General features: G+C 70.3%; 53 protein-coding genes (2 of these 53 cut by a window edge). 28 read left to right on the top strand and 25 right to left on the bottom strand.

Annotation, left to right across the window (positions count from 1 at the left end; translation table 11 throughout):
- Both hmgA and hppD read right to left on the bottom strand, forming a co-directional pair.
- On the bottom strand, positions 1–259 hold the 5' portion of the coding sequence (gene hmgA / locus OV427_RS04680) for a homogentisate 1,2-dioxygenase (RefSeq protein WP_267854906.1). 1,055 nt of this gene lie to the left of the window's left edge; 259 of the gene's 1,314 nt are visible here — the first part of the coding sequence; the start codon lies at positions 257–259; the stop codon falls past the left edge of the window.
- A gap of 32 nt (positions 260–291) precedes the next feature.
- A complete protein-coding gene (hppD, locus tag OV427_RS04685; protein WP_267854907.1) occupies positions 292–1,365 on the bottom strand; it encodes a 4-hydroxyphenylpyruvate dioxygenase in 1,074 nt (357 codons plus the stop codon).
- A gap of 370 nt (positions 1,366–1,735) precedes the next feature.
- Here hppD and OV427_RS04690 point away from each other — a divergent pair, with 370 nt between their 5' ends.
- From OV427_RS04690 to nadE, 9 genes are all read left to right on the top strand, one after another.
- Positions 1,736–2,416 carry a hypothetical protein gene (locus OV427_RS04690; protein ID WP_267854908.1) on the top strand — a complete coding sequence of 227 codons (681 nt, stop codon included), beginning with the start codon at positions 1,736–1,738 and terminating at the stop codon, positions 2,414–2,416.
- Between the two features lie 223 nt (positions 2,417–2,639).
- Complete coding sequence (locus OV427_RS04695; RefSeq protein WP_267854909.1) at positions 2,640–5,042, top strand: ABC transporter permease; 2,403 nt, start codon at positions 2,640–2,642, stop codon at positions 5,040–5,042.
- Positions 5,043–5,215: 173 nt separating this feature from the next.
- On the top strand, positions 5,216–6,073 hold the full coding sequence (locus tag OV427_RS04700) for a hypothetical protein (RefSeq protein ID WP_267854910.1): 858 nt from the start codon (positions 5,216–5,218) through the stop codon (positions 6,071–6,073).
- A 1-nt stretch (position 6,074) separates the two neighbouring features.
- The gene (locus tag OV427_RS04705; RefSeq protein ID WP_267854911.1) at positions 6,075–6,620 is read left to right on the top strand and encodes an acyltransferase; all 546 of its coding nucleotides are present in this window, start codon (positions 6,075–6,077) and stop codon (positions 6,618–6,620) included.
- Positions 6,617–7,207 carry an acyltransferase gene (locus tag OV427_RS04710; RefSeq protein WP_267854912.1) on the top strand — a complete coding sequence of 197 codons (591 nt, stop codon included), beginning with the start codon at positions 6,617–6,619 and terminating at the stop codon, positions 7,205–7,207. The genes OV427_RS04705 and OV427_RS04710 overlap by 4 nt, the downstream gene beginning before the upstream one ends.
- An 85-nt stretch (positions 7,208–7,292) precedes the next feature.
- Entirely contained in the window at positions 7,293–7,547 is a 255-nt protein-coding gene (locus tag OV427_RS04715; protein ID WP_267854913.1) for an acyl carrier protein, read from the top strand.
- A 14-nt stretch (positions 7,548–7,561) separates the two neighbouring features.
- Entirely contained in the window at positions 7,562–9,541 is a 1,980-nt protein-coding gene (asnB, locus tag OV427_RS04720; protein WP_267854914.1) for an asparagine synthase (glutamine-hydrolyzing), read from the top strand.
- A complete protein-coding gene (locus tag OV427_RS04725; protein ID WP_267854915.1) occupies positions 9,538–11,115 on the top strand; it encodes a class I adenylate-forming enzyme family protein in 1,578 nt (525 codons plus the stop codon). Before asnB ends, OV427_RS04725 begins: the two co-directional genes overlap by 4 nt.
- A 23-nt stretch (positions 11,116–11,138) precedes the next feature.
- The gene (gene nadE, locus OV427_RS04730) at positions 11,139–12,134 is read left to right on the top strand and encodes an NAD(+) synthase (RefSeq protein ID WP_267854916.1); all 996 of its coding nucleotides are present in this window, start codon (positions 11,139–11,141) and stop codon (positions 12,132–12,134) included.
- Positions 12,135–12,389: 255 nt separating this feature from the next.
- Here nadE and OV427_RS04735 read toward each other — a convergent pair whose 3' ends face one another.
- Positions 12,390–13,385: a hypothetical protein gene (locus OV427_RS04735; protein WP_267854917.1), complete on the bottom strand. Its 996-nt coding sequence runs from the start codon at positions 13,383–13,385 to the stop codon at positions 12,390–12,392.
- Between the two features lie 173 nt (positions 13,386–13,558).
- Here OV427_RS04735 and OV427_RS04740 point away from each other — a divergent pair, with 173 nt between their 5' ends.
- The 4 genes from OV427_RS04740 to OV427_RS04755 all read left to right on the top strand — a co-directional run bounded on the left by OV427_RS04740 (position 13,559) and on the right by OV427_RS04755 (position 17,955).
- Positions 13,559–15,124, top strand: coding sequence for a LysM peptidoglycan-binding domain-containing protein (locus tag OV427_RS04740; protein WP_267854918.1), 1,566 nt, complete (start codon positions 13,559–13,561; stop codon positions 15,122–15,124).
- Between the two features lie 229 nt (positions 15,125–15,353).
- Entirely contained in the window at positions 15,354–16,790 is a 1,437-nt protein-coding gene (locus OV427_RS04745) for a C39 family peptidase (protein WP_267854919.1), read from the top strand.
- A gap of 163 nt (positions 16,791–16,953) precedes the next feature.
- Positions 16,954–17,097 (top strand): hypothetical protein, encoded by a 144-nt coding sequence (locus OV427_RS04750; RefSeq protein WP_267854920.1) that lies wholly within the window; start codon positions 16,954–16,956, stop codon positions 17,095–17,097.
- Between the two features lie 87 nt (positions 17,098–17,184).
- Positions 17,185–17,955: a hypothetical protein gene (locus OV427_RS04755; RefSeq protein ID WP_267854921.1), complete on the top strand. Its 771-nt coding sequence runs from the start codon at positions 17,185–17,187 to the stop codon at positions 17,953–17,955.
- A gap of 6 nt (positions 17,956–17,961) precedes the next feature.
- On the opposite strand, the gene OV427_RS04760 is transcribed toward OV427_RS04755, so the two are convergent.
- Complete coding sequence (locus OV427_RS04760; protein WP_267854922.1) at positions 17,962–18,711, bottom strand: pyridoxal-phosphate dependent enzyme; 750 nt, start codon at positions 18,709–18,711, stop codon at positions 17,962–17,964.
- A gap of 188 nt (positions 18,712–18,899) precedes the next feature.
- Here OV427_RS04760 and OV427_RS04765 point away from each other — a divergent pair, with 188 nt between their 5' ends.
- From OV427_RS04765 to OV427_RS04780, 4 genes are all read left to right on the top strand, one after another.
- The gene (locus OV427_RS04765) at positions 18,900–20,732 is read left to right on the top strand and encodes a sensor histidine kinase (protein WP_267854923.1); all 1,833 of its coding nucleotides are present in this window, start codon (positions 18,900–18,902) and stop codon (positions 20,730–20,732) included.
- The gene (locus OV427_RS04770; RefSeq protein WP_267854924.1) at positions 20,729–21,445 is read left to right on the top strand and encodes a response regulator transcription factor; all 717 of its coding nucleotides are present in this window, start codon (positions 20,729–20,731) and stop codon (positions 21,443–21,445) included. Before OV427_RS04765 ends, OV427_RS04770 begins: the two co-directional genes overlap by 4 nt.
- Positions 21,446–21,617: 172 nt before the next feature.
- Positions 21,618–22,379: an energy transducer TonB gene (locus OV427_RS04775; protein WP_267854925.1), complete on the top strand. Its 762-nt coding sequence runs from the start codon at positions 21,618–21,620 to the stop codon at positions 22,377–22,379.
- A 278-nt stretch (positions 22,380–22,657) separates the two neighbouring features.
- Complete coding sequence (locus tag OV427_RS04780; RefSeq protein ID WP_267854926.1) at positions 22,658–23,410, top strand: energy transducer TonB; 753 nt, start codon at positions 22,658–22,660, stop codon at positions 23,408–23,410.
- Positions 23,411–23,414: 4 nt separating this feature from the next.
- Here the strand turns inward: OV427_RS04780 and OV427_RS04785 are convergent, their stop codons facing one another.
- On the bottom strand, positions 23,415–24,545 hold the full coding sequence (locus OV427_RS04785) for a tetratricopeptide repeat protein (protein ID WP_267854927.1): 1,131 nt from the start codon (positions 24,543–24,545) through the stop codon (positions 23,415–23,417).
- A 190-nt stretch (positions 24,546–24,735) separates the two neighbouring features.
- Here OV427_RS04785 and OV427_RS04790 point away from each other — a divergent pair, with 190 nt between their 5' ends.
- Complete coding sequence (locus OV427_RS04790; protein WP_267854928.1) at positions 24,736–25,593, top strand: zinc metalloprotease; 858 nt, start codon at positions 24,736–24,738, stop codon at positions 25,591–25,593.
- Between the two features lie 221 nt (positions 25,594–25,814).
- On the top strand, positions 25,815–27,302 hold the full coding sequence (locus OV427_RS04795) for a phytoene desaturase family protein (protein WP_267854929.1): 1,488 nt from the start codon (positions 25,815–25,817) through the stop codon (positions 27,300–27,302).
- A 62-nt stretch (positions 27,303–27,364) separates the two neighbouring features.
- Here the strand turns inward: OV427_RS04795 and eutB are convergent, their stop codons facing one another.
- The 4 genes from eutB to OV427_RS04815 form a co-directional block, all read right to left on the bottom strand.
- Positions 27,365–29,626, bottom strand: a complete 2,262-nt coding sequence (gene eutB / locus OV427_RS04800) for an ethanolamine ammonia-lyase subunit EutB (RefSeq protein WP_267854930.1) — start codon at positions 29,624–29,626, stop codon at positions 27,365–27,367.
- Between the two features lie 124 nt (positions 29,627–29,750).
- Entirely contained in the window at positions 29,751–30,908 is a 1,158-nt protein-coding gene (locus OV427_RS04805) for a hypothetical protein (RefSeq protein ID WP_267854931.1), read from the bottom strand.
- Entirely contained in the window at positions 30,905–32,803 is a 1,899-nt protein-coding gene (locus OV427_RS04810; protein ID WP_267854932.1) for a hybrid sensor histidine kinase/response regulator, read from the bottom strand. Before OV427_RS04810 ends, OV427_RS04805 begins: the two co-directional genes overlap by 4 nt.
- 90 nt (positions 32,804–32,893) lie before the next feature.
- Positions 32,894–33,820 (bottom strand): TIGR02757 family protein, encoded by a 927-nt coding sequence (locus tag OV427_RS04815; protein ID WP_420718348.1) that lies wholly within the window; start codon positions 33,818–33,820, stop codon positions 32,894–32,896.
- Between the two features lie 265 nt (positions 33,821–34,085).
- On the opposite strand from OV427_RS04815, the gene OV427_RS04820 reads away from it, so the two are divergent.
- From OV427_RS04820 to OV427_RS04830, 3 genes are read left to right on the top strand one after another with little or no spacing between them, the layout of a single operon-like run.
- Positions 34,086–34,442 (top strand): hypothetical protein, encoded by a 357-nt coding sequence (locus OV427_RS04820; protein ID WP_267854934.1) that lies wholly within the window; start codon positions 34,086–34,088, stop codon positions 34,440–34,442.
- A 2-nt stretch (positions 34,443–34,444) separates the two neighbouring features.
- Positions 34,445–34,912: a hypothetical protein gene (locus tag OV427_RS04825; protein ID WP_267854935.1), complete on the top strand. Its 468-nt coding sequence runs from the start codon at positions 34,445–34,447 to the stop codon at positions 34,910–34,912.
- Between the two features lie 6 nt (positions 34,913–34,918).
- A complete protein-coding gene (locus OV427_RS04830; RefSeq protein ID WP_267854936.1) occupies positions 34,919–35,245 on the top strand; it encodes a ribonuclease E inhibitor RraB in 327 nt (108 codons plus the stop codon).
- A 49-nt stretch (positions 35,246–35,294) separates the two neighbouring features.
- On the opposite strand, the gene OV427_RS04835 is transcribed toward OV427_RS04830, so the two are convergent.
- The 3 genes from OV427_RS04835 to OV427_RS04845 form a co-directional block, all read right to left on the bottom strand.
- Entirely contained in the window at positions 35,295–37,328 is a 2,034-nt protein-coding gene (locus OV427_RS04835; protein ID WP_267854937.1) for a M20/M25/M40 family metallo-hydrolase, read from the bottom strand.
- Positions 37,329–37,507: 179 nt separating this feature from the next.
- Entirely contained in the window at positions 37,508–37,975 is a 468-nt protein-coding gene (locus tag OV427_RS04840) for a MogA/MoaB family molybdenum cofactor biosynthesis protein (RefSeq protein WP_267863361.1), read from the bottom strand.
- Between the two features lie 248 nt (positions 37,976–38,223).
- Entirely contained in the window at positions 38,224–38,541 is a 318-nt protein-coding gene (locus OV427_RS04845; protein ID WP_267854938.1) for a Rieske (2Fe-2S) protein, read from the bottom strand.
- 66 nt (positions 38,542–38,607) lie between these two features.
- Between OV427_RS04845 and polX the strand changes: the two genes are divergently transcribed.
- The 4 genes from polX to OV427_RS04865 all read left to right on the top strand — a co-directional run bounded on the left by polX (position 38,608) and on the right by OV427_RS04865 (position 44,066).
- The gene (polX, locus tag OV427_RS04850) at positions 38,608–40,362 is read left to right on the top strand and encodes a DNA polymerase/3'-5' exonuclease PolX (protein WP_267854939.1); all 1,755 of its coding nucleotides are present in this window, start codon (positions 38,608–38,610) and stop codon (positions 40,360–40,362) included.
- 19 nt (positions 40,363–40,381) lie between these two features.
- Positions 40,382–41,005, top strand: a complete 624-nt coding sequence (locus tag OV427_RS04855) for a trypsin-like peptidase domain-containing protein (RefSeq protein ID WP_267854940.1) — start codon at positions 40,382–40,384, stop codon at positions 41,003–41,005.
- Positions 41,002–41,727, top strand: a complete 726-nt coding sequence (gene mrtX / locus OV427_RS04860) for a myxosortase MrtX (RefSeq protein WP_267854941.1) — start codon at positions 41,002–41,004, stop codon at positions 41,725–41,727. Before OV427_RS04855 ends, mrtX begins: the two co-directional genes overlap by 4 nt.
- A gap of 218 nt (positions 41,728–41,945) precedes the next feature.
- On the top strand, positions 41,946–44,066 hold the full coding sequence (locus OV427_RS04865) for a M4 family metallopeptidase (RefSeq protein ID WP_267854942.1): 2,121 nt from the start codon (positions 41,946–41,948) through the stop codon (positions 44,064–44,066).
- A gap of 60 nt (positions 44,067–44,126) precedes the next feature.
- Here the strand turns inward: OV427_RS04865 and OV427_RS04870 are convergent, their stop codons facing one another.
- From OV427_RS04870 to OV427_RS04930, 13 genes are all read right to left on the bottom strand, one after another.
- Positions 44,127–44,444 (bottom strand): DUF1330 domain-containing protein, encoded by a 318-nt coding sequence (locus OV427_RS04870; RefSeq protein ID WP_267854943.1) that lies wholly within the window; start codon positions 44,442–44,444, stop codon positions 44,127–44,129.
- A 20-nt stretch (positions 44,445–44,464) separates the two neighbouring features.
- Entirely contained in the window at positions 44,465–46,429 is a 1,965-nt protein-coding gene (locus OV427_RS04875; RefSeq protein WP_267854944.1) for a GYF domain-containing protein, read from the bottom strand.
- A 278-nt stretch (positions 46,430–46,707) separates the two neighbouring features.
- Positions 46,708–47,166, bottom strand: coding sequence for a GNAT family N-acetyltransferase (locus OV427_RS04880; RefSeq protein WP_267854945.1), 459 nt, complete (start codon positions 47,164–47,166; stop codon positions 46,708–46,710).
- An 8-nt stretch (positions 47,167–47,174) separates the two neighbouring features.
- Complete coding sequence (locus tag OV427_RS04885; RefSeq protein ID WP_267854946.1) at positions 47,175–48,590, bottom strand: NAD(P)(+) transhydrogenase (Re/Si-specific) subunit beta; 1,416 nt, start codon at positions 48,588–48,590, stop codon at positions 47,175–47,177.
- The gene (locus OV427_RS04890; RefSeq protein WP_046713014.1) at positions 48,587–48,880 is read right to left on the bottom strand and encodes an NAD(P) transhydrogenase subunit alpha; all 294 of its coding nucleotides are present in this window, start codon (positions 48,878–48,880) and stop codon (positions 48,587–48,589) included. Before OV427_RS04890 ends, OV427_RS04885 begins: the two co-directional genes overlap by 4 nt.
- 1 nt (position 48,881) lies before the next feature.
- The gene (locus OV427_RS04895; RefSeq protein WP_267854947.1) at positions 48,882–50,036 is read right to left on the bottom strand and encodes a Re/Si-specific NAD(P)(+) transhydrogenase subunit alpha; all 1,155 of its coding nucleotides are present in this window, start codon (positions 50,034–50,036) and stop codon (positions 48,882–48,884) included.
- Between the two features lie 100 nt (positions 50,037–50,136).
- Positions 50,137–50,553 (bottom strand): STAS/SEC14 domain-containing protein, encoded by a 417-nt coding sequence (locus OV427_RS04900; protein WP_267854948.1) that lies wholly within the window; start codon positions 50,551–50,553, stop codon positions 50,137–50,139.
- Positions 50,554–50,587: 34 nt separating this feature from the next.
- Positions 50,588–51,271: an STAS domain-containing protein gene (locus OV427_RS04905; RefSeq protein ID WP_267854949.1), complete on the bottom strand. Its 684-nt coding sequence runs from the start codon at positions 51,269–51,271 to the stop codon at positions 50,588–50,590.
- A 15-nt stretch (positions 51,272–51,286) separates the two neighbouring features.
- Complete coding sequence (locus tag OV427_RS04910; protein WP_267854950.1) at positions 51,287–51,784, bottom strand: STAS domain-containing protein; 498 nt, start codon at positions 51,782–51,784, stop codon at positions 51,287–51,289.
- On the bottom strand, positions 51,781–52,290 hold the full coding sequence (locus OV427_RS04915; RefSeq protein WP_267854951.1) for a SpoIIE family protein phosphatase: 510 nt from the start codon (positions 52,288–52,290) through the stop codon (positions 51,781–51,783). The genes OV427_RS04910 and OV427_RS04915 overlap by 4 nt, the downstream gene beginning before the upstream one ends.
- Before the next feature lie 56 nt (positions 52,291–52,346).
- Positions 52,347–53,072 carry an ATP-binding protein gene (locus OV427_RS04920; protein WP_267854952.1) on the bottom strand — a complete coding sequence of 242 codons (726 nt, stop codon included), beginning with the start codon at positions 53,070–53,072 and terminating at the stop codon, positions 52,347–52,349.
- Positions 53,069–53,482, bottom strand: coding sequence for an ATP-binding protein (locus OV427_RS04925; RefSeq protein WP_267854953.1), 414 nt, complete (start codon positions 53,480–53,482; stop codon positions 53,069–53,071). Before OV427_RS04925 ends, OV427_RS04920 begins: the two co-directional genes overlap by 4 nt.
- Positions 53,483–53,741: 259 nt before the next feature.
- Positions 53,742–54,575, bottom strand: coding sequence for a class II glutamine amidotransferase (locus OV427_RS04930; protein ID WP_267854954.1), 834 nt, complete (start codon positions 54,573–54,575; stop codon positions 53,742–53,744).
- Between the two features lie 203 nt (positions 54,576–54,778).
- On the opposite strand from OV427_RS04930, the gene dnaK reads away from it, so the two are divergent.
- Together dnaK and OV427_RS04940 are read left to right on the top strand one after the other, a co-directional pair.
- On the top strand, positions 54,779–56,386 hold the full coding sequence (gene dnaK, locus OV427_RS04935) for a molecular chaperone DnaK (protein WP_267854955.1): 1,608 nt from the start codon (positions 54,779–54,781) through the stop codon (positions 56,384–56,386).
- 20 nt (positions 56,387–56,406) lie between these two features.
- A protein-coding gene (locus OV427_RS04940; protein WP_267854956.1) for a J domain-containing protein crosses the window boundary here: on the top strand, positions 56,407–56,930 show its 5' end (the start). Its footprint extends 1,594 nt past the window's final position; the window shows 524 of its 2,118 coding nt (coding positions 1–524); its start codon is at positions 56,407–56,409; the stop codon falls past the right edge of the window.

The following is a 56,930-nucleotide window of genomic DNA, read 5'->3' on the forward strand; positions in this document are numbered from 1 at the left end:
AGAGTCCCTGCGGATGGGGCTGGTACGCGGGGTGGTTGGCGCTCGGGCGGATGCGGTAGAGCCACGAGCGCCGGTTCTCCCGGCGCGGCGCGGTGAAGGCCGAGCCCGACAACTGCTCGGCATACAGCCCGTACGGCGCCCGCTGCGGCGAGTTCTGCCCCTCGGGGAGCGCGCCCGGGACGGCCTCGGTCGCGAACTCGTTTCCGAAGCCGGAGAGGTACGTGCGCGGGTTGGCCCCGGGTTGGGTTTCGGTGGTCACCGGTATCTCCTTCCTGGGGCCGTGTATGCCGCCTAGCGGGCCGTGTCGACCTTGATGACGCCGCGGCGGATCTGGTCGAGCTCGATGGACTCGAAGAGCGCCTGGAAGTTCCCGTTACCGAACCCCTCGTTGCCCTTGCGCTGGATGATTTCGAAGAAGATGGGCCCGAAGAGATTCTCGGTGAAGATCTGCAGCAGCAGCCCTTCCTGCTCGTTGCCGTCGATGAGGATGCGGTTCTTGCGCATCCGCTCCAGGTCCTCGCCGTGGTTGGGGACGCGCTTGTCGACGAGGTCGTAGTAGGTGTCGATGGTGTCCTGCAGGGACACGCCGCGCTGACGCAGGCGCTCCACGGTGCCGTAGATGTCGCGCGTCGTCAGGGCCAGGTGCTGGATGCCCTCGCCGTTGTACTGGCGGATGAACTCCTCAATCTGGGACTTGTCGTCCTGGCTCTCGTTGAGGGGGATGCGGATGGCCTTGTCCGGGGCAATCATCGCCTGGCTGAACAGGCCCGTCGCCTGACCCTTGATGTCGAAGTACTTCTGCTCGGTGAAGCCGAAGATGCGGTTGTAGAAGGTGGACCAGGTGCGCATCTGGCCCCGGCGCACGTTGTGCGTCAGGTGGTCCAGCGACTCCAGGCCGACGCTGTTCTTCGCCTCGGCCGCGTCCGCGCCGGGGAACTTCGTCCAGGCGTCATAGATGGAGCCCTTCGCGCCGTAGCGGTCGACGAGGTACAGCAGGCTGCCGCCGATGCCCTCCAGAACATAGGAGCCGTCACCCAGCGCGCCACGGGCCGGGTCGGCCGCCTTCGCGCCGCGCTCCAGGGCCATCTCGTACGCCGTGCGCGCGTTGGCCACGCGGAAGGCCATGCCGCTGGCGGACGGGCCGTGGGCCTGGCGGAACTCCGCGGCCTGGCCGGTGGCCTCGCGGTTGACGAGCAGGCTGATGTCACCCTGCTTGAAGCGGATCAGGTCCCGGGTCGGGTGCTTGGAGTACGCGGTGAAGCCCAACCGCTCCAGCAGGCCCACCATCACCTCGGGTGCGGGGCTCGTGAACTCCACGAACTCGAAGCCATTCAGCCCAAGAGGGTTCTCAGCCGTGTCCACCATTGCACCGCCTCCGCGAATCGCGTTGGGCGCGGGCACGCCGCGCCAGGTCCCGGGAAGCCCCCAGCTGAGGGAGGCTTCTTCGCGGCGAAAGGTAGGGATCGACCTGCTCAGCGAAAAGTACAAAGCACAGGCAGAGACTGTCAGTCCTCCACACAGTGCGGTGCGCCATGAAAGCGGGCCTTCGTGACGCCACGCGGCGCCCTCTGAAGAGGGGCCTGGAGGGAGTCCGGGTGGGGTGGAGAGGGGCCCGGTTCCTACCCCTCAGGGGGGAAGTCGGGCCACCCCGCCCTGCTTCCGGGCGGCCGAGGGAATGTCAGACCCCTCCGGTAGTCTGCATCCATCAACAACGAAGCCGAAAAGGAAGGTCGCCATGACTGCCACTCGTGAGAACCCGCGCGTCTCCGTCAACAAGCTCGGTCAGTACCTCACCGCGACGCCTTCGCTGCGCAAGCGCATCATCCACGGCCAGAAGCACCCGGTGGACCCGCAGTACCTGCGTTATCCCGCCGCCTCGCAGGCCATCGTCGAGTTCCTCTGCGAGGGCCGCGACGAGGTCATCCTGCGCTACCACCAGCGTCGGCTGCTGAACGCCGCGCCGGAGTCGGACTTCGACGCGCACCGCCTCGCGCTGTGCGCCGAGGCCCTGCAGCGCTGCCTCGTCTCCGTGGACGGGCTCGCCTCGCACGCCATCGCCAGCCCCGCGGACGTGGACCTGCCGCCGCTGGAGCTGGCGGGCGTCGCCGTCAACGTGCGGCCGGAGGTGCTGCTGCGCAGCGTGGACGCGCAGGGGCAGATGCGCTCGGGCGTGCTGAAGCTCTACTTCTCCAAGCACACGCCGCTGGACGAGCGCGCCGGGCAGTACATCGCCACCGTGCTCCAGCGCTACGCCGAGCAGCGGCTGGAGCAGCGCGGCCCGGTGGACTCGCGCCTCGTGGGCGTCTTCGACGTGTTCGCCGGCCGGCTGCACTTCGCCCCCCGCGCCCAGCAGCGCCGGATGAACGACGTGAAGCTGGCGTGCGAGGAGATTGCCGCGCGCTGGAACGTGAACTGACTCCCTGAGAAGGCGCGAGCCCCGGAACACGCCGGCGGGCCCGCCGCCCGGGGGTGACGAGGCCGCGGCCCCGGCCCGTCCCCCGGTGCACCTGTCCGTTTCCGGGACGCGACTTCCCGCATCCGTGCAGCCCGCCCGGGCCGCACGGGTGTGCCTCCCTCGCAAAGCCGGGGGGTTGCCTTGTGTCGCGGCGCTGGCATGTCCTTCGCTCTGGGACATGGGCATGGATTCCCTCCGACAGGACTTCCGCTACGCGCTGCGCACCCTCATGCGCACCCCCGGCTTCACGCTGGCGGCCGGCATCACCCTCGCGCTGGCCATCGGGGCGAACACCGTCCTCTTCAGCGCCATCCACGCCATGCTGCTGCGGCCGCTGCCCTTCCCGGAGGCCGGGGAGCTGGTGCGCGTCTGGTGCAAGCAGACGGGGAACCTGGACCAGGCCTCGGTGTCGGACCCGGAGCTGCTCGGCTGGCGGGAGCACGGCAAGGGCTTCGCGAAGCTCGCGGGCTTCGGGCTGAGGGACATCAACCGCACCGGGGTGGAGTCGCCGGAGCGCGTCCGCGCGGGACTGGTGACGTCCAACTTCTTCTCCACGCTGGGAGTGCGGCCCGCGCAGGGCCGCGACTTCACCGACGAGGACGCGCAGGCCGGGCAGCCGGCTTCCGTGGTGGTGGTGAGCCACGGCTTCTGGAAGCGGGCGCTCGCGGGCACGCCCGGGGTGGGCCAGACGGTGGTACTGGACGGGCGGAGCTACACCGTGGCGGGCGTGCTCCCGGAGGACTTCACCTTCCCGGAGTTCCCCAACGAGGCGGAGGTCTGGCTGCCCCTCTGGCTGGACGCGCAGAGGGAGGGCCACCACTCCCTGTCCGTGCTGGGCCGGCTGGCCCCGGGCACCTCGCTGGAGGCGGCGCGCTCGGACCTGGCGCGGGTGGCCACGCTCATCGACTCCGCGGACGCCGGCGAGGGGCCGCACGGGGTGACGCTGCTCACCTGGCAGGAGGAGCTCACCGGCAACATGCGCCCCATGCTGTGGACGCTGTGGGGGGCGGTGGCCTTCGTGCTGCTCATCGCCTGCGCCAACGTGGCCAACCTGATGTTGGTACGGGCGCTGGCGCGGCAGCGCGACGGCGCCATCCGCGCGGCGCTGGGAGCCAGCCGGGGCCGGCGCATGCAGCAGGCACTGGCGGAGAGCGTGCTGCTGGCGCTCTTCGGCGGAGCGATGGGGCTCCTGATGGTGCTGTGGGGCCTGGAGCTGGTGCGCGCCCTGCTGCCCGTCAACATGCTGCGGGTGACGCCGGTGGAGCTCAGCGGCCCGGCCCTGGCCTTCAGCGTGGCACTGTCGGTGGGCGCGGGGCTGCTCTTCGGGCTGGCGCCCGCGCTGCACACCTCCGGCATGGACGTGCTGCCGCTCCTGAAGCAGTCCGGCAGCGCCGCGGGGGCGCGCGCACACCACCCGCTGCGCAACGCGCTCGTCATGGTGCAGCTGGCGCTGGCGCTGGTGCTGCTGGTGGGCACCGGCCTCATGGTGCGCACGCTGCAGAACGTGCAGGCGGTGGACCTGGGCTTCGACCTGGACGGGCTGTTGTCCGCGCGGCTGTCGTTGCCCGCCGCGAAGTACGCGGACGGCCCGCGCAAGGCCGCCTTCTACGACGAGCTGCTGGGCCGCATGGCGGCGCTCCCCGGAGTGGAGGCCGCGGGGATGATCAACGACGCCCCCCTGGGCACCAGCAACACCAACGGGGACTTCATCCTCGAGGGCGGCGCGCCGCAGCCCGGTGAGCGGTTCCTCGCCGAGTTCCGGGTGGCCAGCCCGGACTACTTCCGCACCATGCGCATCGCCGTCCGGCAGGGCCGGGCGTTCGGCCCGCAGGACGGGGACAAGGGCGGGCCCGTCGCCATCGTCAACGAGGCCTTCGTCCGGGCCTACCTCGGCACGGGGGAGGCCCTGGGCCGGCGGGTGAGGCTGGACTGGAACGGGGACTCGGCGTTCCGCGACGTCGTCGGCGTGGTGGCGGACGTGCGGGCGGACCGGCTCACCCTCCCCGCCCGGCCGGAGGTGTACCTGCCCCTGGCGCAGATGCCCATTCCCTCCGTGACGCTGCTGTTGCGCGGCCGGGGCGCGGAGGCCCCGCTGGTGACGGCCGTGCGCCAGGAGGTGAAGGCGGTGGACTCGGAGCAGCCCGTCTACGACCTGGCGCCCTTCGCGGAGCGGGTGGACCGGCAGCTCCTGCGCCCCACGGCAACGGCGCGGCTGCTGGCCGCCTTCGCCCTGCTCGCGGTGGTGCTGGCCGGCGTGGGCGTCTACGGCGTCATGGCCTACACCGTGGGCCAGCGCACGCGTGAGCTGGGTATCCGCCTGGCGCTGGGCGCGCACCCGCGCCAGGTGCTGCGGCTGGTGCTGGGCCAGGGCCTGCGGCTGACGCTGGTGGGCGTGGGCGTGGGGCTGCTGGCCGCCTTCGGCTGCACACGGCTGCTGGCCTCGCTGCTGTACGGCGTGGACGCCAGCGAGCCCACCATCTTCGTGGGCGTGGCCGGAGTGCTGGCCGGGGTGTCCCTGCTGGCCAGCTGGCTGCCCGCGCTCCGCGCCAGCCGCGTGTCACCAGCCGTCTCCCTGCGCGCGGAGTAGCGCCGCGCCCACGCGGGCCGTGTCAATCCCTCGGGCAGGTCCGCTTGCTTTCTGGCCGGCCAGGCGGGGCGGGTCCAACCCACCTCAGTCATTCCGGGGCCCAAGAAAATCGAAGGCGCATCCTGGACCGTTGGCCCTTTGACGCTTGCCAAGCGTCGGGTTTAAGAGTCCGCATGCACTTCGACTGGACCTTTCTTGTGCGAATGAGCGCGCTGGTGCTTCCGGCCATCATGCTCATGGCCCTGCACGGCGTGGCGAGCGCCGCGACGCCCCCGGCCTCTTCGTCGGGCGGGTCGCTGGAGACGCTGTCCCAGCGGCGCATCTTCTTCGGGCACCAGTCCGTGGGCGGCAACATCCTGGACGGCGTCAAGCAGGTGGCCTCCGCCCCGCGCGTGGTGGAGCTGAAGGACCCCGGCCAGCCGGTGGCCCCCGGCACCATCGCCCACGCCATGGTGGGCGAAAACACGAAGCCCGAATCCAAGATTGCGGACTTCGCGCGTCTGATGGATGCGGGCCTCGCGAAGGGGGCGGACGTGGCCTTCTTCAAGTTCTGCTACATCGACTTCAACGGCACCACGGACACCCGCGCCCTCTTCGAGAAGTACCGCGCCACCATGGAAGGCCTGAAGGCGCGCCACCCGGGAACCACCTTCGTGCATGTCACCGTTCCGCTGACCACCGTGCAGCGTGGCGCCAAGGCGTGGCTGAAGGAGCTGCTCGGCAAGCCGGTGTGGGGCATCTCCGAGAACGTGCAGCGGGAGAACTTCAACCAGCTGCTGCGCAAGACGTACGGCGGCAAGGAGCCGCTGTTCGACCTGGCGGCGCTCGAGTCCACCTCCGCCGAAGGGACGCCGGAGACGTACGAGCTGAACGGGCAGACGTGGCCTGCCATGGTGCCCGCGTACTCGGATGACGGCGGCCACCTCAACGCCGCGGGCCAGGCCCGCATGGCGAAGGAGTTCCTCGCCTTCCTGTCCGCCCTGCCGGCACCGGCCGTGCAGCCTCCCATTCCCTCACACGCCACACCGTGACATGAGCCTGCTCCCCGTTCCCCTGTCGCGCGAGCTGGGAACGCTCCTCTCGCGCCTGAAGCTCCGACGCTGCCAGGCGGTGGGGGACACCCCCACGGTGCTCGGCCGCGTGTGGATTCACGGCTCCGGCGAGGTCCGCCTGGGCCACCGCGTGGTGCTGGATGGGCGGATGGCTCCCATCGAGCTGCACGCGATGCAGGGTGGCAGCATCGTCCTGGGTGACGACGTCGCCATCGAAGGAGGCGCCTCGCTGGAGGCGCTCCAGTCCATCACCGTGGGCGCGGGCGCGAGGCTGGGCGCCTTCTGCAAGGTGATGGACAACCAGCACCACCCGCTCCGGGGCAACCGGCACGAGCGCCCCCCTTCCGTCCCGCTCGTCATCGAGGACGGGGTGACGGTGGGCAGCCGCGCCATCCTCCTTCCGGGCTCGCACGTGCAGCAGGGCGCCACCGTGGCACCCGGCACCGTGATTTCCCGCCGCATCCCTCCCCGCGTGACGGTGGGGGGCTCGCCGGCCCGGGTGCTGCGCCGCGAGGTGGCCGGATGAACCCGAGACTCTCCACCCTTCCGCTGTCCACGTGGATGAATCACCTCCAGGGGCTGCGCGACACCGTGGAGCCCCGCGCCGTGCGCGCGGTGGCCCTGGCGCGCGCGCGCTGGCTGTTCCGCTCGGTGCAGTCGGTGGGCCGCAACGTGGCCGCGTACGGTCCCATGACGGTGCAGAACGAGGGCACGATTCAGCTGGGAGACAGGCTCACCTTCGTGGGCGGCATGATGCCCAGCTCGCTGGTGTGCCACCCGGGCGCGCGGCTCTCCATCGGCTCGGACACGCAGTTCAACTACGGCGTCTCGCTGGAGGCGTGGGAGTCCGTCACCCTGGGCGAGCGGTGCATGTTCGCCTCGTTCGTCCGCGTGGGGGACCGCGACGGGCACCGCACCGCGCCCATCGTCATCGAAGACGACGTCTGGGTGGCCCATGGCGCCATCATCATGCCGGGGGTGCGCGTGGGGGCGCGCTCGGTGGTGTCCGCCGGCAGCATCGTCACGCAGGACGTGCCACCGGACTCGCTCGCCATGGGCAACCCCGCCCGCAACATGAGCCTGGAGCTGGTCGCCCGCGAGTCGGGCAGCTGAGCGCCCTTCCTTCTTCACCCCGGGGCGGATGCTCCAGCCCCGGCCACTTCCATCCACACGTCATTCCAGACAGGACTGAAACACCATGAGCACTCGTGAGCGCATCCGCAGCTTCATCGTCGACACCTTCTTCGTGGACGAGTTCGCCGACGACGACTCCTTCCTCCGCAAGGGCCTCATCGACTCCACCGGCATGATGGAGCTGGTGGCGTTCCTCGAGCAGGACTTCGGCCTCAAGCTGGAGGACCGCGAGCTGGTGCCGGAGAACCTGGACTCGCTGACGCGCGTGGTGGCCTTCGTGGAGAAGAAGCAGCAGCAGCGCCTGCCGCAGGTGGGCTGAGAGAGAGCACCACCATGTGTGGCATCGCGGGTTTCACCTTTCCGGCGGGCGGGGGCGCCGGAGCAGCCGCGCGGCAGGAGTCCGCCGAGCGACTGCGCAGGATGACCGCCAGCATCAAGCACCGCGGCCCCGACGCACAGCGGGCCCTGATGCTGGACGGCGTGGGCCTGGGCCACACGCGGCTCTCCATTGTCGACCTGGAGGGCGGCCACCAACCCATGCGGGACGCCCGCACGGGACTCACCGTCGTCTTCAACGGTGAAATCTTCAACTACGTGGAGCTGCGCGAGCAGCTCTCCGCGCACTACGCGTTCCGCACGCGCTCGGACACGGAGGTCATCCTCGCCGCGTTCCTCACGTGGGGCATCGACTGCGTGCGCCGCTTCGAGGGCCAGTGGGCCTTCGCCCTCTGGGACCCGCGCGACAAGACGCTCTGGCTCTCGAGAGACCGCGTGGGCATCTGCCCGCTGTACTACGCGCAGCTTCCGGGCGGGCACCTGGCGTTCGGCTCCGAGGCCAAGGTGCTCTTCGCGGGCGGGCTGGTGACGCCGACGCTGGACGCGCGGGGCCTCAAGCAGACCTTCGCACTCTGGTCGCCTGTCGCACCGCGCACCTCGTTCGAAGGCGTCAGCCTCCTGCCTCCCGCGCACTCGGCCCGCTTCCGGGACGGGAAGCTGGAGGTCTTCCGGTACTGGGATTTGGACTTCGGCGTCACGCCGGAGGCCGCGGACGAGCCGAAGCTGCTGGAGGAATTGGGCGCGGTGCTGGAGCGCGCGGTGCGGCTGCGGCTGCGCGCGGACGTGCCAGTGGCGGCGTACCTGTCGGGCGGGTTGGACTCCAGCCTCCTGTGCGCGCTGGCGCAGGGGCAACTGGGCGGCACGCTGCGGACGTTCTCGGTGGGCTTCGCGCACGCGCGCTTCGACGAGCGCCAGCACCAGTCCACCGTGGCGGACGAACTGCGCACGCAGCACCGCGTGGTGGAGATGAAGGACGGGGACATCGGCACGCTGGTGCCCGGCGTCATCTTCCACGCCGAGCAGGCGATGATGCGCTCCGCGCCCGCGCCCTTCCTGCGCCTGAGCGAGTGGGTGCGGGAGAACGGCATCCGGGTGGTCCTCACCGGTGAGGGCTCGGACGAGATGTTCCTCGGCTACGACCTCTTCAAGGAGACGAAGGTCCGCCAGTTCTGGGCGCGCCAGCCGGCGTCGAAGTACCGCCCGCTGCTCTTGCGGAAGCTCTACCCCACGCTCTCCGTGAGCCAGCAGAACGTGGAGCTCTTGCGCGAGTTCTTCGGCATGGGACTGGAGGACCCGGGGAGCCTGGGCTTCTCGCACCTGGTGCGCTGGTCCAACAGCGGCCGGATTACGCGCTTCCTCGCGCCGGAGTTCGCCGCGCGCGTGGCGGACGAGGACCCGGTGGCGTCGGTGCTGCAGTCGGTGCCAGAGCACGTGGCCCGCTGGCGACCGCTGGCGCGCGCGCAGTACCTGGAGGCGAAGACGCTGCTGTCCGGGTACCTCCTGTCCGCGCAGGGCGACCGCATGCTGCTGGGCAACGCGGTGGAGGGACGCTTCCCCTTCCTGGACACGGCGGTGATGGAGTTCGCCGCTCGCGTGCCGGAGCGGCTGCGCCTCAAGGGGCTGGACGAGAAGCACATTCTCAAGCGCTTCGCCCGGGGCAAGGTGCCCGCCTCCATCCTGGAGCGCAGCAAGTTCCCCTACCGCGCGCCCATCGCCGGAGCGCTGGTGGGCCCCGACGCGCCGGCCTGGGCTCGCGAGCTGCTCGCGCCCGAGGCAGTGGCGAAGGTGGGTGTCTTCGACGCGAAGAAGGCGGAGCGACTCGTGGCCAAGCTGCGCGCGCCCAACGCCGCGGAGAGCGAGGCGGACACCATGGCGCTGTTCGCCATCGCGTCCACCCAACTGCTGGCCCACCACTTCCTCCAACCGAAGCCGCCGCCCGCGGCGGACGTGGACGCGGTGGTGCTGGAGGCCGCATGAGCGCGACGGACTCCTCTCCCGCGTGGGTGATGGGCCACGCCGGGCGCACGCCGGATGCGTCCGCGGTGGACTCGCCGTGGGTGCGGCTCACCTACCGGCAGCTCGCGGAGCGGATGCTGGCGCTGGCCGGCCACCTGCGCGCGGCGGGGGTGGGCCCGGGGGACAAGGTGCTCATCGCCCTGCCGCTGGGCTCGGCGGCGGTGGTGGCGGGCCTCGCGGTGCAGGCGCTGGGCGCGTGCGCGGTGGAACTGGACCGCGAGTCCGGCGCCGCATCGCTGGATGCCATCCTCGCGCAGACGGGCGCGCGGCACGCCTTCGTCTTCGGGCAGGACGCGCGCAAGTGGACGGGCAGGACCACCCTGGGCCACTTCTACGTGGTGCACTCCTCGCGTCCGCCGGAGCGAATGCTCCAGGTGCTGGCGCCGGCCGTGTGCACGTGGATTCAGGAGGACGGCGCGCTGGACGCGGAGGCGAAGGCCGCTCCGCTGGAGACGCTGCCCTCCGCGCCGTCCGACGGGCACGCGGCCATCGTCTACACGTCCGGCAGCACGGGCACGCCCCGCGGCGTCATCCAGACGTTCGGCAACATCGCCGCCAACACGCGCTCCATCGTCGAGTACCTGGGCCTGTCGCCGACGGACCGGGCGCACCTCATCCTCCCGCTGCACTACTGCTACGGGAAGAGCGTGCTGCAGACGCACCTGCTCGCGGGCGGCTCGGTGTTCCTGGACCCGCGCTTCATGTACCCGCAGGTGGTACTGGAGGCCATGGCCGCCGAGGGCAGCACCGGCTTCGCGGGCGTGCCGCTCACCTTCGAGCTGCTCAAGCGTCAGGCCGGCCCGGAGACGCTGTCGAAGCTGAAGCTGCGCTACCTCACCCAGGCGGGCGGAGGCATGGCGCCGGACACGATTCAGTGGACGCGCGAGGCGTTCCACCCGGCGGAACTGTTCGTCATGTACGGCCAGACGGAGGCCACCGCGCGGCTGAGCTACCTGCCGCCGAAGCTCGCGAAGGAGAAGGCGGGCTCCATCGGCCTGGGCATTCCCGGCGTGGAGTTGCGCGTGGTGGCGGAGGACGGCACGCCGCTGCCCGTGGGAGAGACGGGCCACCTGGTGGCGAAGGGCGCCAACGTCACGCCGGGCTACCTGGGCGCGCCCGAGGAGACGGCCACCGTGCTGAAGGACGGCTGGTTGTGGACGGGCGACCTGGCCTGGCGCGACGCGGACGGCTTCTTCTTCCTCGTCGGCCGCGCGAAGGAAATCCTCAAGGTGAACGGCCACCGGGTGAGCCCGGCGGAAATCGAGCACCACCTGGCGAGCCACCCGGCGGTGCGAGAAGTAGCGGTGGTGGGTGTACCGGACGCGCTGGGCGGCGAAGCGGCCTGCGCGGTGGTGGTGGTGCACGCGGGCGCCGAGGTGAAGGAGGACGATTTGCGGCGCTTCTGCCGTGAGTCGCTGCCGGTGCACAAGGTGCCGAAGCACGTGGTGTTCTCGGAGGCGCTCCCGCGCGGGCCCGCGGGCAAGGTGCTCAAAGCGGAGCTGCGCACGCGTTATTCGTCAGTCGGTTCTTCGTAAGAAATTCCTGAGGGGTGGACACGATGAAGTTCTCGAAGCAGGTGCTGGAGCTGGACTGGGAGGCCAAGGCGGCCGAGCTGTCCGAGGGGCTGCGCGAGGCGGTGCTGAAGAGGCTGAAGAAGCGCGGGCTGGTGGTCGCCATCTCCGGTGGCATCGACTCCGCCTGCGTGGCCGCGCTGGCCGTGCGCGCGCTGGGGCCGGAGCGCGTCTTCGGCATCCTCCTGCCGGAGAAGGACTCCAGCGGGTGGAGCTCGCAGCTGGGCCGCAAGCTCTGCGAGAAGCTGGGCATCAAGTACCAGCTTCATGACATCGCCCCGATTCTCGAGGCGGCGGGCTGCTACCGGCAGCGCGACGAGGCGGTGCGCTCGGTGTTCCCCGAGTTCACCCCGGACATGAAGTGGAAGATTGTGATGAACGGCGACCGGCTGAACACGGACGCGGTGAACTTCTTCCACGTGGTGGTGCAGGTGAACGGCGAGGAGCGCCGCTTCCGCCTCTCGCCGCAGGCGTACACGCAGATTGTCGCCGCGACGAACTTCAAGCAGCGCACCCGGAAGATGATGGACTACTTCCACGCGGACCGCCTGAACTTCGCGGTGTCCGGCACGCCGAACCGCCTGGAGTACGACCAGGGCTTCTTCGTGAAGCTCGGTGACGGCGCGGCGGACGTGAAGCCGATTGCGGGCCTCTACAAGACGCAGGTGTACAAGCTGGCGAAGCACCTGGGCGTCATCGACGAAATCACCAGTGGCGAGCCCACCACGGACACGTTCAGCCTTCCGCAGTCGCAGGAGGACTTCTACTTCTCCGTGCACTACTCGCAGCTCGACCTGCTGATGTGGGCCAAGAACCACGGCGTGTCCACGGACGAGGCCGCGCAGGTGATGGGCCTGACGCCCACGCAGGTGCAGCGCGTCTACGACGACATCGACCAGAAGCGCCGCTCCACCGCGTACCTCCACTCCGCCCCGCTGCTGCTGGAGAAGGTGCCGGAGCTGGACGCGTTCAAGATTGGCTGAGCGTCCTCCGACGCGTCGGGTGGCCAGGTCCGACGCGTCGCCTCCACCTCCCGCGTGTCGACGCACGGGAGGACACCACGGGACGTGGGATGCTCCGGGCGGGTGACCCTGGTGTTGACGGCGGCACATCGCTTGCTGAAGCGGTGGCCGCCGTTGTCATTTCCACCCGCCGTTCGACAGGACGACGTACGCCTCCACGGACCCGCAGGCCGCCACCGTCCTTCGCCTCGAGCGGATCCAGGATGAAGCGCGGCGCTATTCGTACTCGTCGCACTTCTCGGCGCGCACGGGGATGCTGCCCTTCTTGTCCTCGCGGACGAAGAGCGTGCCGTCGCGGAAGAAGCCCGTGCCCCCCTTGAGGCGGACGACGCCCTTCTTCGCGTCCACCACCGTCCACGCCAGCGCCTCACGCGAGCCGCCGGGGTGCGTCACCTCCAGCGTGTACGCGCCCGCCGCGCCGGGCTTCGAGCCCGTCACCTTCAACTGCTCGTCCTCCTGGCCGTACTCGGCCTTCATGGCGCCGCCGGCCTCGAGGGTGAAGGCAGGGGTGCCCGCCGAGCAGGGCCGCTCGATGACGTACCCCTTGCCCTTGCGCTGCACCTGCACCCAGCGGCCGGCGAGGGGCTTCACGTCCACCGCACCCGAAGCCGCCGACGCGGCACCGCCCTGCGCCTTGCAGTCGAGCTGATCGCGACGCAGCAGGCCCACCGTGGCGCTCTTCGGCCCCACGAAGCGCGCGGGCACCAGGTCCGGCTCCAGGTCTGGCACGTAGACCTGCACCGCGTCCCCCGTCACCACGAAGGCCTTGCGCTGCGTGTTCTGCTCGTCCGAGTCGTGGAAGTACGCGCGCGGCGCCTTCACCTTGCAGCCCGTCAGGGCCGTCATCGCCTTGCGCGAGAAGGTGTCCTTTCCGGGCCAGCCCGCGCCGCAGCAACCGGGGCTTCCGCCCTCGATCACCAGATCGCCGGACTCCAGCCGCAGCGTCCACGTGTCGGCGGCATCCGTACTCTTCAGCGCCCAGCGAGACGCGGACTCCTTCCGCTGGAGCATCAGCGGGCACTCACACGTCCCGACGCTCTGCCCCTGCGGGAAGCCGGCGCTGTAGTGGAGCAGGGTCTCCTTGTCGCCCTGCAGCACGGCGAGCTCCCCGCCGTCCTTGCGATACACGCCCGTGACATCCCCCGCCGGCTGGGCCGCGGCCACCGCCGCCCACGCCACCATCGTCAGGCCCAGCGCCACCTGCCTGGTCATCGTCGCAACCTCCATGGATCAATGAATCCGAAGAGTTACGGAAACCTGCTTTATCGGATTCCGAAAACTTCCGCCCAAGCAACAAACGACGGAACTCCTAGATAATAGAGGGAAATCCTCGACTGCGTGTCGAGTGAGCCGGGGGCCGCAAGCCCTCGTGCGGGGAGCGGACCATGACGAGCGTCAGCAACTACAAGGTGCGGTCAGGCGACACGCTGTCGGCCATCGCCAAGCGCTACAACACCACCGTCGATGCGTTGGCCAAGGCCAACAACATCAAGAACCCGGACCGCATCAGCGCGGGTCAGGTCCTGAAGGTCACCGACGGCTTCGACGCGAAGCCGACCGACACGAAGGGCAAGACGCAGCCGAAGGTGGACAACTATCAGCCCACCAAGCCGGCCACGAAGCCCGTCGAGACGAACACGAAGCCCGCGCAGACCACCAAGGGCGAGACCCCGGCGGACCTGGGCAGCCTGAGCCGCAAGTACGAGGCGACCGGCCCCGGCACCGTCTCCACCGGCACGGGTGACGCGGGTGGCGTGTCCTACGGCTCCTACCAGTTCGCCACCAAGACGGGCTCCGCCAAGGAGTTCGTGGACGGGCTGAAGAACACCTACCCCGACTACTACAAGGCCCTGTCCGGCAAGACGCCCGGCAGCGCCGAGTTCACCAAGGCGTGGAAGGACCTGGCGAAGAAGGAGCCGGAGCGCTTCTTCCAGGCCCAGCACGACGCCATCAAGCGCACGCACTACGACCCCGCCGTCGCCGACATCAAGAAGGCCACCGGCCTGGACGTCACCACGCGCTCGAAGGCGCTGCAGGACGTGGCCTGGTCCACCTCCGTCCAGCACCGCAACAACTCCGACGACATCTTCAAGGCCGCGCTCAAGGGCAAGGACCCGGCGAAGATGAGCGATGAGGAGATCATCAAGGCGGTCTACGCCGAGCGCGGCCGGAAGAACGACAAGGGCGAGCTGGTCCACTTCCGCAAGAACTCCGCGAAGGTGCAGGAGAGCGTCGCCAACCGCTTCGTGAATGAGTCGAAGGACGCCCTGGCCCAGCTCAAGAAGGAGCAGGCCGCGGGCCCGACGACGAAGCCGGAGACCAAGCCCGCGACGAAGCCGGAGACCAAGCCCGCGACGAAGCCGGAGACCAAGCCCGCGACGAAGCCCACCGACTCGGCGCCTGTCGAGAAGCCGGGCTCGAAGGAGGCGACGAAGGTCAAGGTCCCCTACTACAGCCAGTTCGAGGGTGGCCACGGCTACACCCCGAACGACACCGCGTGCTTCAACGCGGCGGTGGCCATGGCCAAGGCGGCCGGCGCCACCGTGACGGGCCCGGACAAGCGCATCCAGGTGGCCACGAGCGAGAACTCCAAGGGCCAGGTGACGGTGGACCCGAAGAAGGCCGCCGAGGGCCGCAAGTACATCGACTCGCAGCTCGACGCGGGCAAGCCCGTGGTGGTCGGCGTCAGCCACAAGGACGCCAGCTACAACGCGGACGGGCTCACGGACCACTTCGTGGTCATCACCGGCCGCGGCGTCGACGACAAGGGCCGCACCTACTACACCTTCCACGACCCGGGGACGAAGCAGACGGCCAAGGGCGCCGACACCAACGCGAACAACCGCTTCTACGTGGATGACAACGGGAAGATGTACCGCGAGGGCAGCAAGGCCACCGGCTACGTCACCGACCGTCAGTACGAGGTCTCGATGGTCCGCCGCAACGCCTAGTCCCACCGCCTGAAGGCCCCCGGCCACGCGCCGGGGTGCCGCTGAAAACGAAGCCGCGCGCCGACCCGTGAAGACGGGGCCTGCGCGCGGCTTCTGTGTTTCGGGCGCGCGTGATTTCAGCGGCCGGGCGGCCAGGTGGAGACAGACCTCAGCCAGGCAACTTTCCGGGCGGAGGTACGACAATTCCCCCTGTAAGCAGTCACCCCACTCCTGAAAGCCGGAGCGCGCCATGACCTCCCCCCGCATCGACTCTCGTCCGCAGACCTACTCGCCCACGGCGGCGCAGACGTCGGGGCTTCCGCAGGGCCGGGACGCGCAGCTCAGCCTCCAGCAGGTCTGGCCGTACATCGAGAAGTACGCGAAGCAGTACGGCGCGGACCCCAAGGTGCTGGCGGGCATCGTCGCGCAGGAGTCCTCGTTCAAGAACCACGGCGTGCACCGCGACGGCACCGGCCACGGGCTCATCGGGCTCGATGACAACGGGCTGCTCCCCTCCTTCGAGAAGTGGGCCGGTATGCAGGTGGGGCGCGGCGCCAACGCGAAGACGATTCCGCCCGAGAAGCAGCTGGAGTTCCTCGCGAAGACCATCGGCGACCTGACGAAGAAGCACGGCAGCAGCCTGGCCGCCGCGCGCGAGTGGCACCGCGGCGCGGGCAACATGAACGACGCGCGCGGCTACGACTACCAGAGCAAGATCCAGAACCACATCAACACCCTGTTCCCGGGCGGCAAGACGCCGACGGGCACCGCCAACGTCCCCGACACCACCGCGCCGGGTGGCAACACCCCCGGCACCACGCCGGGTGGCAACACCCCCGGCAGCAAGCCGGGCACCGACGCACCGGGCTCGCGCCAGCCGGTGGGCGACTCCGACTACAAGATCAAGAGCGGTGACACCCTCTGGGGCATCGCCTCGCAGCTGAAGGCGAAGGGCATGGAGGGCTCGCACTGGGACATCATCAAGCAGATCCAGGCGCTGAACCCGAAGATCACCAACCCCAACCTCATCATGGCCGGCGACAGCATCAAGCTGCCGGGCGTGGCGGGCTCGGACCAGAGCAGCTTCGCACCCGGCGCGAACAAGCCCAACCCCGTCAACATCAACCCCACTGACGGCGCCGCCCCGGTGACGAACAACGGGAAGGTGGACGCGAGCAAGGTGCCGCAGATCAGCCAGTACAACCCGGCCGGCAAGGACGGGAACTACTGGAACGGACCGGCCAACTGCGGCCCCACGTCCATGGCGCAGATTGCGCGCGCCGTTGGCTACGGCAAGGACATGACGGACGCCCAGCTCATCAACCACCTGGGCAAGATTGGCGGCACCAGCGGCAACGGCACCGATGTGAATGGCATCGCGAAGATGGCGAAGGCCATGGGGAAGAATGCCGTCACCAAGGGCCCCGGCGCCAACGTGGACTGGATTGCCGACCAGCTCAAGCAGGGCAAGCTGGTGGTGGCCAACGGCGACTACCACGCCATGCCGCCCCACCAGAACGAGGGCCGCACCTCCGGCCACTACGTCACCGTGGCGGGCATGGACGACAAGGGCAACTTCATCGTCCGCGACCCGGCCGACGCCAACGTGAAGACCGTCACCCCGGAGCAGCTCAAGCACTTCCTCAACTCCAACCCCAACGGCGGCTACCAGATGGCCATCGGCTGAGCGCCGGGCCGCGGTGACAGCGAAGGGTTTGTCTTTCCTGGACCGGCATCCGCATGATGCCGGTCCATTTCATTTCATTTCATTTCATTTCCCGAGGACCCGGATGCCCCAGAGCCCGTCGCCGCACACGTGCATCTCCTGCAAGAGGACCGAGAGCGGAGCCGTGGCCGGCTCGACGTTCATCTCCAATGGAGACAACGGGATGATCGTGCGGTTCTGGATGTGTGATGACTGCGCCATGAAGTACGGCCCGGGCCAGGGCCCCATCGACATGGATGACCCGACGAAGCCCGCCGAGCGGCGCTGAGGCAGGCGGCCCACCCGGACGGTGCGTGGAACCGGGCGCACGAGCGGGGTATGGAATACGGGCCTCCCTCCCCCCGTCGGAGAAGACATGAACAAGCTCCTCGGCATCGCTTCCCTCGTCCTGGCCTCCGCGGCGCTCGCAGTCTCCCTCATGGGACGCGGTGAGCCCGCGCCGCCTCCCCCGTCCCATGAAGACGCGCCCCCCGCCATGGCCGCCGCCGACGTGGAGGACCTGGAGCGGCGCGTGCGGGCGCTGGAGGACACGGCGCTCGGCCTGTCCCGGCGGCTGATGACGCTGGAGCAGCGGCCCGCCATCTCCGCGGACGGCGGCGTGGTGGCGGCCCCCGCGGCGCTCACGGCGGAACTGGAGCAACTGCGCGCCGAGGTGCGCGGCATGGTGGCCGGCGAGGCCCTCAACTCCGAGGGCGGGCGCGCGTACCTGAAGGACGCCGTGCGCGCCGCGCAGGAGGAGATGCGCAACGAGCAGCGCGAGGTCCGCCAGCAGGAGTGGGCCCAGGCGCAGGTCCAGGCCCAGACGCAGCGCGCGGAGCGCCTGCGCCAGTTCGTGAGCGACGCGAAGCTCAACTACAACCAGGAGCAGGCGCTCACCCGCCGCATGCAGGCCGAGGACTCGAAGCGCCAGGCGCTCATGGCCGAGGTGCAGGCCGGCACGAAGAACCCGCGCGACATCCGCCAGGAGCTGCGCGCAGAGCGTCAGCAGACCGACCAGGAGATGAGCTCGCTGCTGAGCGAGGAGCAGCAGGCCAAGTACCAGGAGCTGCGCCGCGAGGAGTGGGGGAACGGCGGCCGCCAGCAGCGTGGGCCTCGCGGTGAGCGCGCCGGTGGGGAGCAGCCGTAGCCCGCCTCAGCCGCCCGGGGGCCGCGCGTTGTGGGAGATGATGAGCACCTCCTCCGGCCTGGGCTCCTCGCGCGCCCAGGCCAGCAGCGCGCCCAGGCCATCCGTGTCCCGGGCCCGCGCCGTCTCCAGCGCCACCTCTTCCCGGTACGGGTAGAAGAGGTCCGTCTCTCCCAGGCTCTGCTCCACCCAGCGCCGCCAGCCGGGCAGTGAGCGCCCCGGGGCGGGCTGCACGCCCACCACCTCGTAGCCCGCCGACGTGAAGGTCCGGTGCAGCCCCACCACCGTGGCACCCGTGCCGAAGCCGCACACCACGCTCCTCACCGCGGGGTACACGTCGCGCACCACCTCGCGCAGCCGCACGGCCCACGAGGCCACGCACTCCACCAACTCCCCGTTGGCGAGCTGCCGCGGCCAGCACCACCCGGCGCGCTCGTAGCCCCTCGCCAGCTCCCAGGCCTCGGAGAGCCCGCGCACGGTGCGCACCTCGCCGCCGAAGCCGTTCGTCCGCAGATAGCCCGTCCCCGCCGCGTCCGTCACCGCCACCACCGGCAGCCCCCGCTCCCGCCCCAGCGCGTCCAGCGCCAGCGCGGTGGCGGCGCCGGACAGCTCCACCAGCCCCCTCGCCCCCTCCGGGAGTGACGACTCCAGGTAGCGCGCGAAGGTGAGGTACTTGAGGCTGCCAGCGGGAAGGGCTCCACCCCACAGCACCACGGGGCCTTCAGGCCAGGGACGCGACAGGGGAAAGACGACGCGCATGCGGGCACCCTCCAGCCCCCAGGCTTTCCCTCGTACGGCCCCGGCGCCATGGCTCGCCGCACCGCGCTGTCGGCCCGTGGACCGGAAGCCCGCCCGTCCGCCCTCCGAGGACACTCGCCTCCTCCTCCGGGCCCACGCGAAAAGCCTCGGGGGGCCGGTGGCTGTGCGATAGTCAGCGTCGCACTCTCATGCTGCGCCGGCTCCTCCCCACCCTCGTGGCCCTGGGCTGCGGCCTCCTGGCCCTCGGCTGGGGGCTCGTCAGCCTCCAGCGCATCTTCGGCCAGGAGCGCGAGGACGCCCACGACCAGGTGCGCTCGCGCCGCGAGGCGCTGGAGCACGCCGCCTCCGAGTCGCTCCGCCAGAGCCTGGCCCGGCAGCTCGAGGAGACCATCCCCGCGCTCCACGAGGCGGTGGGTGACCCGCTGGCCCCGGCCGAGGGCTTCTACCTCCTCTTCCGCAACTACCAGTTCCTGCCACGCATCACCCGCCCCAGCGCAGGCTACCGGACGCCCGCGAAAGACGCGTACCTCGTCCTCGAGGCGCACCTCGCGGATGGCTCGCCCGCGGGCAGGTGGGAGCAGCGCCTGGCACGGCTGCGCGCGGTGGAGGCGGCGCTCGCGGCCCGGAACACCCGGGGCGTGGGGCGGCTGGTGGAGGACCTCCTGCGCTACCACGCCGCCAACCCGCTGCCCGCGGTGCAGGAGTTGCCCTTCCTGGTGCTGACCCTGGAGCGGCTGCAGCGCGGCAAGGACACGGAGCCGCTGGTGCGGGCGCTCTTGCGAGAGGGCCTGCCGGAGGACTTCGGCGGCTTCGCGCGGGCCTCGGGCCTCCAGCGGGATTTGCTGCGCGACCGCTCGCGCTTCACCCAGTCGGACTTCGACTTCCTCCACGAGCACATCGTCCGGCTGAGCACCGCACTGGGCGAGCCCACCAGCGACTTCATGGACCGCTCGGGCGAGGTGGGCGCCGGCATGCTGGTGATGCCGGACGGGCTGGTGGAGCCCACGCTGATTGGCGAGCAGTGGTACGTGGAGCCCAAGAACGAGGAGGCCGTCTATGGCATCGCCGTGGACGTGGTGGCGCTGCTGCGCCCCATCGCCGCAGACCTGCGCGCGCGCCGCCTCCTCGACACGGACGGCACGCTGAGCCTCAAGACGGACCGCCCCGTGCAGCCGATGCGCACGCTGCGGGTGCGCGCGGAGATGCCGCAGTGGGTGCGTGCGGAGGCGGACATCGAGGCGCGCTACGGCCTGAAGACGGTGCTGGTGGCGGTGTGCGGCACGCTGGCCATGGCCATCTTCGCGCTGTCGGTGGTGGCGCAGCAGCGCAAGTACCGCTTCCTGGAGCTGAAGAGCGACTTCGTGGCCACCGTCTCGCACGAGCTGCGCACGCCGCTGGCCTCCATCCGCCTGCTGGGCGAGACGCTGGAGCGCAAGCTCGCGCACACGCCCGAGGTGCGCGACTACCCGGCCCGCATCGTCCAGGCCGCCGACGGGCTGCACTTCCTCGTGGAGAACATCCTGTCCTTCAACCGCATCGACAAGGGCCGCTGGAAGCTGCGGACCTCGCGCGTGCGGTTGGAGGAACTGGTCAACCCGCTGCGCGACGACCTGGCCAGCGCCACGACGGTGCCGGTGGACCTGGTGACGGACGTGGGTGACGCGGAGCTGGAGGCGGACCCCTCGCTGCTGCGGCTGCTCTTCGCCAACCTGGGCCGCAACGCGTGCGCCTACAACCGGCGCAGTCCGGTGCGCATCTCCGTCACCGCACAGACGATTCCCGGCCACGGGTGCACGGTGCTCTTCCGCGACAACGGCGTGGGCATGCCCGAGGCCGAATGGGAGAACGTCTTCCAGGACTTCTACCGGCTGACCCAGCCGGGGCCGGAGGTCCACGGCAGTGGCCTGGGACTGGCGCTCTGCCGGAAGATCATGCGGCTGCATGGAGGCGACATCCAGGTGGCCACCTCCAGCCCTGAAGGCACCACCTTCGCACTCACCTTTCACGAGTCGTACCGATGACCACCGCCACTCCGAACCCAACCAGCCGCCCCTCCGTCCTCATCGTCGAGGACGACGCCCACCTGCGCGTCGGCCTGCGCGACAACCTCCAGGACGAGGGGTACGTGGTGTCCGAGGCCCCGTCCGCCCGCGACGCCGAGCCGCTGCTGCGTGAGCGCGAGTTCGACCTGCTCATCCTGGACGTGATGCTGCCTGGCGAGGACGGCTACTCCTTCTGCCGACGGCTGCGCTCCCAGGGCGTGAAGAGCATGGTGATGATGCTCACCGCGCGCTCGCTGGAGGACGACATCCTCCGCGGCTTCGAGGCGGGCGCGCAGGACTACCTCACCAAGCCCTACCGGCTGCGGGAGTTGCTGGCGCGGGTGCGCGCGCTGGTGCGCCGGGCCGGCACGCCCCCGCCGCAGGTGATGACCTTCAGCGGCTTCACCCTGGACCTGGGCCGGCGCGCGGTGACGAAGCCGGACGGGACGGACGTGGAGTTGACGCGCACCGAGTTCGACCTGCTGGCCTTCCTGCTGCGCCACAAGGACCGGGCCCTGCCCCGAGGAGAAATCCTGGACGCGGTGTGGGGCCGGGACGTGGTGGTGGACCCGCGCACGGTGGACAACTTCGTCTCCAGCCTGAAGAAGAAGCTCGGCTGGACGAGCACGTCGGGTTTCACCATCCACACGATTCGTGGCGTGGGCTACCGGATGGAGCTCTCCGCCCCGTGACAGAACAGTGATGAAGAGATGGCCGACCCACGGCCATCCCGCCGCGCCCGCCTCGTAGGTTGACTCGTGCGTGGACAGGGCGCTCCAGAGCCATCCGCCCACGCCGGTGCCGCCTGCCGCGAGGAAGCGGTGAGTCCACCGGGAGCGCCCGTCGATGCGGGAGGCAGCCGGTATGTTCAAGTCGGTCATCGAGCGGCAGCGAGCGGGGCGACTGGGGACGGGGACGTGGGTGTCCATCGGCGTGCATGCGGCGCTGTTCGCCGCGGTGCTGTTCATCTCCGCGCGGCCTCCGGAGCCTCCGCCCGAGAAGGACCCGCTCGACGACCTCCGCATCATCGTGCAGCGGGGCCCCAGCGTGCGCAGGGGCACCCCGGCACCCGCGCCCCCGAAGCAGGCCACCCCGCCTCGTCCCAAGCCCCCGGAGAGGAACCGCGTGCCCCGCACGCCCCAGCCGCTGCCGACGCAGCCGCGTCCTCCGGAGCCCGACCCGACGCCGTCCCCGGGCAGGGATGACGTGGTCGCCACGCCTGCCATCTCCGTCGAGCCCGAGGGCCACCCGGACGGCGATCCGGACAGCCTGCTCCCCGACGGTCCGCTGCCCACGAGCTTCCCCACGGACCTGGTGCGCAAGGCCACGGACGTGGAGAACCTTCCCTTCGGCGACGGCATGACGCCGCCGGTGATGCTGAGCGGAGCCCCCATCGAGTACACGTCCCTGGCGCGCGCGGCCGAGGTGGAAGGCACGCTCATCGCGAAGTGTGTCATCACCCGGGAGGGACAGATGCGGGACTGCCGCGTCCTCAAGGGCCTGGCCTATATGGACGAGGCGGTGGTGGAAGCCCTGGAGACCCGGCGCTACCGCCCGGTGACGTTCCAGGGCAGCCCGGTGTCCGTGTCCTATCACGTCACCGTCAGGCTCAAGCTGCCCCGGTAGCGCCCTCGCGCATGGGTGATGACGCCGCCCTCCTTCCCTCTCACGGGAAGGAGGGCGGTGCCGTTTCGGGAGGCGCGGCTGCACCTGCGCGAGCGGTCTTTTCCCATGACAGAACCGTGACCAAGAGATGGACGACCCACGGCCATTCCGAGACAGCGACTGCGTAGTTTGACTCTTGCGTGGTCAGGGCGCTCCAGAAGCAACCGAACACGTCGGCATCCGTCCGTGGGGAGCGGACGGATGCCGGGAGCGCCCGTCCTTGGAGGAGGCCGTCCACCATGTTCCAGTCAGTCATCGAGCGGCAGCGGGCAGGGCGTCTTGGCACGGGCATGTGGCTGTCCATCGGAGCGCACGCGGCGCTGTTCGCCGCGGTGCTCTTCATCTCCGCGAGGCCCACGGAGCTGCCGCCCGAGCCGGAGAAGGAATACGTCCTCAAGCTGAGCCCGGGCCCCAACCTGGCCAAGGGCACGCCGGCGCCCGCCGCCCCGAAGCAGGCCGTCGCCCCGAAGCCCCGCCCGCGCAACCCGAACCGCGTCCCGACCAAGGTGCAGCCGCTGCCGGCGGACCCGCAGCCCGTGGAGCCGCCGCCTTCCGACCCCAGCGACAACACCGACGAGGTGGCGGACCCGGGCGAGGGCGTGGCCGGCGGCCACCTGGACGGTGACCCGAACAGCACGACCATCGGCGTGCCGCTCGTCCCCGGCCTCCCGGGGGGCACGGGCCAGGGCCCCACGGGCACGGAGGTCCTCCCCTTCGGGCAGGGCATGACGCCGCCGACGCAGGTGCGCGTCACTCCCATCGACTACACGCCCGCGGCGCGCGCGGCCGAGGTGGAAGGCACGCTCATCGCCAGGTGCGTCATCACGGTGGAGGGCAGCGTGCGCGACTGCCGCGTCATCAAGGGCCTGCCGCACATGGATGAGGCGGTGGTGGACGCCCTGGAGACCTGGCGCTACCGCCCGGTGACGTACCAGGGCAAGGCGGTCAGCGTGTCCTACGTCTTCACCCTCCGGCTGAAGATGCCCCGGTAGGGCCTCACAGGTCGACGCCGCCCGCCGGCACCAGCACGTGCTTGAGCACGTAGGCCTTCAGGCGCTGGCGGACGGTGTCATCCTGGGTGAGGACGATTTGGGGGTGCACGCGGGTGGCCACCTCGAAGAGCACGGCCTCCAGCAGCATGCCGTCCCGCGCAATGCCATACAGCCGGTCGAGTGTGGCGTCCGACGCATCCGTCTTTCCCCGCGCCTTCTGGTCCTCGTGGACGACGAGCGCGGCGCCCAGGCACTCCAGCTCCTCCACGGAGGTGAAGTGCTCCTCGGTGGTGCCGGTCATCTCCTTGCGGTGGGAGGGCTCGCCCAGCCACAGCGCCTTGCAGTTGGCGAAGGCGAACCAACCCAGGTCGTGGTTGGGGTCGAACTGGATGGAGATCTCCTCGCCCACGCGCTCCGCGTAGCCACGGGGGACGATGGCGTCCTCGCGGATGACGAGCCCCAGGTGCGAGTGGGTCTGGAAGAACTGGCGGATGACGGAGTAGCGCGGGCTGAGCGTCAGGCACATGCCCCACGCGTCGAGCGCCTCGTCGAAGCGCCCCAGCTTCGCGAGCGCGTTGCCCAGGAAGAACCAGGAGCGGTGGTCATCCGGGTTGAGGGCGGTGGCCTTGCGGTAGTGCTCCAGCCCGGTGGCCGCATCATCCGCGAAGTAGGCCGCGTCGCCCCGGAAGTTCCAGGCCATGTAGCAGTCCGGGCACACCTCGGTGGCGCGCGCGTAGAGCTTCCCCGCCTCCTCGTACTTCTTCGCCTGGAAGAGCGGCTCGGCCTCGTCGAGCAGCTTGCGTGCAGCCGGATTCTCCGGCCACTCGCGGACGACGCGCTCGCCGTTCTCCACCACCACGCGGGGGAACTCCACCGCCTGCACGCGCTGGGGCCACAGCTGGTCCCCCCAGCCCCCCGGCGGCGAGTCCTTCCCCTCCACGCGATAGGCCACCTCCGACGCTTCCAGCCGCTTCGCGATTTCCGAAGGCGACAGGTACCGCGGCTGCTCTGGCCCGGACTCCGTGGCGGCAGAGCGGGCCTGCGGCGCCTCCGGCTGCGACACGGGAGCGGGCTTCTGCGTGGAAGCACAGCCCAGGACGAGCGCACAGCCGGCGGCGATGAGTGAGCGGTTCAAGCGGGAAGGACCTTTCGGTGGATGCGGCGCACCCAGTCTATGCGCCGGGCACCGGGTCCCCCCGCACCCGAAATGAAATGACACGGCCCTGGCGCGTCGCGCCTCGTTTTCCTCCAGTCCCGGGGAGTACGGTTCTCCCTGGTTCATGACTGAAGTTGGGCACACAGGAGGAGACATGCGGATGCAGGGGATGAAGCGAAGCAGCACGCTGGCGCTCACCGTGGGGGGCCTGCTGGCGTGGGGCTGTGATGGAACGCTGGAGCCGGTGGAGGAGCCGGGGCCCGCCGAGGTGGAAGAGGCGCGGTGTGGCACCGGGGACGCGGACGCGGCGGACCTGGCGCGCGTGGAGACGCGACTGGCGGCGCGCGAGGTGAGCGCGATGCGGCTGCCGGGCACGGTGCGCGTGCCCACGTACGTGCACGTCCTCCGGTCGGGGACGACCACGGCCCAGGGCAATGTGCCGGACTCGGTGGTGAGCGCACAGATTGCCGTGCTCAACGGGGCCTTCAGCGGCACGCCCTACTACTTCGACCACGTGGCCACCACGCGGACGACGAATGCCACCTGGTATGTGATGGCACCCGGCAGCACGGCGGAGCGGACGGCCAAGACGGCGCTTCGCCGGGGTGGCAAGGAGTCGCTCAACCTGTACCTCGCGAAGCCTGGAGGCGGGCTGCTCGGCTGGGCGACGTTCCCCTGGAGCCAGGCCTCCGACCCGGTGAATGACGGCGTGGTGATGCTGAACGCAACGCTGCCGACTGGCACGGCGTCGCCGTACAACGAAGGCGACAGCACCGTGCACGAGGTGGGGCACTGGCTGGGTCTGAATCACACGGTGCAGGGCTGCTCGGTGGACGACGGCGTGGCGGATACACCGAGGTCCAATGGCACCTCGGGCGCCTGCACGCCGGGACTGGACACGTGCCCGGCCGACCCCGGACTGGACCCCATCCACAACTACATGGGCTACACGGACGACGCCTGCATGTACGAGTTCACGCCCGGCCAGGGCGTGCGCATGGACAACATGGGGCTCATGTATCGCTGAGCCGGCGGGGGACGTGAAGGAAGTCCCGGGTGGACGGGCCTGCGTGGCCGCCCGCCCGGGAAGCGTCCACCTCCTGGCTCGCGCCGAAGGAAAGGCTCGCCTCGACGCGCGGCCCTCGTTAGGAGCGAGGCGCCGCACCGAGCCAGGGTCGCGGTACCGAAGGCGCACGAGCGAGGCCTCTCTGGCCAGGGCCCACCGGCCTCGGATTCCCGGCATGGACGATGTCGAGCATCGAGTACGACGTGGTGGTGGTGGGCGCGGGCTTCGGCGGGCTCGCCACGGCGCTGGAGTTGACGCGGCGGGGCGCTCGCGTGGCGCTGTGCGAGACGCTGAACTACCCCGGCGGCTGCGCCAGCACCTTCCGGCGGGAAGGCCATGCGTTCGAGGCCGGAGCCACGCTCTTCTCCGGCTTCGAGCCGCACCAACTCTTCGGCCGGTGGATTCGCGAGCACGGCATGGCCGTGACGGTGGACTGGTTGGATCCGGTGGTGGAATTGCGCACGCCGGAGCTGCGGCTGCCGGTGCATCGGGACAAGGCACGGTTCATCGAGTCGCTCTGCGCCCTGCCCGGTGCGCCCGTCTCGGGCATCCGCCGGCTGTTCGCGTTGCAGGGCCAGGTGGCCGAGGCACTGTGGCCGCTGTTCGATGACCCGGGCCTGCTGCCGCCGCTGGACGTGAAGGCGCTGCTGCGCCACTCGGGGCGCGCACTCCGGTACGCGACACTGCTGCGGTGGATGGGCCGGCCGCTGGGCGCGGTGCTGGAGACGCTGGGGCTCGCGGGCTTCACGCCGCTGCGCACGTACCTGGATGCGCTCTGTCAAATCACGGTGCAGTGCAGCGCGGCCGAGGCGGAGGCGCCCTTCGCCCTGGCGGCCATGGACTACTACTGGCGGGGCACGGGCCATGTGCGCGGCGGCATCGGCAAGCTGGCGGAGGCGATGGCGAAGGCGGTGGAGGCGCGCGGCGGCACGGTGCTGCTAGCCAACCGGGTGAAGTCCATCACCCGGGTGCCCGGAGGTTGGAGCGTGGCGTCGCGCAAGGGCGAGCTGCGGGCGCGGAACGTCGTGGCCAACCTGCTGCCGCGTGGTGTTCTCCGGTTGCTGGGCCTGCCGCCCGAGCAACTCCCCCGCCTGGGAGCCATGTCAGAGCGCATCAGCGAGGGCTGGGGCGCGGCGATGCTCTACCTGGTGGTGAAGGCGCCGGAGCACGAGCGCGGCAGCGCGCACCACCTGGAGTTGGTGCGGGACGCGAGCGCGCCGTTCATCGAGGGCAACCACCTGTTCATGTCCATCAGCGGAGCGGCGGACGAGGGCCGCGCGCCCGAGGGTCACCGCACGGTGACGGTGTCCACCCACGTGCCGCTGAAGACGCTGGCGGGCCTGTCGGCGCAGGAGCAGGGACGCTATCTGAGCGGCATCCAGGAGCACATGCTCGCGGGGCTGGAGCAACTGGCGCCCGAGTGGATGGCCGGACTCACGCACACGATGACGGCGTCACCGCGCACGTATCAGCGCTTCACGCAGCGCGAGGGCGGCGCGGTGGGCGGCGTGCCCCGACGCGCGGGGTTCGCGAACTACCGGAACCTGGGCCCCATGCAGGTCATGGACGGGCTGTGGCTCGTCGGGGACTCGGTGTTTCCCGGACAGAGCACGCTGGCCACGGCGGTGGGCGGCGTGCGCACCGCCGCGAGCATCGCCTCGCGAGGCTGAGCGGAAGGAACGTTCCTTCCGCGGGACGGACGCCCGCCCCGGGGAGCGTGGCCCGTCCTGACTCAGGCCCCTCGCGCCTCGACGGAGCCATCCAGCGTGGGCGGCTCGTTGCGCGCCGAGGACGCCAGCTCCGCGAGGATGCGCACCGCCTCGCGCGCCGCCGACTCGGGCCGCACGCTCGTATCGGAGATGCCGGCAATCAGTCGCGTGATGTCGTGGTCCACCCTGCCCTGCCGGCCCCACGCCCGCGCCGACGGCGCACTCAGGTACGCGGAGAAGGCATGGTGCCCGGAGCCCGGCCGCTCACCGATGACGTGCACCAGCGCCCGCGGCGCCGACTTCTCCGAGTCACCGAACAGCAGCTCCCCCACCTGGTAGCCCGCGCGCACGCGGCCGTACTTCACCACCAGGTGCTCGGGCGCCACGTGCCAGCCCGCCGCCGCCAGCTCGCGCCGCAGCTCGGCCAGGAACGGCTTCAGGTGCCCTTCATCCATCAGCGAGCGAGCATCCAGTCCATCCGAGATGACTATCTGCGCGTCCCACTGCCCGGCATGCCGCAGCCGCAGCATCCGCACCGCCAGCTCGGATGCCGAATCCAACCGCTCGCCCGAAGGCGGATGCAGGATGTAGTCGCGCCGGTCCTCCGAGCACGTCCGCAGGGGCACCGCGTCGACAAGCTGCGCCACCATCGCCTCGGACAGCTCCGACCAGAGGCCCGCCTTCGCGTCCTCGTACAGCGCGCGCAGCTCCCGCTCCAGCGACGGCTCCAGCTCGTACGTCAGCGCCCCGTGCCCCACCGCCAGCGGCACGCTGCGCTCACGCACCGCCGCCATCTCCCGCTTCGCTTCCGTGAGTACCTCCGCGTCCGGGCGCGAGTCCCCCTTGCGCCGCCGGTACTGGAGGTACACCCACGCCGGGTCACCGAAATGCTCCGTGGGGCGCCCCTGCGCGTCGATGACGCCGAGCTCCTGGAAGAAGGCCCACATCCGGTCATCCGCCTTGAGGCCGAACTTCTCCCGCAGCCGGACGTGGTCCTGGAACGCCGTCGTCAGGTAGCTGAGCATCGGGTCGTTCCGCGTGGGCAGCGCCATGAGGTAGCCGGGGCCCGCCGGGGCCACCTGCTCCAGGCACCAGCCCAGGTCATCCAGCGTCACGTCCATGTGCAGCGTGGAGCACACGTCCAGGCCAATCATCAGCCCGTGCAGCTTGCCCATGACGATGTCTTCCAGGCAGCAGCGCACGAGCTGCTCGCGGGTGCGGAACACCTCTGGCCCGATGAAGCCCGCCACGTCATTCACGTGCACCCACGGCTCCTGCGCCCGCCCCACCCCGAGCTGCGCCATCGCCACGCGCGCCTTCAGCGCCCGCGCGAAGCCGTACTTGCGCGACTCGTGGATGAGCATGTCGCAGCCGTGGTGGTGCCCGTTCGTCGCGTCCGCGCCCTGTCCCGTCTCGAAGTAGAGGCCGAACTTCCCGGTGCGACTCGCCGCGTGCCGCACCATCTTCTCGATGGTGACGTCGAAGGTGCGGTTGGCGGACTCGTTGCCCGCGAGGCTCTGGAACCAGATGCCGGTGGTGCCCGGCTGCCGTGCCTCCACCTGCGCCTGCACGTCGATGTGCGAGAGCACGCAGTGGGGCATCACCTCCGCCAGCCCGAAGGTGACGAGGATGTCGTGCAGCGCCGCCTCCACCGCCGCCACGGACGCGGGCACCGAGGACACCGGGTTGGTGCCCAGCACCACGTCGCCCACCGCGAAGGACCAGCCGTTGAAGACCTGCCAGCGGATGTCGTCCGGGTGGTCCGTGGGCGAGTTGGGCTGGAGGCGCGCCCCCAGGTAGCCCTTCGCGCCCAGCTTGCTGCCGGGCAGCGGGTGGTAGATGCGCGCGCCCACCGCCGTCAGCTCCGCGTCGCTCATCAGCTTCACGACACAGGCGATGACGTCACTGCCCAGCCCGCCGAGGATGGCGTGCACCTCCGCCTCGGGCGCGGTGAGCAGGAAGTGCTTCAGTTGCCCCAGCGTCCACTCGGAGAGGCGGGGCAGCAGCTCCCCGTCCAGTCCCTCCAGCATGAAGGCATGCAGCCGGTCCTCGAAGGGAGGATGCGAGTGGATGGCGCCCAGCTTCGTGCGCGACAGCAGCGCACGGGCATTCGCGCGGGACGTCTCGTCCGCGGCGGAGATGCCCAGGGCCGCGTCGCCCTCCTTGAACGCGTTGGCCGCGCCAAGAAGCTGCTGGTAGAGGCGCGAATCGAAGGAACCCAGAACCCGGTGGATGTAGCCGAAGACATCCTCGCCGGTGAGGACGTCGCGGAGGCTCACGCTCATGGCGCGGGACAATGTATCCGCCGGGCCAATCGGGAAGCCATCCACGTGTGTTGCTGTCACCTGAATGACGCCCGCCCGCTCCGTCACTCCTGGAGCAGGTTCGTTGCTGTCCCAAGCGCCCGGGTTACTCGTCGAGCAGCCCGGACCAGAAGCCCACCAGCCTCCACACGTCTCCCACCCCTGCCTGCCGGTCCACCTCCGCGTGGGAGATGAGGGGCGTGGCCAGGGCATGCACTTCGGTGTGGGGCCGCAGCGCCTTCGCGAGCAGCGAGGCCTCCATGGCGGGAATCACCGTGTCCCCTTCCCCGTGCAGCAGGTAGACGGGCGTGGACGGCGGCGGCGAGCGCTCGGGTGACAGGGCCGGGTCCGCGGCGAAGGCCTTCACGAACGGCAGGAGCAGCGGCCCCAGCGCCGCCACGTTCCGCGTGTTGACGTGCTTCATCAGCGTGGAGGCCGGCTCGGGCATTTCCGCCTGGAGCGTCCGCGCCCGGGCGAAGGTCTGCTCCGCCAGGGCCTTGTCGGTGAGCGTCAGGTGCGAGGCGCGCAGGAAGGTACGGATGCCCGTGCGCAGCGGCTCCACCTGCTCGGGCGGCACCAGCCGGTCCGCCACGTTGAGCAGGATGACCACCACGCCGTAGTCGTGCGGCGCCAGCTTGCTGCCGTCCGGGAGCACACCGGTACACAGGAAGGCCAGCACGCGCGAGAGGTCCCCGTGCCCGCCGAACGAGAGCGTCGCGGCCACCTTCCCCTTCAACGCCGGCCGCCCCGAGGCCACCACGGACAGCCCGCCGGAGAAGCTGATGCCGAACAGGTCCACCTTGCCGTCCGGCGCCAGGTCCTTCTGGGACGCGGCCCACGCGGCGGCGTCCTCGATGATGTCCGGCAGGCGCGGGGTGATTTCGTAGCGCAGCAGGTCCGGGGGCTCGGGGGTGAGCACCGCCTGCCCGCCCGTGGCCAGGTCTCCTGCCAGCTTCACCAGGCGCGGCTCGTCGATGCCATCCGCGTGGACGCCCGAGGTGAGCACCACCGTGCGCTCCACCCGACCCTCCAGGGGACGGTACAGCCGGGCGCGCACCGGGCCGTGGCGCGTGGGCACGCGTAGGTCGCTCACGTCGAAGGGCACCGTGCGCCAGCGCGCGAGCGCCTCGGCCGCAGCGCCCTGCATCCCCGCGGCGCGCAGCACGAAGGACAGTCCGCGCAGCCGGTCCGGCCCCGCCCACAGCGCCAGGGCCAGCAGCGCCGCCAGCGACGCGGCCAGCACCCTGCGGCCGGGGCGATTCACTGGAGCAGGTGCTCGACGAACGTGCACAGGCCCTCGCGCTCGAAGGGCTTCTCCAGCAGCCCGCGGGAGTGGCGGCCCACGAACTCGCGGGCCTGCGGAGTGAAGGCGCCGCCCGTCATCAGCCCGGTGCGCAGCACCAGGTCCGGCGCCATCCGCTCCAGCTCCACCACGAAGTCCATTCCGCTCATGCCCGGCATCATCAAGTCACAGAGGATGGCATCGAACCGCTCGCCTTCCGAGAGCAACTGGAGCGCCTCGCGCGCGCCCTGCACGGCGCGGACCTCGTACACGTCGCGCACCAACCGGCTCACCGAGCTGCCCACGGAGGGCTCGTCGTCGATGAGCAGCAGTCGCCGGCGGGGCATCACCGGGCGCGGCGCTCGCGGCCTCACGCTCGTGCTCGCGACCGGGGCCGCCGCGTCCGAGACGGTGGCGGGCAGCACCACGCGGAAGGAGCTGCCCCGGCCCGGCGTGCTGGAGACGTCGATGCGCCCGCCCATGGCCTGCACGAGGGTGAGGCAGATGGACAGGCCCAGCCCGGTGCCCTCGCCCACGGCCTTGGTGGTGAAGAAGGGGTCGAAGATGCGGCGCTGCACCTCCGGCGGCATGCCGTGCCCGTTGTCCGCCACCTCCAGCTCCACCTGGCCGGGGCGGCCGGCGCGCAGGGACACGCGCACCTCGTTCTCGTCCGCGGGCCGCTCCGGCAGCGCCTGCAGCGCATTCACCAGCAGGTTGACGACGACCTGGCTCAGCCGCACGTCGTTGCCATGGACGCGCGGCACGGGCTGCAGCGTGCACACCAGCCGGGCGCGGTGCGACAGCTCGTTGCGCACCAGCCGGAGCGCGCCGTCCACCACGCGCGACACGTCCACGGGCGAGAGGCGGTCCTCGTCCGCGCGAGCGAAGGTGCGCAGGTCGCGGACGATGGCGCCCACCCTCGCCGCGCCCACCTCCGCCTCCTCCACCACCTCGCGCAGCTCCGGGAGCGCTTCCGGGGACAGCGCGGCCTGGGCCAGGCGCTCCTTCAGGAAGGAGAGGTTGGAGCAGACGAAGGCCAGCGGGTTGTTGATTTCGTGCGCGACGCCCGCGGCCAGCGTGCCCACGGAGGCCATGCGCTCGGCGACCATGAGCTGCGACTCCAGCCGCTTGCGGTCCGTGACGTCTCGGATGACGGCGACGAGGAAGCCCTCGCCGTCCGTGCCGGTGAAGGCGGCCTTCTTCGTCACGAGGGTGTGCGTGCGGCCCTCGCGGTCGGTGAAGGCCTCCTCGTTCTCGTCGGTGCGGCCGGAGCGGAAGACCTGCTCGTCCTTGCGCCAGAAGACGTCCGCCTCGTGCGCGGGGACGAAGTCATAGTCCGAGCGGCCCAGCAGCTCCTCCGCGCTGTGGCCCATGAACTGGCAGAACGCGTTGTTGACGGCCACCCACCGGTGCTGCCGGTCCTTGACGAAGAGCGGGTCCGGCACGCCGTCGAGCGCGCTGCGCAGGAAGTCCGCGGCGCGGCGCGTGGACTGGATTTCGACGTTCGCCCGCTCCGCCTGCATGCGGCGCTGCAGCGACACCAGCCGTGCGCCCCAGTGCGTGCCCGGCGGGGCCACACACTCGTCGGCTCCGGCCCGGGCCAGCGCCTCGGACTCCGCGGGAGCCCGGGGCGTCAGCACCACGAACTGCGTGCGTGAGGCCACGCGGGACTCATCCAACCGCTGACACCAGGCGGCAACCTCTTCCAGCGGGCCGCCGTCGTCCCAGGCCACCAGCAGCCCTTCCGTCATGGAACCGGGGGCCGGGGCCTCGGACACGCGCAGCACGTGGCAGGCGCGGCCCACGTCGGACTCGCGCAGCCCTCGCTCGATTTCCTCCGCCACCGCGGAGGGCACCGCTACCAGCGTCGCGTGCAATCCTGTCGCTCCCCGGCCCCGAACAGGGCCTGTGTCCGGTATGCAAGTTCCGGGGCCACCCGCTGATTGCAGCGCTCCGGGAAAAAACAATCAACGTCGCCGGGACACCGCCACTCCCTTGCCCCCTGGACGGGTGGCCCCACGGACCCTCCGGGTCGCCGTTGCCACCACGCGAGGGCCCACGCCGCAGGCAGGCAGGAGGGCACAGCGGGCGCAGTTCTCCGGCACCGGCTGGGCGGGACACGCGCCGCTCATGCCGTAGTGGCACAGGGCGAAGTCGTAGCGGACGGGGTCCTCGGCATCGAGGGCGCGCAGGGACGCGGTGACTTCCTCCGCGGTGCGCCACGTGAGGTCCTTGCGCCGGGTAAGGCCCAGGTGCTGGGAGATGCGGCCGATGTGGGTGTCCAGCGGGATGAGGAGCGTGGCGGGCGGCACGCGCTTCCAGATGCCGAAGTCCACCGCGTCCGGGCCGCGCACCATCCACCGGAGGAAGAGGTTGAGCCGCTTGGCGGCGCCCGCGCCCAGGGGCGAGGGCAGCAGGTGGTGCAGGCCGCGCTCCGGCCCCAGGGCGGCGCGCAGGCCCTCCATGGGGACCTGGCGCAGGCCGGTGGTGAAGGCGTCGAGCGCGCCGTGCAGCGTGCCGCGCGCTTCGAGGCCCTGGACGAAGAGGGCCTCCAGGCTGCCGTGCTCGCGCAGCACGCGGCCCATGCCGAGCAGCAGCACGGCGACGTCGGTGCCCACGTTGAAGCGGTAGACGAAGCCGGCGAGCAGCGCCTTCGCGCCGGGGACGTCGAGCGCGCGGACGAAGGCGGCTGGAGAAGACCCCATGCGCTGGAGGAGCGCGTCCACCTTGGGGCGGAACAGGTCCGCGCGTCCGTAGGCGAGCGCCGCGGCGAGCAGCGCGCTGACCTCGATGTCTCGCGGGTCGGTGTAGCGGTGGGGGAACTCCACCGGGTCGAAGCCGATGCGGGCGCGCGCATCCGTGGAGGCCAGGAAGGCTTCCAGCCTCGGGCGCAGGTGCTCGGCCGCCCGGGCGCTCAGCCCGCTACCGCTGCTCGTGCGCTTCGATGCGCGCGATGTCACGTCGGAGACTCCCAAATGCCACTGGAACGGCGGCCGGAGGGCCGGGCTTCCCGACTCTCGCCGGTGACTGGAACGAGGGCAATGCGGTGGTGCTCGCCGCGACCATCGAAAAGGCGGCCCGGCGAACTCGGGCGCGCCTCGGTCTATTCCTGTTTTTCATATATAACAGGTTTTGACACCAAGAGAGGGAGGTCGCCGCATGAAGGCGCGCTGGTCGTGGGTGTTGCTGCTCTCGCTCCTGATCGGCTGCGGAGGGACGACGCGCGTCGTGCGACTGAATCCTGATGGCGGCGAGCCCATCATCCGTCCCCTACCCTCCCGTTCCACGCCCGTGGAAGTCACAGCGGATGCGTTGAGCCAGGCCCTCGCAATGCTGGTGCTGGACGTGCCGCTCTCGGTGCGGCCAGCGCAGACAGGCCGGCTGTTGCTAGCCTCTACCTCCGAGGAGTGGGGACATGTCGACCACGGACTCCAGTCCTCGCTCCGAAAGGACTACGGCCGCTGGTGCGAGCAACACGAGGCTCGGGGCGACTGCCTGTCCCTGAACGGGGGCTGACCATGAGCCCCCCTCGCTCCCGGGCGCGTCCGGGCGACATCCGCGAGGTGAACACGCCTCGCGGCCTGGCGTATCTGCAATACACGGCAAAGCACCCGGACTTTGGCGATACGGTGCGGGTCCTGCTCGGGTTCCACGCCACACGTCCCCAGGAGTGGACCGCAACGCACGAGCAGGTCGAGTACTTCGCGTTCTATCCCGTGGGGGCCGCCCTCCGGCAGGGCCTGGTGGAGGTCGTCGGCAGCCGTGCCATTCCTCACGGACTCGAGCTGCCTGCGGCCTTGCGCCGTCCTGGAGCACGAAGCCAGGACGGAAGAGTCCTCGCCTGGATGGTGTGGAACGGAGAGGAAGAAGTCCTCAAGGCCGAGCTCTCCCCTGCCGAACGGCAGCTCCCCATCGGGGCCATCTGGAACCACGAGATGCTGGTCCTTCGCCTCAAGACGCAGTGGCATCCCGAGCAGGAGACGTGAGGCGCCATGATTGAAGAGGAGCTCGCATTACAGGAGGTTCTCCGGGCCACGGCCTCACCGGACGCTCCTCACTGCTTCCAGCACTACCTCTACTTCGCATCCAGCGACGTCGGCGAGGCTGTCGCGGCGCAGCTACGAGAACGGGGCTTCACGGTCGAAAGTCGACCCGGAGCGGACGGCGTGCACTGGCTCGTCCTCGCCTCGCACTTCATCCGGCCGGAGCGAGAAGCAGTGGAGGCCGCACGCATGTCACTGGAGCAGCTCGCGCGCGAGCACGCTGGAGAGTACGACGGCTGGGAAGCCTCTCTGGCGACGGCTTCCCGTCCCTCTTGATACGGGCCCCCCTCCCTCCCCGCGGGAGGAAGGGGGAGCCGGCTACAGACTACTGGACCGCGAAGATGAGGTCGTCGTGGTCGTTGTAGGACCCCGAGACGCACGAGGACACGCTTCCGTTGTAGCGGAAGACCGCGCGCACCGCCTGCACGGTGCCCGAGGGCAGCGTGTAGTTCGCCGACAGCGTCTGCACGCCGTTCGCCGTCGGGGTGATGGTCGTGATGTACGTCCACGACGGGCTGGCCGCGTTACCCGTGTAGTACAGGTCCAGCTTGTCCGCCGTGGTGGAGTAGACGTAGACGTTCGCCTCGATCCTCACCGTCTTGCCCGCGGCGAACGTCGTCCCGTCCGTCGTGGACACCTTGAGGCGGTCATTGGACTCGTCCGAGTGGTACGTGCCGGACAGGCCGTCCGCGCACGAGCTGTTGATGGTGTTGGGCATGTTGACTTCGGGCCCCATGCCGCCACGGCCGTTGAGCAGCGTGCCGGAGTCGCACGAGGCCAACGCGGAGAAGCACCGGGGCGCCTTCAGCGTCGTGTCATAGGCCGCGCCGGTCGAGGTGTTGCTCACCGTCACCGTCACGGCGGAGCTCGTCGTGGCGTTGCCGAACGCGTCGGTCGCCTTCGCCGCGATGCTGTGGCTGCCATTGGCCGTGGCGGCGCTGTTCCACGCGTAGCTGTACGGCGACGCCGTCGCCGTGCCCACCACCACCCCGTCCACCAGGAACTCCACCTTGCTGATGCCGGAAGCGTCCGAGGCCGTCGCCGACAGCGTCGCCGTGCCCGTCACCGTGGCACCCGCCGAGGGGGCCGTGAGGGCCACCGTCGGAGGCGTGGTGTCAGACACCGTCAGCGTGCCCTTGGCCAGCTCGGCCACGTACACGGAAGCAACCTTCGCGAACTTGAGCGCGTGCGTCGCCATGCCGGCGCTGCGCGCCAGCGTGTCGTTCACCGTGTGGATGTACGGGTTGTACTGGCTCATCAGCGCCTCGAACGGAATCGAGGCCGCGAAGCCCGCGTTCGTCCACGAGGCGTGGTCCGAGCACGCGTAGCCGCACGAGGACGTCGTCTTCGTGAGGGTGGGCAGGTACGTCGTCATCAGGCCGGTGATGAACGTGTTCTGCGCGGCGTTCGTGTAGTCCGTCATCAGGACCACGTCCCAGCTCGAGCCCTGGTAGTTCGTCATGTCCAGCTGCATCACGCCGATGACGTTGGCGGCGGCGGCCTTGTGCGCATTGGCGATTTCCTTGGAGCCCACCAGGCCCACTTCCTCCGCGGCGTAGGCCATGAACTTCACCGTCTTCGCCGGGCGGTAGCCCTGGAGCATCATCACGCGGATGACCTCGGTGAGGGTCGCGACGCCGGACGCGTCATCGTCCGCGCCCGGAGCGTTGCTCGTCGGGGAGCTGGTGGAGTCCAGGTGCGCGCCCAGGACGACGATTTCAGACGGCTGCGCCGTGCCGGTAATCGTCATGACGACGGACTTCATCACCGTGCCGGTATGGGACTGGAGCGCGACCGTCACATCGCTGCGGCCGGCCGCGTACGTCTCCCACTGCGTCTTCAGCCAGGTGCCCGCCGTGTTGGCCGTCGTCGACGTGTGGTAGCGCGTCGCGTAGCCCGACAAGGTGGTGATGGTGCTCCGGATGTTGGCCTCCGTCACCGCGTTGGCCAGTCCGTTGGCCACGGTGGGGTTGTCCGTCGTGTACGTCACCGCGAGCGACGTCATGCCCTTCACCGACTCTCCGCCAGCCAGCGCCGCCAGCGCCTCCGACTCCGACTCGTGGGCGATGAAGCCGCCACAGCGGTGGGCCTTCTCGTGCATCATCCGGGAGATGGTGTTGAGCTGGGACTCGCGCACGCGGAGCGCGGTGACCTCACCCTTCTGGCCCGCCAGCGTCGGCGCCGCGAGGCCCTCGCCGGCGAGTACCGCATTCACATGCTCCAGAGCATCCGTGCCAATGGTGATGTACACGTCGCGATCCGGAGCCTTCGCGACGGGGGCGCTTGCCACTGGGGCCTTGGCAAACGCCGAGACACAACCGAGCACCAGGACGACTGAAGCCAGGCGCTTCACGTTCATACGATTCTCCACTGCTGAGCGGGGGACGGCTGCTGCGAGACCTGAAGGAGTAGCCTTCTCTGCCTTCACAGTGAGTGTGACATTTCCCGCGATAACTGGGAATCACTGTCGGTCGTGAAACAACCGTGAGCCACGGCGAGCCGTCTCGGACCCTGCCCGGGAGAGCGATTTGAACGTCGTCAACGCGTCAGTTCACGCACCGCGTGACCGAGCTCGGGGAGGATGAGCGCGTCCAGCGCCAGCCGCACCGCCTGGGGCGAGCCCGGCAGGGCGAAGAGAATCATCCCCTGGTACGTGCCCGCGGTGGCCCGCGACATCATCGCCGCGCTGCCAATCTGCCGGTACGACAGCATCCGGAAGATTTCCCCGAAGCCCGGCAGCTCCTTCTCGAACAGGGCCCGGAGCGTCTCCACCGTGGTGTCGCGCCGGCCAATGCCCGTGCCGCCGTTGAACAGCACCGCCCGCGCGCCCGCCGCCCGCGCCTGCTCCAGCGCGCCGCGGATGGCCTCCGGGTCGTCCTTCACCACCACGGCGCCGGCGACCTGGTGCCCCGCCGCCTCCAGCGCCTCGCGCAGCACACGCCCGCTCTCGTCCCGCGCCGCGTCCCGGGTGTCCGAGCACGTCACCACGAAGGCGCTCACGTGCACCGGCGCCCGGGACTTGTGCTCCGCCGCCACGCCCGGCGCCGCGTGGTCATGGCCGTGCGGGTGATGGTGGTGGTGCTCGTGCCCGTGCTCGTGGTGCGGATGCCCCGGCCCGTGCTCGTGGTCATGCCCGTGCTCGTGGTCATGCCCGTGCGAGTGGGAGTGGCCGTGGGAATGGCCGTGACCGTGGTCATGGTCGTGATCGTGCCCGTCGTGTGCCATGGGGGATGCTCCGGTGCGCGCGTGGCGCTTCAGGTGTTGTCGGGCAGCTCGACGACGAGCGCGCCGTCCTGGACCTCGACCTTGACTGTCGGTTGGTCGTCACAGACGCCGGGGGACGTCTCGTTGCGGCCGCTGTCCATGTCGAAGCCGACCTCATGGCACGGACAGACGACCATGTTCTCTTCGATGCGACCGCCCGACAGCAGACAGCCCGCGTGGTTGCACCAGTCGTCGAGGCCCTTGTAGCGGCCATGAATCTTCGCGATACACACGTTGCGCTTGCCGACTTCGTAACCGCGCATTTCCCGCTCGGCGAAATCCGCCGGGCCCAGCTTGATCTTCGTCATCGCGGTCTGTTTTCCCACAATGCGGTGCGCCCTGCACCCCTGTTCCCCGGGCATTACCTTCCCCCCGTGACTCCAGACGTCATCACGCAGACCGTCGACAAGGCGGCAGTCGCCCAGGTCCTCCGGGACATCGGCCAGCTGCTCCAACTCCAGGGGGAGAGCGGCTTCCGTGTCCGCGCCTACGACATGGGCGCGGACCGCATCGCCGGGCTGCCGCAGGAGCTGGGCCCCCTCGTGGCCGAGGGCCGGCTGGAGAGCCTCCCGGGAATCGGCCCCGCGCTCGCCGAGAAGATCACCGAGCTGGTGACCACCGGTCGGATGCGCTACTTCGAGGAGCTCAAGGCGAAGTTCCCGCCCGGCCTGCTGGAGATGCTGAAGCTGCCGGACATCGGCCCGAAGAAGGTGGCCGTCCTCTGGCGCGAGCTGGACGTGGGCAGCATCGAGGACCTGGAGCGCGCCTGCCGCGAGGGCCGCGTGCGCCAGCTCAAAGGCTTCGGCGAGAAGAGCGAGGCGAAGATTCTCGAAGGCATCGCCGTGTTCCGGCGCGCCCGCGGCGAGCGCAAGCTGCTGGGTGACGCGCTGCCCGTGGCGGAGGCGCTGCTGGAGCAGGTGAAGGCGATTCCGGGGGTCGTGCGCGCCAGCCTCGGCGGCAGCGTGCGCCGCCGCGCGGAGACGGTGGCGGACGTGGACATCATCGCCTCCGCGGCGGACCCCGGCCCCGTGCTGGACGCGCTGGCCAACGCCCCGGGCGTGGCGACGGTGCTGGGCAAGGGCGGCAGCAAGTGCTCCGTGCGGATGACGGCGGGCGACCTGCAGGTGGACCTGCGCGTGCTGCCGGACGAGGACTACGCCACCGCGCTCCACCACTTCACGGGCTCCAAGGCCCACCACATCCGCCTGCGCAACCTGGGCCACGAGCGGGGCCTCAAGATTTCCGAGTGGGGCGTGCACCGCGAGGACGGGACGAAGGTGACCGTCACGGACGAGGCCGCGCTCTACGCGCTGCTGGACATGCAGTACGTGCCGCCGGAGTTGCGCGAGGACAACGGCGAGGTGGAGGCCGCGCGCGCGGGGAAGCTGCCGCAGGACCTGGTCACATTGGAGGACGTGCAGGGCGCCGTCCATGCGCACAGCACCTGGTCCGACGGGCGCAACTCGCTGGAGGAGATGGCGCTCGCCGCGAAGGCGCTGGGCCTGAAGTACCTCACCGTCACCGAGCACAGCCAGGCGGCCATCTACGCCGGCGGCATGAAGGTGGAGGACCTGAAGCGGCAGTGGGACGAAATCGACCGCATCAACGCGGCGGTGCCCGGGGTGCGCCTGCTCAAGGGCATCGAGGTGGACATCCTGGAGGACGGCACGCTCGACTATCCCGACAGCGTGCTGGAGCAGCTCGAGCTGGTCATCGGCTCCATCCACGTGCGGCACGGCATGGACGAGGACCAGATGACGCGCCGGCTGCTCACCGCGCTGGACAACCCGTGCCTGCACATCCTCGGGCACCCCACCGGCCGTCTCATCCAGAACCGCGAGGCCTACCCCGTTCGCATGGAAGCCATCCTGGAGCGGGCCGCCGAGCGGGGCGTGGCGGTAGAGGTCAACGGCAAGCCGGCGCGGCTGGACATCAAGGCCGAGTACGTCCGCCAGGCCGTCCAGCTCGGCGTGAGGCTGGTGGTGAGCTGCGACGCGCACCGGCAGGAGGACCTGCGCAACCTGGCCTTCGCCGTGGCCACCGCGCGCCGGGGCTGGGCGCGCAAGACGGATGTGTTGAACACGCTGCCAGCGGACCGCTTCATCGCCGCGCTGCGCGCCCGCCGGTGATAGGCTGCGGCGCGCGCCGATGTCCCGCCTTCCGCCGCTGCTCCTGCTCTGCTGTCTTGTCGCCCTCCCCTCCTTCGCGGGAGAGGTCCGTCCCTCGCGCGCGGACCTGCAGCGGGTGATGGAATTGCACGCGCGCTCGGTGGTGCGGGTGCGCGGGCCGAAGCAGAGCGGCCCCGGCGTCTTCGTGGGCGCTGGCGGGCAGGTGCTCACCTCGGTGGAGCCGGTGGGCGAGGCGTTCGTCGGGCTGAATGCCGCCACGGTGGAGCACGACGGCAAGGCGCTGCCCGCGAAGGTGGTGCTGGCCAACGCGGCCCTCAAGGTGGCGGTGGTGGCCGCGCCGGACGGCACCTACCCCGCCGTGCCGGTGAAGCTGCTGAGGGACGGCGACAGCCTCGATGGGAAGTGGGTGGTGGGCGTGCTTCCCGCGACGAAGGGACAGCCCGCGCGGCCCGTGGCGGCACAGGCCAGCGGCAACGCGCCGGAGCCCTTCTACGACGTGCCCCTGGCCCTGCCTCCGGGCAGCCCCGTGTTCGACGGGGACGGGCGACTGGTGGCGGTGGTGGTGCAGCGGTACCGGCGCGGCTGCCGGGTGCTGCCGCTGGGCGAGGTGAAGGTCCAGCTCGCGTCGGCGGACGCGCCATGAGTCAGGCCACGGTGACGCCCTGGCGTCCGAACGCGGTGCAGGAGGTGCTGGGCCTGTGGGCGGTGGGCTTCCTGGGCATCATCGCCGCCTTCCTCCTCTTCGGCGGTACCAGCGTCCCCAAGCTGGTGGCCACCGTGGGCTTCCTCTACCTGCCGCTCATCCCCATGCGCTGGCGGGACGAGGACTACCGCGACTACGGGCTGACGCTGCGCGCGTGGCGCGAGGACGTGCGCCTGTTCCTCGTGCTGTCCGCCATCATCGGGCCGCTGTTCTTCCTCGCCTTCGCCGGCTTCGCGGAGGTGCTGCCCCACCTGCCGCGGTCGCTCGCGCGGTTCCTCACGCCCATGGCGGGCGAGGCCCACTTCCGCTTCCGGCTGCCCCCGCGCTTCGGCGAGTGGGTGGTGGACCAGCTCTTCGTCGTCGCGCTGCCGGAGGAGTTCTTCTACCGGGGCTACGTCCAGGCGCGGCTGAGGGATGCGTGGCCCGAGGGACGGCTCGTGCTGGGCGGCAGGCTGGGCAAGGCCTTCTGGGTGACGGCGGTGCTCTTCGCCCTGGGCCACCTGGCCATCTTCCAGGCGTGGCGCCTGTCCGTGTTCTTCCCCGCGCTCCTCTTCGGGTGGATGCGCGAGCGCACCGGCACCATCATGGGCGCCGCCCTCTTCCACGCAGCGTGCAACCTCTACGTGCGCGTGCTGGAAGTGTCCTTCTTCGGAGGGCCGTGAGACGCGCACTGCGCGTACGCCCTCCGTGAAGGCCGCCTCGTCCCCGTCACAGCCCCCGCCGGTGCGCTCTACAGGGGGCGGAGTCCCTCATGACACCGGCCTCCAGTTCCCCGACTTGCAGGGTTGTATCAAACCAATAAATAATTCAACGCACAGCGGCAACTTTGGCGACGCTGAACCGACAATATCGTACCCCCGCAGCACCGGAGCCCCCCACCATGAGCGTTCGTCGAACTGATGGTCCGAAGCCGGTCACCCTCCGCCCCACGACCGAGACCCAGGCCAAGAACACGGTGAAGCCCGCGGCGACGCCTGGCCCCCGCGTCGTCCAGGACGGCTTCAGCTCGGCCCCGCGCCGCACCGAGCTGGCTCGCGCGGAGCAGACGCTGACGTCGCCGCTCAGGCAGGGCCGCCTCCCGCTGGAGAGCATGGACGCGCAGACCGCCATCCAGGCCTCGCTCGCGCACATCGCTCCGGAGTCCGAGTCGATGTCGCTCACGCGGCAGCCCGCCGCCTTCGTCCCGAAGAACGTGGAGCGCGACGAGCTGGGCATGGTGCACGTGCGCATGGACCGCGTGCACGAGGGCGTGAAGGTCTTCGGTGAGCAGATCATCAGCCACCTCGACAAGGACGGGAAGGTGTCGAGCATCACCGGCGAGCCGTCCACCATCCCCGCCGGCCTCGGCAGCGAGAAGCCCAAGCTGTCGGCCTCGCAGGCCATCGAGGTGGCGCGCAAGGAGTTCGGCGCGAAGCCGGACAAGCAGCCCAACGCGGAGCGGGTCATCTACAAGGATGACGCCGGCAAGTACCACTCGGCGTACCGCGTGGAGATGTCCCAGATTGCCGGCCAGGAGAAGCCGCGCCGCATGAACTACCTGGTGGACGCCAACACCGGGAAGATCTTCGACCGCTTCAACGAGATTGACGGCTTCTCCGTGTCGAAGGGCGCGAAGGCCGGTGCGAAGGCCGCCGCCGCCGCGCCCAACGAGACGAGCGCCACCACCAGCCCCAAGGCCACCATCGGCGACCTGGGCACCGTCACGTCGAAGCTGAAGCTGGACGGGGACGTCACCGTCGACAAGCTGAAGCTGGACGTGGACATCAAGCACACGTACCGCGGCGACCTGACCGTCACGCTGACCAGCCCCTCCGGCAAGAGCGCGGTGGTGCACAACCGCACCGGCGGCAGCACGGACGACCTGAAGACCTCGTTCGACCTGAGCGCCTTCGCGGGCGAGAAGGCCCAGGGCGAGTGGACCCTCACCGTGAGCGACAAGGCGCGCGGCGACACCGGCGTGCTCAACAGCTGGGGCCTGAAGGCCACGGGCAAGCCGGCGCCGACGCCGGGGCCCACCCCGACGCCCACGGGCAAGGCGGACGACACCTCGCTCTACAGCGGCAAGGTGGAGCTCGGGACGAAGAAGAACGCGGACGGCACCTTCAGCCTCCAGGACGCCTCGCGCGGCAAGGGCATCGTCACCTACGACGGGCAGAACAAGGCCCGGGCCAGCGGCCAGGTGGAATTCAAGGACAACAACGACGTCTGGGGTGAGACGGGCGACGCCCCCCGCGCCAAGGCCGCGGTGGACGCGCACTACGGCGCGTCGATGACGTACGACATGATCAAGAACGTCCTCGGCCGCGACTCGCTCGACGGCGCGGGCGAGAAGCTCGTCTCGTACGTGCACGTCGACAACAACCTGGTCAACGCGTTCTGGGACGGCGAGAAGATGAGCTACGGCGACGGCGACGGCAAGGACGCCGGCCCGCTCACCGCGCTGGACATCGCCGGGCACGAGATTGCCCACGGCCTCACCGAGCGCACCGCCGGCCTCATCTACAGCGGCGAGTCCGGTGGCCTCAACGAGGCCATGAGCGACATCATGGGCGCGGGCGTGGAGTGGTACGCCGCGCAGAAGAACCCCGACGTGAAGTTTAACTGGACGGTGGGCGAGACGGCGTGGACCCCGGGCAACGGCAACGAGGACGGCCTGCGGTACATGAACGACCCGACGAAGGACGGGTACTCCATCGACAACTACAAGAACTACCCGAAGCAGAAGGAGGTCCACGGCTCCAGCGGCATCGCCAACAACGCGTTCTACCTGATGGTGAACGGCGGGAAGAACAAGACCTCCGGCGCCGAGGTGAAGGACGGCATCGGGATGGAGAAGGGCCTGAAGATCTACTACCGCGCCCTTGCCCACTACATGACGCCCAGCACCACCTTCGCCCAGGCGCGTGAGGCCTGCATCAAGGCGGCGACCGACCTGCACGGCGCCAACTCGCCGGAGGTCCAGAAGGTGAAGGAGAGCTGGACCGCCGTCGGCGTGAACTAGCGCGCGACGTGCCCATGCCCCGGCTCTGGAGGAAGGCCTCCGGAGTCGGGGCTTCGCATTTCAGCGCGGCACGGTGGGGCCGGCGTCGGCGGGCAGCCCCTCTGCGAGCAGCATCATCGTGTGCGTGCTGGACTGGCGCAGCGCCTTGGCGGCCGCGTACTCGGGCGAGCCCCACCAGGTGCGGGCCCGCTCGACGCTGGGGAACTCCAGGATGACGAAGCGCGGCGGCTGCCAGGTGCCCTCGAGGACCTCGGTGGCGCCCCCGCGCACGAGATAGCGCCCGCCGTACTGGGCAATCGACGGCGGGGCGAGCTGCTTGTAGCGCTCGTAGGTCTGCGCATCATGGATTGCAATCTGGACCACCACGTAGGCCGGCATTCACGCTCCTCGCGGGCTGCCTAGAACACGAATGGGAAACGGACGGGGCCTCCCGGCTCCTGGTGCCTGGGGAAGGTCCACCCGCGGACCTTGGCCTCGATGCAGCGGGCGAGCGGCGTGCCCTTGAGCGACGGCGTCTCGGTGACGACCTCGTCGACCTTGCCGCTCGGGAGGATGCTCCAGCGCACCACCACCCGGCGTCCCGAGCCTGACGGCGGCGTCTCCTCCTCGGCGCCACACGCGGAGACGTCCGCCCTGTTCGCGGCCACCACCTCGAAGATGTCGGACTGGGCGAGCGACGCGCGCGGCTGCGACGGGTCCGGCGGCACGTAGACGGTGCGCCCCACGGATGGATTCGCGTCCGCCGGCGGGTCCAGCAACTCCCGCTCGTAGTCCTCGTCCGGGCCCACGTCCGACTTGGGCGCTGCATTCGCGGCGGGAGCAGCCTCGGCGCCCGGCTTCGCGTCCGCCGAGGCGGCGCTCACGGGAGCTTCCGCCGCGCGCTTCGTGAGCGCGGAGCCTGATACGGCCGGCTGGGAGAGCCGCGCTTGCTCGGGAGGACTGTCGGTGGTCAGCGAGGAGTCCAGCAGCGAGTCCGGTGCGCTGTCGCTGGCCTTCCTGGCGTCGCCGCGTGAGGCAGCCAACGCGGGCACGCTTCCACCCCGGTCGATTCCGACGGACCCCGGCGACGTGAGCGAGGAGCCCGTACCCGCTCCGGAGGCAGCGGCTGGACTCGCGGCGACACTGGCCGCAACGCCTGTCCCCGAAGTCGCCGACGGAGTCCCGGTGCCCGAGGACTCCGGCGGAGCACCAGCACCGGTCACCGCCATGGAGGAGCTGGATGAAACATTGGCGCTGGCACCCTGCTCCACGGCTGCCGCCCCCGCCGTGCCATCCGCATTCACGGAGACAGCGGATGAAGTCCCGTCCGTGCCCGGAACAGCGGACGCGGAAGTCATTCGCTCCGGGGCAGTCGTCGCGGGGGACTCCACGGCGGGCGCGGCCTCGCGGAAGCCCAGGCGCGCCGCGAGCCCACGACCATCCACGTGGCCCAGCAGCCCCAGGGCCACGGCGACCGTCACGCCGCCCACGACGCCGCCCACCGCCACCAGCCACATGGCGCCGCGCCACCGCGAGGGCTCCCGGCCCGCCCGCGACTCTCCAGCCAGTACGGCGTGCGTTCCCACCGGGTCCACGGAGGTGCTCCCCTCCGAGTGGGAGCCGCCCTGGGTGGGCGCCTCCGCGGCGTCCACGAAGGCGGCCGGCTGCGGAGGCGTGGCGGCGGGAGCATGCGCGCCCACGGAGCCCGCCAGCGCCTCTGGCCGCGAAGGCGCGGCTCCGGGAGCATGCGCCCCAGCAAAGTCCGCGAGCGCCTCCGGCCGCGAAGGCGCGGCGGCAGCGCCAGCCCCCTGCCCCACGAGCGAAGGCGCCGCCGGAGCGCTCCCGGAGAGAGCCCTCAGTGCCTCAGCGCCCTTCAGCGCGAAGCCCGGAACCTCCGCGCGGGCCTCCGCGGGCAGCTCCTCCACCGAGGGCACCTTCTCCTGCGGCAGCGGGACGAGCGCCTCGGCCAGCGCCGGCACCTGGGACAGGGGCAGCCACTCGCTGAAGCCATCACGCCAGCACAGCGAGTCCGGGCCCAGCTCTCCCCGCTCCCAGAACGCCTTCAGCGCCGCGACGTCGTGCGGCCCCGAGGCCTTCGCGCCCAGCGCGACGTACCACGCGTGACTCGGCACCTCCTCGCGAACGGAGGACACCAGGGGGCGCCCGCGGTGCAGGCGCTCGCCCATCATCGCCCCGCGCGAGCGCGACTGCGTCGCCTGCGTGACGGTGCGGCTCTTGTCCGTGCGCAGCTTGCCGACGAAGGCGTCGAGCTCCGCGTCGGACACGCCGTCCAGCACCGGAGACGTGTCGGTGTCCTGCTCGTCCGGGGGCACACCCCGGGAGCCGTCCAGGTTGGCGCTTCCGTCCCCTGAATTGCCCACCATGCACCCGCTCCTTGCCAGAATCCCATCGACGACCCGCTCCGCCACCCTCTGACCTCCCCAATGGAATGCCCGCGAGCGGATTCGTCAACGGAGAGCGCCTGCGCGAAGGTGAACGGCAGGCCCACTCTAATCGGACACCTGGCGGAAATGTCCGTTCCCAGCCCGGCCCGTCCACCCCGCTGTGCGGCGCTCGCGCACAGTGGCCGCGTCAGGCCTCCAGCGGCACCTGGCTGGCAGGCACGGATGGCGGGCCCGCCACGGCGCCCACGCCGGGAGGCTCAGAGCGACTTCTGGAGCACGACGAAGGTCGGCGCGGAGTAGCCCGCGTGGGTGCCGTAGCTGAGGAACGCGTAGCCCTGGCGCGCGTACCAGTCCTGGTGGTCCTTGAGTGCCAACCGCACGTTGAGGCGCACGGGAGTGGACCCGAGCGCCCGGGCCCGCGCCTCCACCGCCTCCATCAGCGCGCGGGCCACGCCCCGGCCCCGGTAGGGCGGGAGCACGGCCAGCCGGTCCAGGTACACATGGTCCGGCTTGACGTGGAAGAAGACGCAGCCCTCCGCGCCCGAGGGTGACTCGGAGATGAGGGCGCCTCCGTCCTTCAACTCGCGCAGCACGACCTCTTCCGTCTTGTCGTGCGCGCTGGAGGGCGGGTCCAACCGCCCCCGGTACTCCTCGAAGGCCTCCCGGAGCAGGCGGGCCAGCAACGGGGCATCCGCCGCAACCGCTTCGCGAATCATCGTCCGGCCTACTCCTTCAACGCGGCGGTGAACTGGGTGAGCGTCTTCTTCGCGTCACCGAGCACCATCATCGTATTCGAGCGGACGAACAACGCGTTTTCGATGCCCGCGAAGCCGGCATTGAGCGAGCGCTTCAGCACCAGGCACGTCTTCGCCAGGTCCGCCGAGAGAATCGGCATGCCGTAGATGGGGCTGCTCTGGTCGTTGCGCGCGGCGGGGTTGACGACGTCGTTCGCCCCCACCACCAGCGCGACGTCGGTGGCGGAGAAGTCGTCGTTGATGACGTCCAGGTCGAAGAGGTGGTCGTACGGGACGTTCGCCTCGGCGAGCAGCACGTTCATGTGGCCGGGCATGCGGCCGGCCACCGGGTGGATGGCGTAGCGCACGTCGCAGCCGTTGGCCTGGAGCGCGTTGGCCAGGTCTCGCACCGCGTGCTGCGCCTGGGACACGGCCATGCCGTAGCCGGGCACCACGATGACGGAGCGCGCGGCACGGAGCACCTCGGCCGCCTCCTCCACCGAGCCCACGTTGGGCGCGGGCCCGGAGGGCGTCGCTCCCGCCGTCACCGCCTTCGCCTCCGGCGCCGCGCCGAACGCGCCGAACAGCACGTTGGCGAACGAGCGGTTCATCGCCTTGGACATCATCATGCCCAGCAGGAAGCCGGAGAAGCCGTCCAGCGCGCCGCAGATGATGAGGACGTTGTTGCCCAGTGCGAAGCCCGTGGCCGCCGCCGCGAGGCCCGCGTACGAGTTGAGGAGGCAGATGACCACCGGCATGTCCGCGCCGCCGATGGGCAGCACCAGCAACACGCCCAGCAGCACGCCCAGCGCCGCCACGGCGTAGAAGGCCCAGGCCGCCTCCGGCATGAACACGAGCAGGCCAATCAGCCCCAGCGTGCCGGCAATCATCAGCACGTTGGACGCGTTCTGCCCCGGATAGGTGACGGGCCTGCCGGTGATGAAGCCCTGCAGCTTGCCGAAGGCCATGAGGCTGCCGGTGAAGGTGAGTGCGCCGAGCGCGACTTCCAAGCCAGTGGCGGTGACCTGGAGCGTGGTCATGTGCGGGCCGCCATGCTCCAGGTACTCGACGACGCCGACGAGGCCCACCGCGAGGCCGCCGAAGGCGTGCGACAGGGCGATGCGCTCGGGCATCTTCGTCATCGGAATCCACAGGCCCATGCCCGTGCCCACCGCCGAGCCGATGACGATGGCGAGGATGATCCACTCCCACCGGATGATGACGCCGGACACCGCCACGCCGTACAGCAACGTGCCGACGACGGCGGCCACCATGCCCACCTCCGCCAGCAGCACGCCCCGGCGTGCCGTCTGCGCGTCGCCCAAATCTTTCAGGCCCAGCACGAAGAGGATGGAGGCGGCGAGGTACAGCAACTGGACGAACGTCTCCGTCAGCGAGAGCGTCATCGCGCGCCTCCCTTCTTCTTGAACATGCGCAGCATGCGGTCGGTGATGAGGAAGCCGCCCACCACGTTGATGGTGGCCGCGAGCACCGCCACCGCGCCCAGCACCGTGGACACCGTCCCGTAGTGCCCGCCCGCCGCCAGCAGCGAGCCCACCAGGGAGATGCCGGAGATGGCGTTGGTGAAGGCCATCAGCGGCGTGTGCAAGAGGTGCGGCACCTTGGAGATGACCTGGTAGCCCGTGAAGGCGGCCAGGAAGAACACGTACAGGCCGAAGATGAGCGTCAGTGACATGTCAGGCAACCTCCTTCAACGCCACGTCCGCCACGGCCGGATGGACGATGTCCCCGCCGCGGGTGATGAGCATCCCCTTCACGATTTCGTCCGCGACATCCAGCTTCAGCGCGCCGTCCTTGTCCGTGACGTGCGCGAGCAGCTTCTCCAGGTTGCGCGAGAACATGGCGCTGGCGTGCACCGAGAGCTGGCTGGGCAGGTTCTTCTCGCCGATGACGGTGACGCCGTTCTCCGTGCGGTAGCGCTCGCCGGGCCGGGTCAGCTCGCAGTTGCCGCCCTGCTCCGCCGCGATGTCCACCACCACCGAGCCGCTCTTCATGCGCCGCACCATGTCCGCGGGCAGGAGCACCGGCGCGCGCCGGCCGGGCACGAGCGCCGTGGTGATGACGGCGTCGGACTTCGCCACGTGCACCGCGAGCGCCTCGGCCTGCTTCTTCTTGGCCTCCTCGCTCAATTCCTTCGCGTACCCGCCGGAGCCCGCCGCGTCCTCGATGTCGATGTTGACGAAGCGGGCGCCCAGGCTCTCCACCTGCTCCTTCACCACCTTGCGGACGTCGTACGCCTCCACCACCGCGCCCAGGCGGCGCGCCGTGGCGATGGCCTGCAGGCCGGCCACGCCCGCGCCCAGCACCAGCACCTTGGCCGGTGGAATCGTCCCGGCGGCCGTCATCAGCATGGGGAACAGCTTCGGCATCGCCTCCGCCGCGAGCAGCACCGCGCGGTAGCCGGCAATCGTCGCCTGCGAGCTGAGCACGTCCATCATCTGCGCCAGCGTCGTGCGCGGCACCATGTCCATGGCCAGCAGCGTCACCTGCCGCTGGGCGATGGCGCGCGCCAGCTTCGGGTTGGACATGGGGTACGCCAGGCTCACCAGCACCGAGCCGGGCTTCAAGAGCGGCACTTCCTCCGGCCCTGGAGGCTGGACCTTGAGCAGCACGTCCGCGGCGGCATAGACGGCGGCGGCGCTCGGCTCGAGGCGTGCTCCGGCGGCGCGCAGCTCCTCGTCGGAGCACTCCGCGCCCTGGCCCGCGCCGCTCTCAATCACCACTTCGTGCTTCCTGCCGACGAGGCGTTTCACGCTCTCCGCCACGAGCGCGATCCGCTTCTCGCCCGGCACCGTTTCACGGGGGATGGCGATGATCATGCCGGGCAGCATAGGCCATCACGCCCGGTCGCATCTGCTCCGACCCGGGGTGTGCATCCCGGGTCCCATACAATCACCCGCCGGTACTACGGGAAGTCCCGCAGACGACGCTTCAGGACGCCTTCGCCTTCGCGGCCTCGCGCTGCGCGGCGACCCAGGCCTTCGCGTCCTCCTCGGTGGCCACCATGGCGAAGGGGGTGTTCCCCTTCTTCCCCATCAACTCTCCCGCGCGGATCATCATGTTGACCATGGTCCGCATGGCGAAGCTGGAGCCGAACATCACCGTGGCCGCGTAGGGCATCAGGTCCGGATTCTCCCCCAGGACCTTGCGCACGTCCGCGGACATGCCGGTGCCCTGGCGCGAGTCCGAGATGAGATAGAGCGTGGGGTGGTTCTTCTTCAGCTCACGCACCAGCGCGTTCGACTCCTCCAACAGCTTCATGTCGTAGACGCCGACGGTGACGAGCCGCACCGTGTCCGGCTCCTCGAACCACATCTTGTGCGGGCCCAACGTCCAGACTGCTCCCATCGCACTGCTCCTTGTCGCGGATTCCTGGGGTGGTTCAGCGCTGCTGCGTCGGCGTCCCGCTGTTGTTCTTGCGCAGGTGGAGGAAGCACTCGCGCAGGCCTTCCTTCAGGCTGCTGAGCGTCTTCACCGCACTGAGGTCCACGCCAATCTGGACCAGCGTCTGGGCGATGAGCGGGCTGATGCCCGTCACCACGCAGTACGCACCCAAGAGCCGCGCGGCGTTGACCATCTTGATGAAGTGGTTGGCCGTCATCGTGTCCACCACCTCCACGCCGGTGATGTCGATGATGACGCAGCGGGCCTTCCCCTGGACGATGCGGTGCAGGAGCCGCTCGGTCATCTCCACCGAGCGCTGCGTGTCCACCACGCCGACGATGGGCAGCGTGAGGATGTCCTCCCACAGCTCGATGATGGGCGTGGACAAGTCGCGGATGGCCTCGCGCTGCCGTTCGATGGTGGCGAGCTTCTCCTCCATCTCCCGGTGGCTCGTCGCCAGGCGCGTCAGCGCCTCCTCGTGCTCGCGGCGCGTGGTGTCCAGCTCGCGCACGAAGACGTTGAGCGTCTCCTCCAGCGCGGCAAACTCGTCCTGCTCGTGGATGGGGATGGTGGTCCGCTCGACGGAGAACTCACCCACGGAAATCATCGACAGCACGTCGATGATGCGGCCGATGCGCTCGGGGCTGATGGAGAGGAGGTCCTGCTTGGGGAGGGCGCTCATGGGGTGTGGGGGTCCTCAGGCGGTGGGCTTGGGAAGGGGGGACGGCGACAGGCCGAGCATCTCGTCGGCCAGGGCAAGGGCGGCCTCGCGCTCGGCGGAGGTGGTGCGCCCGCCCACCACCTGGACACCGAGCAGCACCAGCCCCTCCTCCAAGCCCAGCGCCGTCTCCACGCCCTCGAGCTGGATGCCCATGCTCTGCAGGGTGAGCGCCACGTCCGCGCCCATGCCGCACAGCACGGTGCGGGTCCCCATCAGCCGCGCCGAGGCCGCCAGCCTCGCGAGCACCGCGCACAGGTGGCTGTCCACCAGCCAGAGCCCGGAGATGTCCACCACCATGCCGCGCGCGCCGATGCGCTGGATGTCGCGCAGCACGTCCGAGCACAGCTGCGCGGCCTGCGCGTCGGTGATGTCCCCCTGCAGCGGGACGATGAGGTTGCCCCAGAGGGGGATGATGGGGATGCGGGAAGTCTCGCGGTCGGGGCGGGAGGCCCCGGGGAAGTCGGGCTGGCTCATGAGTTCTCCACGTCCACCACCATCACGGTGGCATCGTCCGAAGGTCGGGCGTAGCGCTCCATCAGGAGCAGACACGCCTCGTTGGGGGGAAGCTTCCGTGCGTACTCCAGGTCCAGCCGGAAGCTCAGGCCGTCGCTGAAGAGGACCAGCCGGTCTCCGGGCGACAGCGCCGCGGAGGCGGTGCGCAGCGAGCGCATGGACTGACCGAGGATGCCGGGCGTGGGGACCACGGGCACCCGGGTGCCCCGCGTGCGCAACTCGACGTTGCCCACGCCGCCGCACTGGAGCGTCTTGCCGTCGAACAGGCCGAGCATGATGGCCGCGCCCCGGCTGTGCCGCAGGGCCGCGTGCACCGCGTCCAGCAGCGGCTCCACGCCGGAGTCCAGCGGCTGCTGCTCCAGGCAGCGGGCCGCGTCGGCCGCCACCGCCGCGGCCACGGGGCCGTGCCCCAGCGCGTCGACCACCGCCAGCAGCGTGTGCCCGCCCTGGGTACGAACCAGCGCCATGTCACCGTTCCGCACCTCGCCCGGCTTGGGGCGCGAGTGGTGGGAGACGGCCAACCTCACAACCACACCTCGAAGTCCACCTGCGTGCCCGAGGGGCCGGTGCGCACGTCGAACCGGTCCGCCAGCCGCTTCACGCCCAGAAGCCCCAGGCCCATGCCCGTCTTGCTGCGGTAGGTGCCGGACAGCACGCGCTCCAGGTCCGGAATGCCGCGCCCCTGGTCCTCCGCGCGCACGCGCAACAGGCGCCGCGGCGTCTGCTCCGGGGCGAGCTGGATGGTGCCTCCTCCGGCATATGCAATCTGGTTGCGCGCCAGCTCACTCACCGCCGTGGCCACCTTCTGGCACTCGTAGCCGCGCCCACCCAGCGTCTCGCACATCATCCGCGCCGCGAGCCGCGCGTGGCTGGCGTCCGACTCCGTGCGCACCAGATAGGTGGTGGCGCGGACCTCCGGAGCGGCGGCGGCGGGCGCCACCATGGGAGTGCCCTGCGGCGGGGTGGGGGCCGGCTTCGACGCGGGGGACGGCGCCGCCACCGGGGAGGTGGCGGGTGTGGCCAGCGTCCGCAGCAGTGCGGCCAGCTGCGGCCGGCGCGCGGGGTCCACGAAGTGGCGGGTCGCCGGCTCCAGCGCCTCGATGACGCGGGGCAGCTCCGCCGAGCCCACGGACTCCAGCGACAGCCGCAGCGGCTCCAGCGTCCCGCGCAGCACCAGCCGCGCCGCCGTCTCCGACATGAACTGCTGCAGCACCCGCAACAGCTCCGTGCACATCGAGCCCCGGCTCACCGGTGCCTCCTGTTCTCCAGAATCACCCGCTTGCGGGCCACCACCTCGAGCCCTCCGCCCTCGCGGTTGGACACGTGGACGCCATCCGTCAGCCGCATCACCGCCGCGCCGCCCTCGCCCAGGCTCTCTCCCGGCAGCGGGCCGGGACGGCCCTCACCCCGGCCCATGAAGAGCCGCGCGGGGTCCGTCATGCCGGGGCCGCGATCTCTCGAGCGGATGAAGAGCCACCCGGCCTCGCACCACAGCTCCACCGTGCCGCCCGCGCCGGCGTGACGCACCAGGTTGGTGGCCAGCTCACTCACCACCACCGCCACCTCCGCGCTGGCCGGGGCCGTCAGCCCCACCTGCCGCGCGAAGCGCCGCCCCAGCGCCGCCGCCACCGCCGCGTCCGACTTCAGCTGGACCTCCACCGTGAGTGGGGCCTCGAAGTCTGGAAATTGGGGGAGAGGGGCCGGCAAAAATCATCCCGAGTGGAAAGTTTCGATAAATCAGGCAACAAAATGTCGAGTATGTAAAGTGGTGCAGACCGCACCCACTGATGCTCGCTTCCATTCCTGGGGAGCTCGGATTAGAACCGGAAATTTTGGGCGTCAAAACCCGGCCTCACCGGATTCATCCGGGAAGCGCTGGGTTTGCGGGATTGAAGAGGGAGCGAGAGCGCCCCGCCCGTCACACCCCGGTCAGGTGCTTCACCTGCAGGTCCGGCCCCACCGCGAGCGTGGTGCCCTGGACCAGCTCCACCCAACCCGCGGTGCGCTTCACGTGGCTGGCCACCACCACCGTGCGGCGGCGCCGGTGCGCGCCCACCGCGGGCTGCGTCTCCGGGGTGCCGGGTGTCACGCCGCACAGCTCGCACTCGGCGGAGCCCTCCAGCCGCGTATAGAAGAGCGGCTCCTCGCCGAAGCGGCACGCCACCAGGAGCGAGCCGTTGGTGGCCACCAGGTTGAGCGTGGAGGTGCGGGTGATGCCCGCATCCACACCGGCCTTCGCCACCTCGCGCGCGGTGTCCGCCAGGAGGTGCCCGGCGAGGGAGGCCTCCAGCCTCGGGTCATCCGTGCGGCCCACGTCGCGCAGGTGCCGCAGGAACAGCGCGAAGAGCAGCTCGCTGTCCGTGGCGCCCCGCACCTGCCGCTGGAGGTGCTCGGGCAGCGAGTCCATCAGCGTCGCGCGCAGCTGCGCGAAGCCGTTGATGGCGCCCTGGTGTGCGAACAGCCAGCGGCGCGCCCGGAACGGCTGCGTGTTGTCCTCCAGCGAGAGCCCCACCGGCAGCCTGCCGCCATGGAACAGCAGCGCCTCGGACTCGTGCGGAGGGGCGAGCGAGTCCAGCGAGAGTTCGCCGTCGCTCGCGAAGCGCCGCAGCAACACCTCGTCCTGGGCGTAGGCGCCCACCCCCACTGCATTGGAACGCGGCTCACCCTGGAGGAGTACCTGGCTGGACAGCCGGTGGAGCTCGCACCGAAGCAGGTTCGGGTCGGACGTCAGGGCGGCGAGGACGACGGACATGGATGAAGACCCCCTTCCCAGGGATAGATAATGACGCCAACCTCCCCCCTCAAGCCAGCAGGCACGTCCCCTCGCCCCCTCGCTAAGTGCTTGAAATGGCTGGACTTTGCTGGACTTGAAACGTTGACACGCCGAGGAGAGAGCCCTAACCTCCCTGCGCTTCACCGACAGACCTTGCGTGGTGGGTCTTCACCGGAGACGGAATGGCGGACGACATCGCAATCGGCATCGACCTGGGCACGTCGTATTCATGCGTGTCGGTGGTCCAGGACGGTCAGCCCGTGGTCATCCCCAACGAGTGGGGAGAGACGACGCATGCCTCCTGCGTGTCCTTCCTCGAGGACGGCTCGGTGCTGGTGGGCAACGCGGCCAAGAAGAACATCATCACCAACCCCGAGCAGACCGTCTATTCCGCCAAGCGGCTCATCGGCCGGTACTACTTCTCCGACGAGGTGAAGAAGGCGCAGGCGGTGATGCCGTACCGCATCGTCGAGGGCGAGAACAACTCGGTGCGCATCGCCGTGGGGGCGCGGACGTACTCGCTGCCGGAGATCAGCGCGCTCGTCCTCAAGGAGATGAAGGCGGTGGCGGAGACGTACCTCGGGCGCGAGGTGACGAAGGCCGTCGTCACGGTGCCGGCGTACTTCAACGACAACCAGCGGCAGGCCACCAAGGACGCGGGCCGCATCGCCGGGCTGGAGGTGCTGCGCATCCTCAACGAGCCCACCGCGGCGGCGCTGGCCTACGGCTTCGGCCGGGACGTCAACCAGCGCATCGTCGTCTACGACCTGGGCGGCGGCACGTTCGACGTGTCCATCCTGGAGATTGGCAAGGACGTCTTCGAGGTGCTGGCCACCGCGGGAGACACGTACCTGGGCGGCGACGACTTCGACGACCGCATCATGACGTGGCTGGCGGACGACTTCCTGGCGAAGACGCGGCTGGACGTGCGGCAGAACAAGTACTGCCTGCAGATGCTGAAGGAGGCCGCGGAGAAGGCGAAGATCGACGTGGGGCAGACCGGCTCGGCGGACATCCTGTGCCAGGGCATCTGCCAGGACGCGCAGGGCAACATCATGGACCTGCGCGGCACGCTCAACCAGGACCAGTTCAACCGGATGGTGATGGACCTGGTGCAGCGGACGTTCAAGGTCTGCGACGAGGCGCTGCAGAGCGCGCGGCTGACGGCGGCGGACATCGACGCGGTCATCCTGGTGGGCGGGCCCACGCGGCTGCCCATCATCCGCAACTCGGTGAAGCACTACTTCCAGAAGGGCCCGCTGGAGGGCATCAACCCGGACCAGGTCGTCGCCATGGGCGCGGCGCTCCAGTCGCACGCGCTGCTGGACAGCAAGACGGAGACGTTCCTGGTGGACGTCACGCCGCTGACGCTGCGCATCGGCACGGTGGGCGGGTACACCGAGAAGATCATCGACAAGAACACGCCGGTGCCCATCGACCGCTCGAAGACCTTCACCACCAGCCGCGACGGCCAGGAGAAGGTGAAGATTCGCGTGTACCAGGGCGAGTCCAACCGCGCCGACGAGTGCGAGATGCTGGGTGAGTTCGAGTTCTCCGGCTTCCGCATCGGGTACCGGGGCGAGGTGAAGATTGAGGTCACGTTCGAGATCAACACGGACGGACTGGTGAACGTGTCCGCGTGCGACACGGAGACGGGACAGAAGACGTCGACGACCATCACCCTGTCGTCCGGCATGACCGAAGCAGACATCCAGAAGTCCATCCAGTCGAACCGTGACACGCGGCTGGCGGGACACAACAGCAACGACCTGCCCGCCGTGGCCCACTAGCGGGCCCCTGGACGCCGAAGATGTCCCAGCCTTCTGACCCCAGCACCGGCAAGCCGCCGGGAGCCCCGCCCGGGACGCCGGCGGCTCCTGCTCGCCCCGCCGTCCCCCGGGTGACCGCCACCGTCCCCGCGGTCCCTTCCGCTCCCGTCGCGGGTGCGCCTCCGCGTCCACCGCCGGCCCCGGGCGCGGTGCCCGCCGCGCAGCCGCCCCCGAGGGCTCCCGGTGCGACGGCGCCCGGAGCGCGTCCCGTCGTGACGGCGCCCGTGCCTCCGCAGCGGGCCACCGTCCCCGGCATCCCCGCCGTGGGGGCGCCCGCGGCGTCTCAGCGCCCCACCGTGGCTGGCACTCCCGCCGTGGGGGCTCCCGCCGCGCCCGCGGCGTCTCAGCGGCCTACCGTCCCCGGCATCCCCACCGTGGGGGCTCCCGCGACGGGCGCGGCTCCCGCGGCTCCGCAGCGGGCGACCGTCACCGGCCTCCCCACCGTGATCGCCCCGGGCGCCGCGCGTCCCACGGCTCCCGCCGTGGCTCCGGGACAGGGCACCCC

Origin of the sequence: Pyxidicoccus sp. MSG2 (genome assembly GCF_026626705.1) — a bacterium.
In the GTDB taxonomy this organism is placed as follows: Bacteria; Myxococcota; Myxococcia; order Myxococcales; family Myxococcaceae; genus Myxococcus.

Coding starts and splice junctions, on each gene's coding strand:
- hppD (WP_267854907.1), bottom strand. CDS start 1,365: ATGGTGGACACGGCTGAGAACCCTCTTGGGCTGAATGGCTTCGAGTTC.
- OV427_RS04690 (WP_267854908.1), top strand. CDS start 1,736: ATGACTGCCACTCGTGAGAACCCGCGCGTCTCCGTCAACAAGCTCGGT.
- OV427_RS04695 (WP_267854909.1), top strand. CDS start 2,640: ATGGATTCCCTCCGACAGGACTTCCGCTACGCGCTGCGCACCCTCATG.
- OV427_RS04700 (WP_267854910.1), top strand. CDS start 5,216: ATGCACTTCGACTGGACCTTTCTTGTGCGAATGAGCGCGCTGGTGCTT.
- OV427_RS04705 (WP_267854911.1), top strand. CDS start 6,075: ATGAGCCTGCTCCCCGTTCCCCTGTCGCGCGAGCTGGGAACGCTCCTC.
- OV427_RS04710 (WP_267854912.1), top strand. CDS start 6,617: ATGAACCCGAGACTCTCCACCCTTCCGCTGTCCACGTGGATGAATCAC.
- OV427_RS04715 (WP_267854913.1), top strand. CDS start 7,293: ATGAGCACTCGTGAGCGCATCCGCAGCTTCATCGTCGACACCTTCTTC.
- asnB (WP_267854914.1), top strand. CDS start 7,562: ATGTGTGGCATCGCGGGTTTCACCTTTCCGGCGGGCGGGGGCGCCGGA.
- OV427_RS04725 (WP_267854915.1), top strand. CDS start 9,538: ATGAGCGCGACGGACTCCTCTCCCGCGTGGGTGATGGGCCACGCCGGG.
- nadE (WP_267854916.1), top strand. CDS start 11,139: ATGAAGTTCTCGAAGCAGGTGCTGGAGCTGGACTGGGAGGCCAAGGCG.
- OV427_RS04735 (WP_267854917.1), bottom strand. CDS start 13,385: ATGACCAGGCAGGTGGCGCTGGGCCTGACGATGGTGGCGTGGGCGGCG.
- OV427_RS04740 (WP_267854918.1), top strand. CDS start 13,559: ATGACGAGCGTCAGCAACTACAAGGTGCGGTCAGGCGACACGCTGTCG.
- OV427_RS04745 (WP_267854919.1), top strand. CDS start 15,354: ATGACCTCCCCCCGCATCGACTCTCGTCCGCAGACCTACTCGCCCACG.
- OV427_RS04755 (WP_267854921.1), top strand. CDS start 17,185: ATGAACAAGCTCCTCGGCATCGCTTCCCTCGTCCTGGCCTCCGCGGCG.
- OV427_RS04760 (WP_267854922.1), bottom strand. CDS start 18,711: ATGCGCGTCGTCTTTCCCCTGTCGCGTCCCTGGCCTGAAGGCCCCGTG.
- OV427_RS04765 (WP_267854923.1), top strand. CDS start 18,900: ATGCTGCGCCGGCTCCTCCCCACCCTCGTGGCCCTGGGCTGCGGCCTC.
- OV427_RS04770 (WP_267854924.1), top strand. CDS start 20,729: ATGACCACCGCCACTCCGAACCCAACCAGCCGCCCCTCCGTCCTCATC.
- OV427_RS04775 (WP_267854925.1), top strand. CDS start 21,618: ATGTTCAAGTCGGTCATCGAGCGGCAGCGAGCGGGGCGACTGGGGACG.
- OV427_RS04780 (WP_267854926.1), top strand. CDS start 22,658: ATGTTCCAGTCAGTCATCGAGCGGCAGCGGGCAGGGCGTCTTGGCACG.
- OV427_RS04790 (WP_267854928.1), top strand. CDS start 24,736: ATGAAGCGAAGCAGCACGCTGGCGCTCACCGTGGGGGGCCTGCTGGCG.
- OV427_RS04795 (WP_267854929.1), top strand. CDS start 25,815: ATGTCGAGCATCGAGTACGACGTGGTGGTGGTGGGCGCGGGCTTCGGC.
- eutB (WP_267854930.1), bottom strand. CDS start 29,626: ATGAGCGTGAGCCTCCGCGACGTCCTCACCGGCGAGGATGTCTTCGGC.
- OV427_RS04820 (WP_267854934.1), top strand. CDS start 34,086: ATGAAGGCGCGCTGGTCGTGGGTGTTGCTGCTCTCGCTCCTGATCGGC.
- OV427_RS04825 (WP_267854935.1), top strand. CDS start 34,445: ATGAGCCCCCCTCGCTCCCGGGCGCGTCCGGGCGACATCCGCGAGGTG.
- OV427_RS04830 (WP_267854936.1), top strand. CDS start 34,919: ATGATTGAAGAGGAGCTCGCATTACAGGAGGTTCTCCGGGCCACGGCC.
- OV427_RS04835 (WP_267854937.1), bottom strand. CDS start 37,328: ATGAACGTGAAGCGCCTGGCTTCAGTCGTCCTGGTGCTCGGTTGTGTC.
- OV427_RS04845 (WP_267854938.1), bottom strand. CDS start 38,541: ATGACGAAGATCAAGCTGGGCCCGGCGGATTTCGCCGAGCGGGAAATG.
- OV427_RS04855 (WP_267854940.1), top strand. CDS start 40,382: ATGTCCCGCCTTCCGCCGCTGCTCCTGCTCTGCTGTCTTGTCGCCCTC.
- mrtX (WP_267854941.1), top strand. CDS start 41,002: ATGAGTCAGGCCACGGTGACGCCCTGGCGTCCGAACGCGGTGCAGGAG.
- OV427_RS04865 (WP_267854942.1), top strand. CDS start 41,946: ATGAGCGTTCGTCGAACTGATGGTCCGAAGCCGGTCACCCTCCGCCCC.
- OV427_RS04870 (WP_267854943.1), bottom strand. CDS start 44,444: ATGCCGGCCTACGTGGTGGTCCAGATTGCAATCCATGATGCGCAGACC.
- OV427_RS04875 (WP_267854944.1), bottom strand. CDS start 46,429: ATGGTGGGCAATTCAGGGGACGGAAGCGCCAACCTGGACGGCTCCCGG.
- OV427_RS04880 (WP_267854945.1), bottom strand. CDS start 47,166: ATGATTCGCGAAGCGGTTGCGGCGGATGCCCCGTTGCTGGCCCGCCTG.
- OV427_RS04885 (WP_267854946.1), bottom strand. CDS start 48,590: ATGACGCTCTCGCTGACGGAGACGTTCGTCCAGTTGCTGTACCTCGCC.
- OV427_RS04890 (WP_046713014.1), bottom strand. CDS start 48,880: ATGTCACTGACGCTCATCTTCGGCCTGTACGTGTTCTTCCTGGCCGCC.
- OV427_RS04895 (WP_267854947.1), bottom strand. CDS start 50,036: ATGCTGCCCGGCATGATCATCGCCATCCCCCGTGAAACGGTGCCGGGC.
- OV427_RS04900 (WP_267854948.1), bottom strand. CDS start 50,553: ATGGGAGCAGTCTGGACGTTGGGCCCGCACAAGATGTGGTTCGAGGAG.
- OV427_RS04905 (WP_267854949.1), bottom strand. CDS start 51,271: ATGAGCGCCCTCCCCAAGCAGGACCTCCTCTCCATCAGCCCCGAGCGC.
- OV427_RS04910 (WP_267854950.1), bottom strand. CDS start 51,784: ATGAGCCAGCCCGACTTCCCCGGGGCCTCCCGCCCCGACCGCGAGACT.
- OV427_RS04915 (WP_267854951.1), bottom strand. CDS start 52,290: ATGGCGCTGGTTCGTACCCAGGGCGGGCACACGCTGCTGGCGGTGGTC.
- OV427_RS04930 (WP_267854954.1), bottom strand. CDS start 54,575: ATGTCCGTCGTCCTCGCCGCCCTGACGTCCGACCCGAACCTGCTTCGG.
- dnaK (WP_267854955.1), top strand. CDS start 54,779: ATGGCGGACGACATCGCAATCGGCATCGACCTGGGCACGTCGTATTCA.